Genomic DNA, 53,040 nt, shown 5'->3' with positions numbered 1-53,040 from the left:
ATCCAGCTGAGCTACGGGCGCGCTTGGCCGCGAACGGCGAGGGCGGGTATCTAGCGGAGGCCGGGGCGGGGGGCAAGGGCTGTGCGGCGGGTTTTCGGTGATCCTCTCCGGTCGTGCATGGAAGGCGTGGAGGGACGGGGGGTTTCGTTCGCGCGGACGGCGGGCCAAGGTGGCGGGCCTTCCCGCTTTCGCCTTCGAGTGAGTCCGCCATGATCGCCTTCCCGCCCCGGCCCCTGCGCGCCGTCACGGCCGCCGTCGTCGTCGCGGCGACGCTGGCGCTGGCGGGGTGCGCGGGCGGAATGCCCGGGGCCCCTTCGGCGTCCGGGCTTGAAGCCTCTCCTGCCCCCGCCGCGGTCCAGACTCCCCAGGCCCGCGGGCCCTTTGTGGCGGCGGCCAATCCGCTGGCGGTCGAGGCCGGGCTGAAGATCCTGCGCGAGGGCGGTTCAGCGGTCGATGCGGCGGTCGCCGTGCAGGCCGTGCTCGGTCTGGTCGAACCGCAGTCCTCGGGACTCGGCGGCGGGGCCTTCATGATGGCGTTCGACGCCCGCACGGGCGAGGTCACCAGCTATGACGGGCGCGAGACCGCGCCGACGGCGGCGACACCCGAACTCTTCCATGAAAACGGCCGGCCCCTGGGGTTCGGCGAAGCCGTGCTCAGCGGCCGGTCGACCGGCGCACCCGGGGCCGTCGCCATGCTGGCCCTGGCGCAGCAGGCCCACGGCCGGCTGCCGTGGAGCACCCTGTTTGGAGACGCCGAGCGGCTGGCGCGCGACGGCTTTGTGGTGAGTCCGCGGCTCGCCGGCTTCATCGCCGCGACGCGGGGGCAGGCGCGCACGCGCTGGGCCAACGCCTATTTCACGAAACCGGACGGTGAACGCTATGTCGCCGGCGACGTGCTGCGGAACCCCGACTACGCGCGGACGGTGGCCGAACTGGCTGCGGGCGGGGCCGAGGTCTTCTACCACGGCCGGATCGCGCGCGAGATCGCCGCCACGGTGGCTGAGGAGCCGCGGCCCGGCTCGCTGACGGCACAGGACATCGCCGCCTATGAGCCGATCGAGCGGGGCGCCCTGTGCCGGCCCTACCGGATCTATGTGATCTGCGTGCCGCCGCCGCCGTCCAGCGGCGTGGCTGTGCTGCAGCTCCTGGCCATGGCCGAGGCGACGCCGGACATCACCCTCGGTCCGGACAGCGCCGAGGCCTGGACCGCCTTCGCCCGGCTTCAGCGGCTGATGTACGCCGACCGCGACCGCTATGTGGCCGATCCGGGCTTCGTGGGCGTTCCGGTGCAAGGGCTGCTGGACCCGGGCTATACGGCCTCGCGCGCGGCCCTGGCGCAGGGCCTGACGGGGCCGGCCGAGGCGGGGACGCCGCCCGGGGGCGTGCTGGTCGGGCCCGACGCGACCAACGAGCCGGCGGGGACGTCGCATTTCGTCATCGTCGATGCCGAGGGCAACGCGGTCAGCATGACCACCACGATCGAGAGCGTGTTCGGCTCGGGCCGGATGGCGGCTGGTTTCTTCCTCAACAATGAGCTGACCGACTTCTCGTTTGCGCCGCTGCGGGCCGACGGCGCGCCCGCGGCCAATGCCGTGGCGGCGGGCAAGCGACCGCGATCGTCGATGTCACCCATTCTCATCCTCGACCGCGAGGGGCGGCTGGTCGGCGCCCTGGGATCGCCGGGCGGCCCGTCGATCCTGGCCTATAACGCCCGGGCCCTGATCGCGGTGCTGGACTGGGGCCTGCCGGTCCAGACGGCGTTCAACCTGCCCAACCTGGTCGCGCGGGGGACCTCTGTCGGCGCGGATACGGAGCGATTCTCCGACGCCTTGCGCGAGGGGCTGGCGGCGCGCGGCGTGACCCTGCGCCCCAACGACAGCGAAACCTCGGGCCTGCACGGCGGAATCTGGCGTCAGGGCCCGGACGGCTGGGCCTGGGACGGCGGCGCCGATGACCGCCGCGAGGGCGTGGCGAGGACAGGGGAGTAGGGATTAGGGATCAGGGAGGCGCGTCAGGGCCAAGCGAGGTCTGCGGCTCTAGCCACCTAATCCCTAATCCCTGATCCCTACTCGGGCTTGATGCTCAGCTGAAACGCGATCACGCCTTCGGACACATCCGTGTCTATGCCCTGGCCGGCGCGCAGGCCCTCGACGCCGATCTCGCGATAGACCAGGCCGATCGAGCTCTGCACAGGGCCCCGTCGCATGGCCACGCCAAGCGAGGCGTCGCCCATGAAGACGCCGGAGTCATGGCTGACACCCGAGCGGGCGAATTCGCCGTCGCGGTTGCGGGCCCAGTTGTAGCCGACCGCCCGGCCCGAACCGGCCGCATACAGATACCAGCGCGGCCGCTGGCCGAACGCCTCTTCGCCCTCGGGCACCAGCTGGTCCAGGTCGGGTCCGATGCGCAGGGTCGCCCCGGCCTCGGTGGTGCCGCCGCGCGACCCGACGCCGACGCCGACGTGGGGCGTCAGGGCGACATCGAGACCCGACGCCGTGCGGCCCAGGATCTCCGTCCAGCCCCGGGTGTAGGTCAGGTCATAGTGCTCGGCCTCATAGGCCGCGGGGTCGAGTGGTCCAGGCGGCAGGGGCGATCCGTCGATCCGGCGCACCGGACCTTCGGTGCGCAGCCGCAGCCGGTCGTCAAAGGCGCTGTTCTCGAACCAGACGTCCCGGTTCGAAGCGACCCAGGGCGAGGCTCGTTCGCGTGAGGGCGGGGCGTAGCCGCTCCAGCCTTCGTCGGGGCCGAAGGCTGGACGGCCCGCATCGGCGAAGCGCGCGTCGCGGTCGATGCGGGTCAGCAGGTCAGAAACGGTGGAGGGCGGTTCGCGGGTGACAACCCAGGGATTGGACAGGGCGACCTGGGTTTCGGGAGGGGAGACAGCGGCGAACGCCGGGGCCGCAGAGGCCACAGTCGCCAACACTCCGAACGCAAAAACCGTCATACGCATCAACGGTCCTCCCGATCCGTCAACAACCGTGACCCTGCACGATGCGGGGCGGCTCGCCAACAGACTTTTGCTCCGCCCGACCAACGTCAGGTGAAAAGCGAGGTTCCGGGGTCACAGCGTGGTTAACGTCCCCGGAGGCCCTACTGGCAGGCCAGACACTCGTCATAGTCGGTGCGGGCGGCGCTGAAGAGGTCCGGCTGGTTCGGGTCCACCTCGGCCTCGACCTTGTCCTCGGCGCCCGCAAAGGCGGCGCGCTGAACCGACTTGGAGCGCAGATAGTAGAGCGATTTCACGCCCTTCTCCCAGGCGGACCAGTGCAGCATGTGCAGGTCCCACTTGTTCACGTCGCCCGGGATGAACAGGTTGATCGACTGGGCCTGACAGATTTCGGGCGCGCGGTCGGCCGACAGTTCGACGACCCAGCGCTGGTCCAGTTCGAAGGCGGTCTTGAAGATCCCCTTCTCGTCTTCGCTCAGCTGCTCGAGATGCTGGACCGAACCCTCGTGCTCGAGGATGGAGCTCCACACCGCCTCGGTGTCGATGCCCTTCTCGCCCAGAATCCGCTCCAGATAGGGGTTCTTGACCGCGAACGAACCCGACAGGGTCTTGTGGGTGTAGATATTGGCCGGGATCGGCTCGATGCCGGCGCTGGTGCCGCCGCAGATGATCGAGATCGAGGCGGTCGGGGCGATGGCCATCTTGTGGGAGAAACGCTCCATGACGCCGCGCTCGGCGGCGTCCTCGCAGGCGCCCTTCTCTTCGGCGAGCACCCGGCTGGCCTTGTCGGCCTCGCGGCGCAGATGTTTGAACAGCCGCATGTTCCACGACTTGGCCATGGCGGATTCAAAGGCCACGCCCTGCTGCTGCAGGAAGGAGTGGAAGCCCATCAGGCCGAGGCCGACCGAGCGTTCGCGCTTGGCGGAGTAGACGGCCGCGGCCATGGCCGGCGGGGCGCGGCGGATGAAGTCCTCGAGCACATTGTCGAGGAAGCGCATGACGTCCTCGACGAATTTCGGCTCCTCGCGCCACTCCAGGAACATCTCGGCATTGACCGAGGACAGGCAGCAGACGGCGGTGCGGTCGACGCCGAGATGGTCGCGGCCGGTGTGCAGCATGATTTCGGCGCACAGGTTGGACTGTTTCACCGACAGGCCCAGGTCGCGCTGATGCTGCGGCATCTGGCGGTTCACCGTGTCGGAGAAGATCAGATAGGGTTCGCCGGTCTGCAGGCGGATCTCGAGGATCTTCTGCCACAGGGCCCGGGCGTCGACGGTTTTCACCACCGCCTGGTTCTTCGGCGACAGCAGGTCGAAGGTCTTTCCGTCGCGGACCGCCTCCATGAAGGCGTCCGAGATGTTGATGCCGTGGTGCAGGTTCAGGGATTTGCGGTTGAAGTCGCCCGACGGTTTGCGGATTTCGAGGAATTCCTCGATCTCCGGGTGGTGGACGTCCAGATAGACGGCGGCCGAGCCGCGGCGCAGCGAACCCTGGCTGATCGCCAGCGTCAGGCTGTCCATCACCCGGATGAAGGGGATGATGCCGGATGTCTGGCCCGCGCCCTTGACCTTCTCGCCGATCGACCGGACGCCGCCCCAGTAGGTGCCGATGCCGCCGCCGTTCGACGCCAGGGCGACATTCTCGTTCCAGACCGACTGGATGCCGTCGAGGCTGTCCGCCACCGCGTTGAGGAAGCAGGAGATCGGCAGGCCGCGATCCGCGCCGCCGTTCGACAGCACCGGCGTCGAGGGCATGAACCAGAGCTTCGACATGTAGTCATAGACGCGCTGTGCGTGCTCGTGGTCGTCGGCATAGGCCGTGGCGACGCGGGCGAACATGTCCTGATAGCTTTCGCCTGGCAGCAGATAGCGATCCTCCAGCGTCTTCTTGCCGAAGTCGGTCAGCAGGTCGTCGCGGGTCCGGTCGAGCTGGAGTGAGCGCACCACAGACAGATGGGGACGCGCAGCCAAATCGCTGTCGGCAACCGACGGAAATTCCACCGTCTTCAACGCTTCACTGCCTGCCATAATCCGCCCCGGGTGCTTGTCGATACGCCAGATGTTGTGTGGTCAACATCATTACAGCGCTAAATGTGGTTCATGATTGGTTACTGGCCAAGCCCTCAAATTTTGAGTGAGGGCAAACTTCCTTGATGACATTTTCGTATCAGCCCTCGGTGTGAGTGATTCGATCTAGCCACAAACCTGCCGGATTCAGCCACCGTGGGGATTGTCGCCCGGACCAGCTTCCTGTGTGCGATCCGACAGGATTGTGGAAATAAATTTGCGGTGGGAACGTCCCACAAGCGTGACCGTTTGCGACCGATGGCAACCTCCCGGATCCCGATCTTCCTGCGCCGGATGCTGCGCATCGCGCGGACCGAAATCGCGGCCGTGACGGCTCTGTTTGTCGTGGCCCTGGGGGTGATGACCTTCGTCGAGGTGGCTGACGACATGACCGAGGCCGACGGCCAGGCCTTTGACCAGGCCGTGCTGACCTGGATGCAGCCGGTCGCGGGCGAACCTCGCGGCCCATGGTGGCTCCAGGAGGCCGCGGCCGACCTGACGTCCCTGGGGGGCATATCGGTTCTGGGCCTGTTCGCCGTGATCGCCATCACCTTCCTGCTGATCCAGCGCAAACGGCTCTCGGCCCTGCTGCTGGTGCTGGGTCTCGCGGGCGGCGTGGCGCTGAGCGAGGGGCTGAAGGCACTGTTCGAGCGGGAGCGGCCGCCGGCGGCCTTCCAGGCGGTCGAGACCCTGAACGCCAGCTTCCCCTCGGGCCACGCCCTGCTGTCGACCGTCTTCTATCTGACGCTGGGCGTGATGCTGACCCGGGCCTTCCCGCGCGCGCATCTGAAGGCCTTTGTGCTGGGGGCCGCCATGACCGTGGCGCTCCTCATCGGGCTGACGCGAGTCTATCTGGGGGCCCATTGGGCTTCAGACGTTTTCGCCGGCTGGTGCGCCGGCGCGGCCTGGGCCATGGCCCTGTGGCTGGCCGCCTATGCGATCGGGCGACGTCAGGCCGTCAGGGCGTCCGGCCTGCACGACGACGTCTTGCCCCCGGAGCCCGGGACGGATACACCCCCCGCCGTCATCGGGGAGTAGCCGCCCGCACCGATCAGCGGGGTTCGCGTCAACACACTTCCTCTCGCCCGGAGAGGATGGCGCGGAAAGATCCTTGGGGCCCTATGCCGCGCACGCGGTGCGCGGCGATTTGAGGGCGATGTCCTCAGGCAGCGAGCGCCCGCGGCGCGAGCGATAGGACCCCAGGCGTCACGGCAAGACCGCTGGCTTCGCAGGGTGCTTCCACGCGGGGGCCGGCTGCGGATGCCAATGGTCTGTCCGCCGAACCCCCGCGAACGATGAAGCCCTGGACGCCTTCCTGATCTCGACCGGCCTCGTCTCCATTGCGGAGATCGGCGACAAGACCATGCTGCTGGCCATCATGCTGGCGGCGGCGTGGCGGCGACCGCTGCCGATCCTGCTCGGCATTTTCGTGGCGACCCTGGCCAACCACGCCTTTGCGGCGTTGGCCGGGTCGGTGCTGGCGCGGTTCATGGACGGTGACTGGGTGCGCTGGGTCGTCGGCCTCGCCTTCCTCGGTTTCGCACTCTGGGCGCTGATCCCCGACCGGTTTGACGAGACGCCCGACAAGACGGAGAAGACCTTCGCCGGCGTATTCTGGACCACGACGGCCGCCTTCTTCGTCATCGAGATGGGCGACAAGACCCAGGTCGCGACGGCCATGCTGGCGGCCCAGTTCCAGAACCTGCCGCTGGTCGTGGCCGGCTCGACCCTCGGCATGATGCTGGTGAACGGTCCCGCCGTCCTGCTCGGCGAGAAGGCGGCGCAGCGACTGCCCCTCGCCTGGATCCGTCTGGCGGCCGCGGCGGGTTTCGCGGCGACCGGGGTTTGGGTCCTGCTCGCGGGCTGATAGAAGCGAGGTCTTCCCGGAAAGCCTTGAATCCTATGCGTACCTTCCTTCGCGTCATCGGCGCGGTCCTGCTGCTGGTCCTCCTCGCCCTGATGCTGGCGCCTGGCGGGACGATCGAGTCTGAAAAGCTGATCTGGGACAAGGCGGCGCATTTCATCGCCTTCGGCCTGATCCTCTGGAGCCTCGGCGTGCTGTTCCGGCGCCTGCCGCGGACATGGGCGGCGCTGCTGGCCATCGCTCTCGGGGCCGCTGTTGAGGTGATTCAGGGCTACGTTGGCCGGGATCCCAGCTGGGGCGATCTTCTCGCCGACGCGCTCGGCGTCGCGACGGCGCTGCTGATCTGGGGGGTCTGGCGCAGGTTCCGGCCGCGCGAAGCCTTTCAGGCCCGAAACGTCTGACTCGCGAAACAGACGTTTGGTCGTCCGATTTGTTTACGCCTTCACTGTAACGCTCCCCAAATCGGGTATGGGCCGGAGGAAACCGGTTGCGGGGTCATTGGCGTCTTTTCAGGCATGAAGCAGGCCGGGTCGCCGGCCCGCCGGCCTGGGTCTATGTGCTGCTGTTCGCCGCTTCGCAGCTGATCGGCCACTGGAGTGTGGCGACTTTCGACGCGATTGCTGTCTGGCTGTCGAACGGCATTCTGGCCGCGGCCCTGCTGCAACTGCATCGCCGGCCCGCCGTGGCCGTGATGACCGCCTGTCTCACCATCAACCTGTTCAGCAATGTCATCCGCGGCGACGTGGGCATGCTCCTCTGGCTGAACGCGCTCTTGAACATGGGCGAGGCCTTCCTGTGCGCCTTCCTGGCCCGACGGGTCTGCGGCGCCGCGCTCGACATGCGCCGCCCGAAGCGCCTGCTGACCTTCGCCGCCTACTCCGCCGTGCCTGCGGTGGCTGTAACCGCCGCCATCGGCTTCGGTCTGGTGTTGGCGCTCACCGGAGCCGGACTCAACACCGCCGCCGTGTTCGGCATCTATTCCTTCTTCATCATTGAACTGCTGGGCCTCCTGCTGGTCACGCCGGTGCTGTTGCTCGTGGCGCGAGCCCATCGCTTCAAGGGCATGACGCGCGCGGGGACGCCGGAAGCGGTCGGTCTGTTCGCGCTGATGCTGGTCGTGACGACGGTCGTCTTCTGGCAGAAAGACCTCTCTGTCGCCTATCTGACCTTCCCGCCGATGCTGCTGATCTGCCTGCGGTTGTCGCCGACAAAGACCGCGGCGGCGCTGATTTTGCTGGCCGGTATCACCGGGGCGGCGACCCTGACCGGGCACGGTCCCGTGCATCTGACCCGGCTGGCCGAGGTTCCTGGTCTGGAAGGGGTTTCGCCCATGCTGCGCCGGCTGGGCATCTACAATCTCTATCTGCTGGCCATGGTCGCCACCGTCCTGCCGATCTCGACGGTGATGACCGAACGTCGCCGGCTGGAGACCCGCCTTCGCGCGCGCACCCTTGCGGCCCAGGAGGCCCGGCGGAAGGCCGAAGACGCGGCGGCGGCCCGGTCCCGCTTCCTGGCCATGATGAGCCACGAGATGCGGACGCCCCTGAACGGCGTCGCCGGCTTCGCCGATGTTCTGGCCAGCCGCCCCGGCCTGGACGCCGATGCCGTGCGTCAGGCGCGCCTGATCCGGGAGTCCAGCGACGGTCTCCTGATGCTGGTCGAGGACATTCTGGACTTCGCCCGCGGCGACGATGCGCTGACGACCGAGGCCCTCGATCTGGTGGCGGTGGCGCGCGAGACCGCAACCGCCAGCCTCGCCGCCGCCCAGGCGCGGGGCCTGAAACTGCGGATCGACGACCGCCTGCCGGTCCAGGCCCGCTTCATCGCCGACAGGCGCGTCCTTCGGCAGGCCCTGCATCCCCTCATCGCCAATGCGGTCAAATTCACGGAACAGGGCGAGGTCGTGGTCCGGCTGGACCGCGCCGGCGACGGCGTCTGCATCCGGGTCTCGGACACCGGCTGCGGCATCGAGCCGTCATTCCTGCCCGAGCTGTTCGAGGCCTTCGCCCAGGGCGACGCCTCGATCCGCCGCAATCATTCGGGCGCGGGCCTCGGCCTGGCCCTGGCGGCCCGACAGGTTCGCCGGATGGGCGGCCAGATCGACGTCGACAGCCGCGTGGGGGAGGGCTCGACCTTCATTCTGAAGCTGCCGTTCGACCGCGCCGCCGACGTCGTCGAGGATGTCCGGCTGGTGGAGGAGGTCGCGGCCCCGGCGGCGGCGCCGGCCGAGGAGTCCGGCCGGGCTCCCTGCGTGCTGGTCGTCGACGATCACCCGGTCAACCGCGAGGTCGCCCGCATCATGCTGGAGGCCTTCGGCTGCGAGGTGGTCGAGGTTTGCGACGGCCAACAGGCCCTCGACGCGGTGGCCGAACAGCCGTTCGATCTCGTGCTGATGGATGTGCGTATGCCGAACATGGACGGGCTGGAGGCCACGCGTCGTATCCGGTCCATCCCCGGCACGGGCGAGCCACTGTCCATCGTGGCCATGACCGCCGACGCCATGCCCGAGGACGTCGCCCGCTGCCTCGCCGCCGGCATGAACGCCCATATGGCCAAGCCCATCAACCAGGCTGGCCTGCTGTCGATGGTGAACCGGGCCCTGTCCGGCGACCTCCCGGCCGCCCGCGTGACGCTCGAGGCTGAGGCGGCCTGATCTCTTTCATCCGCTCATCCCCGCGACAGCGGGGACCCAGTGCTTTGGGCGATCCAGCGGTTGGCCTGACCTCAGTTCCCCGGTCCCGTAAAACCGGCGTCAAGCTGGACAGAACTGGGTCCCCGCTGTCGCGGGGATGAGCGGAATTGGCCTGACCTAACTCCCGTATCGACCCACCAGTGGAAACCGCCCCGCCCAGAAGGCCGTCAGCTCGGGCAGGGCGTCGACTCGCCGCATGGCCTCGCCCATGCGCGGCGCAACCTCATGGAACCGCTTGCGATACGGCGTCCAGCGGCTGGCGACAGAGACATAGAGGTCCAGAACCGTCAGTTCTGCGCCAAGAAGGAAACGCCCCGGCTCGATCTGGCTTTCCATCGCCGCCCAGCAGTCGGCGATGCGTTCCGCGGTGCGGACCTTGACCGTCTCCTGGGCGGCGGGATCGTCGCCCGCCAGCCGCGACGGCTCGTCCCGCACCCAGAACATCGAATAGACGGCCGCCGGGACAAAGGTCATCCAGCGCAGGAACTGCGCCCGCCGTGGATCGCAGGCCTCCGGCGCCAGCGCTGCCTCGGGATGCTGTTCGGCCAGCCAGATCAGGATGGCGGCGCTCTCGGTGATGGTCTCGCCTTCGGGGGTGATCAGGGCCGGGATCTGCCGCATCGGATTGACCGGGGCGACCTTGTCGCGCTCGGAGTCGCCCTCCCAGGTGACGGCCTCGACCACAGTGTACGGCGCGCCGATCAGGGTCAGGGCCGCCTCGACCGGGACCGAGCCCGACCCCATGGCGCCATAGACGGTGTAGGTCATGGATGCCTCCTCCTGCGCCGGTCAGGCTACCGCCTCGCCCGTCCATCCGCGCCCAGGACCTGTCGGCGCCGGCATAGGGAGGGCTTGGGCTTGTCCCCAGCCGCATCCCCAGAGACCTGCCCGTAACCTACCACATCTAGCGGTCGCGCAAAAAGTGATCGCAATATAGCCGCATTTCGGCTTGGCGCCGGGGCCGTCCGCCCGCATGGTGAATCCTCAATCCCGGATTCGCTTCAGAGCCCCGTACCCGATGAACGCGCACGTTTCGATCAAGCCCACCACGCCCGGCCTTCTGACCCCGTCGGCGGCCTACAAGCCGTTCCGCTACCCCTGGGCGTTCGACATGTGGAAGAAGCAGCAGCAGGTCCACTGGATGCCCGAAGAGGTGCCGCTGGGCGAGGACATGAAGGACTGGGCGGTCAATCTGACGCCGTCAGAGCGGAACCTGCTGACCCAGATTTTCCGCTTCTTCACCCAGGCCGACATCGAGGTCCAGGACAACTACATGGAAAAATACGGTCGGGTGTTCAAACCGACCGAGGTCAAGATGATGCTGGCGTCCTTCGCCAACATGGAGACCATCCACATCGCGGCCTATGCCCTGCTGCTCGAGACCATCGGCATGCCCGAGAGCGAGTTCGGCGCCTTCATGGAATACGAGGCCATGCGCGACAAGCATGACTTCATGGGCAAGTTCGGGGTCGAGACCAACGCCGACGTCGCCCGGACGCTGGCCATGTTCGGCGGCTTCTCCGAGGGCCTTCAGCTGTTCGCCAGCTTCGCGATGCTGATGAATTTCCCCCGTCAGAACAAGATGAAGGGCATGGGCCAGATCGTCAGCTGGTCGGTCCGTGACGAGAGCCTGCACTGCGAAGGCATCATCAAGCTCTATCACGCCTTCAACAAGGAGACGGGGGCGGTCACGCCCCAGGTCGCCGCCGACATCGTCGACTGCTGCAAGACCGTGGTCGAGATGGAGGACCGCTTCATCGACCTGGCTTTCGAGATGGGCCCGGTGAACGGCATGACGCCCGAGGACATCAAACAATACATCCGCTTCATCGCCGACTGGCGTCTGCGCCAGCTGCATCTGCCCGAGGTCTACGGCGTCAAGGAAAACCCGCTGCCCTGGCTGCAGTCCCTGCTGTCGGGCGTCGAACACGCCAACTTCTTCGAGGCACGCGCCACCGAATACTCCAAGGCCGCCACCACCGGCTCCTGGCACGGGGCCGAGGGCGTCTGGGGCAGTTTCGACGCCATGATGAAGAAGCGGGCCGAGGGCGCGGAGGCCTGAGGCAGCCTCACCTCACGCACTGCGATCTTGCCGTCAGCCCGCTACTGGTCCGCAGCTGCGTGCGGGCTCGGCAACGGGAGTGTGGGACAGTCAAACTCGGCGCAATAGAGCTGTCTCAGACGCTGGCTCGAACTTATGCCCATCCTGTCCCAGGCGTCGCCGGCTGAAGCGCTGAGATCGTCCGGCGGCGGCGGCGGATCCTCTCCGGTCGCCGAGGCTTCGGCGATCTGTTCGGGAGTAAACAGGCGGGCGGTCCACAGAGCCCCCGCCTCGATCTCCTGCTCGAGGAACTCGGCCTTCACCGCGAGAACGATCGCCCGAACCCTGGCTTCGCGGTCCACATCAACGTCGAGGTCCATGGTCGCAAAGGACTCGGGGCCCCGCATATCCCAGGCTGCCCTTTCCTCCACGACGGCGCGGGCGGCGGCGAGATGCTCGGGCGTCGGCTCGGGCCCCGTCCACGGCGGAGCCCACTCCAGCGCCGGCATACGGAAACGGACCGCGAACCGGACCTGGGACGGGACGGTCTCACCATCAACCCGGGCGGGATTCGCTCTGAACAGCGAGGCCACTGACAGTCCGGCCCGATCAAAGCCAAGTCCCGCCGGCCTGGCCTCCACGGCGCGGCAAAGCGACAGGGTGCTGTCGGCGGCGATTCCGCATTGCAGGATCACGTCGCCATCCAATTCGGCCATATAGGCGAATACTGGATAGGCTTCCGCCATCGCCTCCCCGTCCGGCATCGCCGCCCAACTGGGGTTGGCGAGCTCCTGGGCAAACGCCGACGGCGCGATCAGCCCGCCAGCAAGCGCCACAGCCGGTACATACCTGGCCCACATAGCTTTCCACTCTCCCGACACGATCCTCACGTCCCCGGCTGGATATACGGAATCCGCCCGAAGAACCGCCGCTCATCCCCGCGCGGATCGTTCTCCATCCGGGGCGGCAGGTCCATGACCATGGTCTCCCGCCGCTCCAGCGAATAGGGCGTCCAGCGCGGCAGGCCGACGTGGTTCGGATCGCCGGTCCGGGCGAAGGCCAGCAGCGTGTCGCTCATCCGGTCGGACATGGCCTGCGCCTCCGGCCCGACCGCCCCCGACCCCTCGGCGGCGACATTGTCCAGCATCAGGGGAATGTCCGAGGTGTGGTAGGCGCCGGTCCGGCCGTTGGGCAGTCGGCTGGCCCAGTCCAGCTGAAAGACATAGGCGGGCGAGCCTTGCGCAGCCCGCATCTCGGCCTCGATCACGGCGGCGCGCCAACTGCGGGCCGCGGTGGTGGCGCGGATCAGGACCTGGTCGGGGCTCATCGCCGGGTGATTGGCGCGATACCAGGCCACCACCTCCTCCGGCGCCACGTCGATCCGCATCTGCGACGGCGTCAGCCGCGCGGGCAGGCTCTCCCAGGTCAGCCCCGCATTGGCCGGGTCGCCGCCGAGAAAGGCCAGGGTCTCTTCCCGGGTATTGCCGATCATCATCGGGACACGGGCGGACTGCGCCGGTGCGTCGGGCCAGAAAGGGTGCCGCGTCAGGCTGCGTCCATCCAGCACCGGTCCGAAATACAGCGAGCCGCCGAGGATGGGGTCGGTCGCCCCCGCCGCCTCGATCAGCCGTTCGACCGGCATCGTGCGGACCTCGTCGATCCGGTCCGGCGTCAGGCCCAGCGCCTCCAGCCAGACCTCGGCCCGGCGGGTGGCGTTCAGCGGCCCCGACGCCGTGACCTGCTGGCCGCTCATGGTCACGGCCCGGTGGAACAGGCCCGCCGCCGCGGGCATGGCCATCAGGGTCGCGATCTTGGCCCCGCCGCCCGACTGGCCGACCACGGTGACGCAGCCGGGATCGCCGCCGAAGGCCGCGATATTGTCCCGCACCCACTGCAGCGCCAGCACCAGATCCAGCTGCCCCAGATTGCCCGAGTCCTCGAACCCCGGCGCCAGCCGCGCCAGCGAGGCATATCCCAACGGCCCCAGACGGTGGTTGACGGTCACCACGACCAAATCGCCCCGCGCCGCCAGCCGGGCGCCGTTGGTCAGGGGGCTGGAGCCTGATCCCGTCGCATAGGCGCCGCCGTGGATATAGACGATCACCGGCCGCCGCCCGGCGTCCAGCTTCGGCGTCCAGACATTGAGACGCAGGCAGTCCTCGGACTGGTTCGGCTCGTTACCGCGCTGGGGCGACGCGGGGCCGAAATCCCTGCCCAAATGCGGCTCGCTCCACGGGGCCGGCGGGACTGGCGGCTGGAACCGCCGCGGGCCTGTGTCCGCGCCGTAGGGCACGCCCTTGAACGCCAGCACCCCGCCCTCGGCGCGCGCGCTGACAAGGCCATGACGGGTCGTGGCGAAGACGCTGATCGACCGAGCCCTTGCCGGAACTGCCGGGGCGATCAGCGCCGCCCCCGCCGCCAGCCCCAGCCCCCGTCGGGTCAGATGCCCGCGTACCACTCGTACCCCCGGTCTTCCCAGTAGCCGCCCTTGCCGCCGCCGATGTGGGCGAAGCTTTCGACCACCTCGATCCGCTTGATGTATTTGGCGTGCTTGTAGCCCAGCTGCCGCTCGACCCTCAGCCGCAGCGGCGCGCCATGGGGGACCGGCAGGGTCTCGCCGTTCATCGCCCAGGCCAGGATCGTCTGCGGATGACGCGCATCGATCAGGTCGATGCTCTCATAGTAGCGCTCCCCGTCTTCGGTCTGGGTCAGGGCGTCGAAACAGTGGAAGACGATGTAGCGCGCCTCCGGCTTCAGCCCCGCCTCGTCGAGCAGGGTCTCAAGCCGCACCCCGGTCCATTCGCCGATCGAGGTCCAGCCCTCGACGCAGTCGTGTTTGGTGATCTGGCTCTGCGCCGGGCGCGTGCGCAGCTCCGCCAGACCCAGCGACAGGGGCCGTTCGACCAGACCGTCGATGACCAGCCGATAGTCGGCGAAGTCATTGTCCCTGAGCGCCTTGTAGTCGGCGGCGGCGGGGCTGATGGAGCCGTTGGCCCTGAAGTCGGGCGAGATATCCGCGCGGCTGTAGGTCGGCGCCAGGGCGTCGCGGGGGATCAGCAGGCGTTGCGTCCGCCGCGTCAGGCCCTCGCCCATCCGCCGCGCCTGTTCGGCCAGGCTGGTCCCGGCCTGACCGCAGGCGGCGAGCATGGCGGTCGCAGCGGTTGCAAAGGCTCCGGTCAGCCAGCGGCGACGGTTCATGACGCATCTCCCGCATCGGCCGGCGGCCTAGGCCGGAGCTTCGGCCCCGCCGTCGACCCCGGCGGCTCGATGACGAACCAGCCGGTAATCATCGACCGCATGTTGTTGAACAGGCCGGTCCAGATCACCAGACCGACGTGGATGACGATGAAGCCGACGATCAGCGCCGCCGAGATGAAATGCAGCGTCCGCGCCGACTGCCGCCCGCCCATCAGATCCAGCAGTATCCCGCCGATGGCGTTGAAGCCGGGCGACATCGACAGGCCGGTGATCAGCATCATCGGCAGGATGATCAGGATCATGGCCAGATAGGTCAGCTTCTGGATGACGTTGTAGGTCCGGGCGTGATCGTCGGTCGGGAAGTGGAAGCGCGCGTGCTCCGCCACCGAGGGCCCGATGCCCTTGAGGTCCGCGCCGGTCGGCCACAGCCGGCGGCCGAAACGGCGGGTGATCAGCCCCATCAGCAGATAGAGCAGGCCGTTCAGGACGAAGATCCAGGCGAACAGGAAATGGTAGTTCCGCGCCTCCGCCAGATTGCGCCCCTGGGGGATCAGCAGCCAGTTCGGGATCGGGGGAATGCTGACCCAGGGGTCGGCGAAGGTCGAGCGGATGCCCCAGTAGAGGTGCGGGTGCGCCAGCAGGATGTTGAGCCCGCTCATGATCAGGACGACGACGGCGACGACGTTCAGCCAGTGCGCCACCCGGACCCAGGCGGGATGCCGCCAGGTATCGGTGCGGCCCCCTGACAACGGACGGTCCGCGCGGCGCTTCGGTGGTTCGCTCTCGGGCTCGCCGGCGATGTCGGTCATGGTCACCCCCCGGGGCCGGAGCCACTCGACCGGACGGTCTCACGACCGTGGGCGGGGCGCAACGGCGCGTACCGAACTACGACCCGGCTGGCTTCGGGGTTTCAGACCGGCGCGTCAGTATCCCGGCGAACGGCTCACGCAGGACCGGGGCGAGCGTTGGCAGGCGGCGACCTCGGCGGCCCAGGCTGCGCGTTCGCGCTCGTAGCGGAGGCGGGCGGCCTCGGCAGCCGCGGCGTCGGCTTCCCATTGGGCGCGCTGGGTTTCCAGCCGGGCGGTTTCGGCGCGCCAGCGGGCGTCCTCGGCCTGCCACGCCGCCGTCCCCTCGATCTCGCGGCGTTCGGCGGCCGCGTTGCGGGCGGCGATGGCGGCGTTCAGACGGATCGTCTCGGCGACCTCGGCCGGGTCCTGCTCCACCTCGGGCGCGGCGCTGTAGCTTTCGCCACGCAGCCGCAGCCATTCCTGGGAACCCGGAGCCGGGTTGGAGACCGGCGCCTGGGCGGGGGTCTGCTGAGGCGTCGTCCTCTGGGTCGGCGCCTGGGGCGGGGTCGTCTGGGCGATGACCGGGCCGGCGGCCAGCAGCAGGGCGGTCGCGGCAGCGAGGGTGAAACGGGTCATGCAGGGCCTCCTGAACAGAAAAGCATATGGTGACGCTGAGCGCCTTGGTCCGGTTCCGCCAGCGATAACGCCGGTCGGGCGATTTGGTCCCTTCAGTGTGGCAGCCGCAGGGCGAAGGTGGTGCCCATCGGCCCGGTCTCGACCAGGGTCAGGGCGCCGCCGTGGTTCGCGGCCAGTTCGCGCGAAATGGCCAGTCCCAGACCGGCCCCCTCCGACGCCCGGCCGCTGACGAAGGGCTCGAACAGGCTTTCAGACAGTCTCGGCGGAATGCCGGGGCCGTCGTCGGCGATGTGAATGATGCAATCTCCGTCCTCGGTCGAGGCGGTGACGCGGACCACGCCCTTGCTGCCCGTCCGGCGGGTGGGGTCGCTCTCGATGGCCTGACGGGCATTGCGCATCAGATTGACCAGCACGCGGTGCAACTGGTCGCCATCGGCCTGGATGCTCAGTCGCGCCGGAATGGACCTGACCAGGCGGACGCCCTCCGCCGTCAGTCCGGCGTCCTCGGCGGCCGCGGTGATGGCCGGCGCCAGCGGGATGCGGACGCGCTGCGGCGGCGGCTCCTCGCTCTTGCCGTACTCCAGCACATTGCGCGACAGGGCGGCGGCGCGGCCCAGGGCCCGCTCCAGCCGCGGCAGGACACGGGCCACCTCGGGGTCGGGCGAATCGGCCAGTCTCTCAGAGGCCATCTGGGCCGAGGTCAGCATGTTGCGCAGGTCGTGATTGATCTTGGCCACCGCCTCGCCCAGCGCGACCAGTCGGGCGCGGGACCGCAGCGAGACCCGAACCTCCTCCTGCATCCGCGCCAGCTCGCGCTCCACCCGGCCGATCTCGTCGTGCCGATCGCTGGGCGGATCGCCCTCGGCTTCGGGGTCGAGGGCGAAATGCTCGATCGAGCGGGTGACCCGCCGCAGCGGCTGCAGCACCAGAAAGGCCAGACCGCCGTAGAGCAGCCCCCCGGCGACCAGCGAGATCATCAACGACGTCAGCAGGCTGTTGACCAGGAAGGCGCCCAGTTCGGCCTTCAGGGGCTCGGCCGGGGCCAGAATCTCGATGAAGTCGCCAGAGCGGTAGCGCGGTCGGGCCTGAACGCGGATCGACCGGTCGGGGTGGCCGAACAGGGTGCGCCAGGGATCGGCGATCCGGGTCACCGGGCGGCTTTGGCGCAGGTCGATCAGGTCCGGCGTCCGGGGCAGGTTGGGAGCCTGCAGGAGAAGACGGCGCACGCCCTGGTCGCCGACGACCACCGCCTGCACCCCCCCGATGGCCAGCAGCTGTTCGGCGGCGTCGTCCTCGACGGCCGAATAGGGCAGGGCCTCGACACCGACCGAGGCCAGTTCCGCCGACTGCAGCCGATCCAGCAGCCAGCGCTCATGGAAGCTGGCCGCACTGGGGACGATGATCAGGATCTCGACCACCACGGTGAAGATGAAGGTTAGCAGGAGCAGCCGCCAGGCCAGGGCGTCGGGGGCGTGGAACTTCAGCCGCTCGCGCCAGTCGGCGGGCAGGCGCAGTCCCCTGCGAAGGGCGCCAAGAAGGGGCTGAAGCCGGCTCATGCCCCGCCATACGCAATGCTTGGGCCAGACGCGCCCCGGCTCATGTCGCGATCCTCCCGGCGAGTGCGGCCTGAAGGCGTTTGAGCGCGAACGGCAGCACCACCGCCAGGACGAAGACCCCGGCCATCGGGGCCCAGAACTGGCCGAACAGCGCCTGAAAGTCAGGGTTGGGGTTGGTTCGCAGCAGCTCGTTCAACCGGGCGCCGATCCAGCAATAGATGATGTGGGCCGGCAACAGGCCGATCACGGTGGCTACGGTATAGGGCGCCAGACGCACCGCTACGATGCCCGCCGCCACATTGATCATGTGGAAGGGCACGACCACAGCGAGGCGGGAGGCGAGCACATACCAGAAGGTGTCCCGGTCGATGGCGTCGCAGATCGTCTTCAGCAGGCCCATGTCACGGGCGGCCTTGCGGCGCAGCGCCCCGCCGAGCGCGCCACGGGCGACGGCATAGACGACCAGGGCTCCCCCGGTCGCCGCGATGGAGGTCGATATTCCGCCCACCCAGGGCCCGAACAGATAGCCGGCCGTGATGGTAAGAAAGAAGACGCCCGGCACCACGCTGGCCGTCAGCACCGCGAACAGGGCCATCAGGATCAGCAGGCTGACCAGATAGTTGTCGGCGGTGAAGTCCCGGAAGGACTGGCCGTGGTCGCGCAGGGTGTCGAGCGACAGATAGCGGTTCCAGCCCATGGCGAAGATCAGGGCGATGACGCCGGCCAGCAATATCAGGGGCAGAAAGCGTTTGATCCGGTCCATTGTCTCTCCGCAGAGGGGCCGTCGGCGTTGACACCGCGGGCCCTGCCGCTTATACGCCCGCCCTTCCCGCGACGGACGCTTTCCGCCGCCTTTTTGTTTTCAGTCCCAGGAGCCGAACGTGAAGCGGACCTATCAGCCGTCGCGACTCGTGCGCAAGCGCCGTCACGGCTTCCGTTCGCGGATGGCCACCAAGAACGGACAGAAGATTGTTGCGCGGCGTCGCGCCAAGGGCCGCAAGCGCCTGACGGCCTGATCGTCCGGCGCCCGGGTTCGGGCGCATGAGCGACCCTTTCAAAATCGAACGCCTGACTTCGCGGCCCCAGTTTCTGGCGGCCGCGAAGGGCGTTTCAGAGGCCCGCGGCGCGGTGGTCGTTCAGCGGCTGGACCGGCAGGACGGCATCGCTACCGTGCGGCTGGGCTTCACCGCCACGCGCAAGGTCGGCAACGCCGTCATCCGCAACCGCGCCAAACGCCGCCTGAGAGAAGCCGCCCGGGCCGTTGCGCCCCTGTTGGCGGTACCCGGCAGCGACTATGTCTTCATCGCCCGCATGGGCACGGCGGACCGTCCCTGGGACCGTTTGCTTGACGATGTGAAATCGGCGCTTACAAGGCTCGCGACCCCGCGACCGGCGCTCAAGTCCGCGCCTTCCCAACCCGCGCCCGCCGGCCAGGATTCCTGATCTCCATGCCTCCACACGACAACAGCCGTAACACGATCCTTTTCGTCGTGATCGCCGGCATCATGCTGCTGGCCTACAGTTTCTTCGTCATGGAGCCCCAGGCCGCGAAGCGTAAGGCCGCCCAGCAGGCCGCGGCTGAACAGGGCACGGGCATTGCGCCGGTCGGCGTCACGAGCGCGGCGCCCGCCGCCTTCATCAGCGACCGCCGGACGGCGCTGGCCCAGGAAAGCATTCCGCGCGTGCCCATCCAGACGCCGACCCTGACCGGGTCGCTGTCGCTGAAGGGCGCCCGGATCGACGACCTGTTCCTGACCCGCTACCGCGAGACGCTGGAAGACGGCTCGCCGCCGGTCGAACTGTTCCGCCCGCAGGGCATGGAGCACGCCTACCAGGCCCTGTTCGGCTGGAACGGAACCAATGTCCCCGGGGGCGTTCCGGGCGCCAACACCATCTGGCGCCTGACCGAAGGCGCGACCCTGACCCCGACCACGCCCGTGACCCTGACCTGGGACAACGGCGCGGGCCTGCGCTTCACCCGCCGCATCGCGCTGGACGACCAGTATCTGTTCACGGTCACCGACACGGTCGCCAACTTCAGCGCCCAGCCGATCACCATCGCCCCCTTCGGCCGCGTCGAGCGCCAGGGCTTGCCGCCGGGGCTGGGCAACAACCAGATCCTTCACGAGGGGGCGATCGGCACCTTCGGAGCCCCGGGCGACTATTCCACCGAACAGCTGAAGTACGGCGCCTGGGTCAAGAAGCCGGTGCAGACCTTCGAGACCACCGGCGGCTGGATGGGGATCACCGACAAATACTGGATGGCCGCCCTGATCCCGGACCAGACCGAGCGCCTCGACGCCGAGTTCCGCGTCCGCGACGTGAACGGCCTGATGGTCCACGAGGTCAATCTGCAGGGCCAGGCCCGCACCATCGCGCCGGGCCGTCAGGTGACCGAGACCCAGCGCCTGTTCGCGGGGGCCAAGCGTAACCAGATCCTGTCCGGATACGAGAACGCGCTGGACCTGCCGCGCTTCGTCTATGCGATCGACTGGGGCTTCCTGTTCTTCCTGACCCGACCGATCTTCCTGCTGATCGAGATGTTCTACGGCTGGTTCGGCAATTTCGGCCTGGCCATCCTCGGCCTGACCCTGACCGTCCGCCTGTTCATGTTCCCGCTGGCCAACAAGAGCTACGAGAGCATGTCCAAGATGCGGGTGCTCGCGCCGAAGATGGAGGAGATCAAGAAGAAATATCCCGACGATCCGCCGGCCCAGCAGAAAGAGCTGATGGCGCTGTATCAGAAGGAGAAGATCAATCCGCTGGCGGGCTGTCTGCCGCTGCTGCTGCAGATTCCGGTCTTCTACGCCGTCTACAAGATGCTGTCGGTGACCATCGAGATGCGCCACCAGCCCTTCTTCGGCTGGCTGCAGGATCTGTCGGCGCCCGATCCGACCAACATCCTGAACCTGTTCGGCCTGATCCCCTGGGATCCGGGTTCGACGCCGCTGATCGGCGCCTTCCTCGCCAGCGGGACGAGCGGCGGCTTCACCCTCGGCCTCAGCGTCCTCGCCATCGTCTACGGCCTGACCATGTGGCTGCAGATGGCCATGAGCCCGCCGGCGCCCGATCCGATGCAGCGCAAGATCTTCGCCTTCATGCCGGTGATCTTCACCTTCATCATGGCCGGCTTCCCCGCAGGCCTGCTGATCTACTGGGGCTGGTCGAACATCCTGACCATCTTCCAGCAGTATGTGATCATGCACCGCCTCAAGGCCGAGAACCCGATCGACACCTTCATCGAGCGGATGAAGAAGGCGAAGGCCTGAGTTGGACGATTTCACACCCGAGGAACTGGAGCAGGGGCGCATCCTGTTCGCGCGCCCCGCGACCTTCGTCATGGGGTGCGCCAAGATCGAGCAGCTGCCCGATCCCGACCTGCCCGAGGTCGCCTTCGCCGGCCGTTCGAACGTCGGCAAGTCCAGCCTGATCAACGGCCTGGTCGGCATGCACAAACTGGCCCGGGCCTCGAACGAGCCGGGCCGGACGCGCGAGGTCAATTTCTTCGACCTCGACGGCAAGATGCGGCTGGTCGACCTGCCCGGCTACGGCTGGGCCAAGGCCTCCAAATCGACGGTGAAGAAATTCCAGGACCTCGGCCGCGACTATCTGCGCGGCCGGGTCACGCTGAAGCGGGTCTATCTGCTGATCGACGCCCGTCATGGCCTGAAGAAGGTCGATGACGAGGCCCTCGACGCCCTCGACCTCGCCGCCGTCAGCTATCAGATCATCCTGACCAAGGCCGACAAGCTGAAAAAGGGCGAGGCCGAGAAGGTCCAGGAGGCGACCCTGAAGGGCGTCTCCAAACGCGGGGCCGCCTATCCGGCGGTCATCGTCACCTCGGCCGAGAAGGGCGACGGCATGCCCGAACTCCGCGCCGAGATCATGCGCACCACGGGCGTGACGCTCTAGCGGCCTTGCAGCCCGGGCCCACCGGTGGTCCGTTGCCCGGATGCAGACCCGCCACATCCAGACCGACGGCCTTCGCCAGCAGATCCTCGAGGCCGGCTCCGGCCCTCTCGTCCTGCTGATCCACGGCTTCCCCGAGCTCGGCATCAGCTGGCGCGCCCAGGTCGAGGCGCTGGCCGCCGCCGGCTTCCATGCCGTCGCCCCCGACATGCGCGGCTACGGCGGGACCGACAAACCGGAAGACCGCGATGCTTATTCGATCCTGCATCTCGTCGGCGACATGGTCGATCTGGTCCGGGCCTTGGGCGAGACATCCTGCGTCGTCGTCGGCCATGACTGGGGCGCGCCGGTGGCCTGGCACTGCGCCCTGACCCGGCCGGACGTGTTCCGCGCCGTCTTCGGCCTGTCCGTCCCGTTCCAGCCGCGTCGTCCGAAAGGCCCGCCGACCGCGGCCATGGCGGCGATCTCGAAACGGCTCGGCATCGGCGACCTCTACATCAGCCGCTTCCAGACCGACGACGCCCACACGGTCTTCGACATCGATCCGGCCACGGCCCTGCGCAAGGCCTTCTACTGCTATGACGGCGCGACCCCGGATGATCACCAGTCCAACGGCTTCATCCCGGAGGGCGAGACCTTCATCTCCACCGTCCCGGACGACGCGACCCTGCCGCCGTGGATGAGCGAGGCCCATTTCGCCGAATATGTCGCCGCCTTCTCGGCCGGCGGCTTCCGGGGGCCGCTCGACTGGTACCGCAACCTCGACCGCAACTGGTCGCTGACGGCCCATCTGCAGGACGCCCGCATCACCGTGCCGGCCGCCTTCGTGGTCGGAGAGCGTGATCCCGTGCGTCACTACGCCGGCCAGCACGAGGCGGGGCTGAAGGACCGTGCGCCGGACCTGCGAATGCAGGTCGTCGTCCCCGGCGCCGGCCACTGGATCCAGCAGGAACGGCCGGACGAGGTGAACCGCCTGCTGCTCGAGTTTCTGGCCCGGCTCTAGAAATCCGCTCATCCCCGCTTTCGCGGGGATGAGCGGGAGATCAAAGCCCGGCCACCGCCTCGGCGGTAATCTCCAGGCTACGGATGCGGTCGTCGATATCGAACACCATGCCGGTGACCATGACCTCGTCGACGCCGGTCTGGCCGATGAACTCCACGAGCTTCGTTCGCACGGTCTCGCGTCCACCGATGGCCGCATAGGTCAGCCGGCTCTGCACCGCCGCCAGCTGGCGCGCGTCGAGCACGGTCGTGATGTCGTTCACCGGCGGCTTCACCCGCCCCGGCTTGCCGGTGACCACGGCCGCAAAGGCCTGTTGCATGGACGTTGAAAGCCGCAGGGCCGCTGCATCGTCCTCCGCCGCGAAGACATTGATCGCGGCCATGGCGTAGGGCTTCTCCAGCACCGCCGACGGCCGGAACCCGGCGCGATAGGTCTGCAGAGCCTGCATCAGCAGCTCAGGCGCAAAATGGCTGGCGAAGGCGTAGGGCAGGCCCAGATGGCCCGCCAGTTCGGCGCTGAACAGGCTGGAGCCGAGCAGCCAGATCGGCGTCTTCGATCCCGCCCCCGGCCAGGCCGTGACGCGCTGGCCGTCGACCGGATCGCCGAGGAAGGCCTGCAGCTCCATCACATCGCGCGGGAACTGGTCGGCGGCCTCGAAATAGCGGCGCAGCGCGCGGGCCGTCTCGCCATCCGTGCCGGGCGCCCGCCCCAGACCGAGATCGATGCGGCCGGGGTAGAGGGCCTCCAGAGTCCCGAACTGTTCGGCGATCACCAGTGGCGCATGGTTGGGCAGCATGACCCCGCCCGAGCCGACGCGGATCCGTTCCGTCGCGCCCGCCACCTGTCCGATCACCACGGCGGTGGCCGCGCTGGCGATGCCCGGCATATTGTGGTGCTCGGCCAGCCAGAACCGCTTGAACCCCAGCCGGTCGGCGGCCTGGGCGAGGGCGGTGGTTTCCAGCAGCGCGCGCCGGACGTCGCCGCCTTCGACGACGGGAGACAGGTCGAGCACGGAGAAAGCAGTCATGTCCCGCTAGATCGGGTCCATGGGTTGCGATTCAAGACCCGCGCGGCGGCGGTGTCAGACCGGATGCGTCGGTTCCGGCTTCGCCGCCGGGGCCGGCTCGGGCGTCGCGGGCACGTCGGGCAGGGGGATGAATTCCGAGTCGTCCTCGCTCGGCAGCGCCATGCGCCCGGCCTTCCAGTCGGCCTTGGCCTGATCGATCCGCTCCTGCTTCGAATGGACGAAATTCCACCAGATGATCCGCGGCCCGACGGGCTCGCCGCCCAGCACCATGACACTGGAGGCCTTCACCGCCTTGATGGTCGGTTCGGCCGTCGGCTCCAGAATGATCATCTGGCCTTCGTGGAAGGTCCGGTCGCCGACCTCTATCTCGCCCCTGGCGACATACAGCGCGCGCTCCGAATAGCCACCGGCTCCCTTGCCCGGCGGCGGCGCGGTGCGCACCCCCTCGGCCAGTTCCCAGTGAACGTAGAACAGCGGCGACGACACCGGCACGGTCGCCCTTGCCCCATAGGCTTCGCCGGCCACCAGCCGCGCGAACAGGCCGCCGTTCTCATAGGCCGGCTGATCCGCCTCGCCATGGTGATGGAAGCGCGGATCGGTCTCTTCGGATTCCTCCGGCAGGGCGATCCAGGCCTGCATGCCGTGCATGGGGCCGCCGGTCGAGCGCTTCAGCGGGTCGGTGCGCTCGGAATGGACGATGCCCTTGCCGGCCGTCATCCAGTTGACCTCGCCCGGACGAATCGCCTGGGTCGCACCGGTGTTGTCCCGGTGCATGATCTCGCCCTCGAACAGATAGGTCAGGGTCGACAGGCCGATGTGCGGGTGCGGCCGCACATTGATCGCCTCTGAACCCGGCGCGAATTCGGCCGGCCCCATCTGGTCGAGGAAGATGAAGGGGCCGACCATGCGGCGGGCGTGGAAGGGCAGGATGCGTCCAACCTCGAAGCCGCCGAGGTCCTTTCGGCGGGCGTCGATCACCATCTCGATCATGTCAGGCTCCGTTCAGTCCAGCGGCAGCCTTGCGATGATCGCCGGCGCGGGCGCGGGCGTCGTCTGTGCCCCGTCCCCGCCGAAATCGCTCCACTGCGAACGGGAAACGAACACCAGTTCGCCGTTCCGGACCAGCCCTGTCGTGGGTTCGTCGATCATCGTCAGATTGGCGGCCAGAACCTCGACCGCACCGATCGCGGTCCAGTCCGCATCCGGCGTCAGCTTCAGCACCCGCTGCGGGGCCACGCCGTTCTGGAAGCCATAGATCGCGCGGCCATCGGTGGTCAGGCCGTCCACCCCGATCAGGCTGGCGTCCGCCGGGGCGGAAAGCCGCCGGGCCGCCCCGGTCGCCCGGTCGACGCGCCACAGGCCCGAGGAATAGTCGGCGACGATCAGGGCCGTCCCGTCCGGCGTCACCACCATCCCCTGCGGCGAGCCCAGCGTCCCGGCAGCCAGAAGAACCTCCAGCGCCTCCGCCCCGGGTCGGAGAATCAGCAGTTCGCCGGTCGCCGAATCGGCGACATGGACCGTCCCGTCCGGCGCCCGGACGATATCCCCCAACCCGCGTTCGGGCGCGCCCGGCGGCGCGGCGATGTAGTCCAGCAGGGCGCCCGTGACCAGATCGATCTTCAGCAGGCCCGGCGCCGGGCGGGCGGCATCGGCGGCCAGTCCGTGAACGGCCGGGGGCAGGGGCGAGGTCGCGGCCCACAGAAGGCCCGCCTCGGCGTCGATCGCCATGCCCAGCACGCCGCCGGGGTCACCGGCCAACATCGGCACCAGAAAGTTCGAAACCGTCCCGTCATCCGCCAGCGCCACGATCGTCCGCCCGCGCACCTGCGACACCAGCCAACGCCCACGCCGCTCGTCCCGGACGATGCTCTCGGCGATCACAGCGCCTTCGATCCAGGCGAAAGGAGTCAGCTGGCCTTCGCCGACCGGCGCGCGGTTGGCGTCCAGCGCCGCCGACGCCTCGGCGATGCCCGGCGCGGCCGACAGGGTGGACAGGGTCCGGTCGTTAGCCAGGTTGAAGGTCAGCCCACCCCGGGCATAGCGCCGGATCTGGGCCACTGCCTCCTCGGGCTGGCCCGCCGCCGTTGCGACGCGGGCACGCAGCAGGATCAGGCCAGGGTGGTTGGGAATGCGCGCATCGGCCTCGGCCAGACGCGCCGCCGCGGTGGTCAGGTCCTCGGCCCCGGCCGCCGCCACGGCCTCGGCGCGAAGCCGGCGGAAGGCCTGGACGTCGGACTCCGACGCAGCGGTCGCCGTCGGCTCCTGCCACGCCGTAGCGGCGGCGGCAGGAACGGCGAGCAGGCCGGACAGAATGACGATTGTCGCGATACGCATGACGAGCCTCCCCCAAGGGTCGCCCCGACTATCCCCGGCGCGGAGGCTTCCGCCAACTCAAGGATTGGTAATGTGGCTCAGCTGACGTGCGGCGTGATGATGCCCAGCGGCAGGGCGGTCACATTCTTCACCCCGCGGGTGACGATATGGCTCTCGCAGTCCGAGACGATACCGAGGCTGAGCAGCTTGTGACGCAGGAACTGGTCGAAGGCGTGCATGTCCGAGGTGATGATGCGCAGCACATAGTCCTCGCGCCCGGTGATGGTGGCGCACTGCACCACCTCGGGCCAGGCCGAGACGGCGGCCTCGAAGGCGTCGAGGTTCTCGGTCGAGGGCAGGCTCAACTTGACGATCGCATAGACCTCGAAATCCAGCCCCAGTTTGGTGGCGTCGAGCAGCGTCACCCGCTTGCGGATGAAGCCCGTATCCTCCAGTCTCTTGATGCGCCTCCAGCACGGCGAGGCTGACAAACCGACCCGATCCGCCACCTCGGCCACCGACAATCCGGCGTCCTGCTGCAGGATGTCCAGAATTCGGGCGTCGACGGGATCCAGATCGTCAGCCAAGGCGTTTCTCCTGATCGAGTTATGGCGCAATAAAATACCTCCGATCGGCACAGTGCAAGGTCAAATTCAGGCGAGCCTTGCCTGGGAGAGCGTGCTAAATCGCAGCCGAGGAAACGCGGTCGGACCAACCGAACGGCAGGACGGAATGAAGAAGCCCAATACCCAGGCCCTTTCGCTGCGTGTGCCCGAGCCTTCGGGCCGGCCCGGAGACCCGACAGACTTCAGTCATCTGAAGCTGGACCCCGCCGGCGTGGTGGAGCGTCCCGAGGTCTCGACGAAGCCCTTCGACATGCGCGACCATGCCTTCCGGCTGGTCCGCGTGCTGGACGACGACGGCAAGGCCGTCGGCCCGTGGAACCCGAAACTGGATCCGGAGACCCTGCGCCGCGGCCTCAAGGCCATGATCCTGACCCGCGCCTTCGACGACCGGATGCATCGCGCCCACCGCCAGGGCAAGACCAGCTTCTACATGAAATGCACGGGGGAAGAGGCCATTGCCGTCGCCCAGGGCATGATCCTGTCGCGCGAGGACATGGGCTTCCCCACCTACCGCCAGCAGGGCCTTCTGATCGCGCGCGGCTATCCGCTCGCGACCATGATGAACCAGATCTATTCCAACGCCTCGGATCCGATCAAAGGCCGCCAGCTGCCGATCATGTATTCGGCGAAGGACTTCGGCTTCTTCACCATCTCGGGGAACCTCGGCACCCAGGTGCCCCAGGCCGTCGGCTGGGCCATGGCCAGCGCCTACAAGGGCGACGACAAGATCGCCATCACCTGGATCGGCGACGGCGCCACCGCCGAGGGCGACTTCCACAACGCCCTGACGTTCGCCGCCGTCTACCGCGCGCCGGTGATCCTCAACATCGTCAACAACCAGTGGGCCATCAGCTCCTTCCAGGGCATCGCCGGCGGGCTGGAGACCACCTTCGCCTCCAAGGCCATCGGCTACGGCCTCCCGGCCCTGCGTGTCGACGGCAATGACTTCCTCGCCGTCTGGGCCGCGACCCAGTGGGCCGAGGAGCGCGCCCGTTCCAACCAGGGCGCGACGGTCATCGAACTGTTCACCTATCGCGGCGCCCCGCACTCGACCTCCGACGATCCCAGCCGCTACCGTCCCGCCGACGAGCATGAGAAATGGCCGCTCGGCGACCCGGTCATGCGCCTGAAGCAGCATCTGATCGCCCTGGGCGAATGGTCCGACGAGCAGCAGACGGCCGCCGAGGCCGAGGCTGTCGAACAGGTCCGCGCCGCCGGCAAGGAGTCCGAGGCCATCGGCACCCTGGGCCAGTCCCGCCCCTCGGTGAAGACCATGTTCGAGGAAGTCTACGCCACCGAGGACTGGCGCATCACCGAACAGCGGCGCGAGGTGGGAGTCTGATCATGAGCGAGCAAACCACCTTCACCGAAGCCAACCGCACCGATGGTCTGGAGCCTGACGGCGACACCGTCGGCTCGCCCGCGCCCGCGGTCGCCGCCGGGCCGGCCATCCAGCCCATGAACATGATCCAGGCGCTGAACTCGGCCCTCGACATCAAGATGGGCGAGGACCCCAACGTCCTCAGCTTCGGTGAGGACGCCGGCTATTTCGGCGGCGTCTTCCGCGTCACCGACCACCTGCAGAAGAAGCACGGCCTGACCCGCAGCTTCGACGCCCCGATCAGCGAATGCGGCATCGTCGCCGCCGCCATCGGCATGGGCGCCTACGGCCTGCGCCCCGTCGTCGAGATCCAGTTCGCCGACTACATCTATCCGGCCTATGACCAGATCGTCTCGGAAGCGGCCAAGCTGCGCTATCGCTCGGGCGGCCAGTTCACCAGTCCGATCACGGTTCGCAGCCCCTACGGCGGCGGCATCTTCGGCGGCCAGACGCACAGCCAGTCGCCCGAGAGCCTGTTCACCCACATCGCGGGCCTCAAGGTCGTCATCCCGTCCAACCCCTATGACGCCAAGGGGCTGCTAACCGCGGCGATCGAGGACGACGACCCCGTCATCTTCTTCGAGCCCAAACGCCTCTACAACGGCCCCTTCGACGGCTGGCACCAGAAGCCGGTCAGCCCGTGGAAGGCCCAGGAGCTGGCACAGGTCCCGACCGGCAAATATGTCGAACCGATCGGCAAGGCCCGCGTCATGCGCGAGGGTTCGGACGTCACCATCCTCGCCTACGGCACCATGGTCTGGGTCTCACTGGCCGGGGCCGAACACGCCGGGGTCGACGCCGAGGTCATCGACCTGCGCACCCTCGTGCCGCTGGACATCGAGACCATCGAGGCCAGCGTCAAGAAGACCGGCCGCTGCGTCATCGTCCACGAGGCCCCGAAAACTTCGGGCTTCGGCGGCGAACTGAGCGCACTCGTGCAGGAGCGCTGCTTCTATCATCTGGAGGCGCCGATCGCGCGGGTAACCGGCTGGGACACCCCCTATCCGCACGCCTTCGAGTGGGAATATTTCCCGGGACCCGAACGGGTCGCCACGGCCCTGAAGGCCGTCATGACCGGAGGGCGCTAGGATGGGCCGCTACGTCTTCAAACTGCCCGACGTGGGCGAAGGCACCGCCGAGGCCGAACTGGTCGCCTGGCACGTCAAGGTCGGGGACATGGTCGCCGAGGACCAGATCATCGCCGACATCATGACCGACAAGGCCACGGTCGAACTGACCTCGCCAGTCGCCGGCAAGGTGCTGGCCGCCCACGGCGAACCTGGCCAGCAGCTGGCGGTCGGCTCACCGCTGGTGGAGTTCGAGGTCGAGGGGGCGGGCAATGCGTCCGCCGACGCCGCTCCGGCGCCCGCCAAGGCTGAACCCGCTCCGTCGCCGAAAGCCGAAACTCCGAAGGTCGAGGCCGCCCCCGCGCCTGTCGCAGCCGGCGGCAATTTCGTCTTCAAACTGCCGGACGTCGGCGAAGGCACGGCCGAGGCTGAACTGGTCGGCTGGCACGTCAAGGTCGGCGACGTCGTCTCCGAGGACCAGCTCCTCGCCGAGGTCATGACCGACAAGGCCACCGTCGAACTGACCTCGCCCGTCGCCGGTGCCGTCGTCGCCCTCCATGGCGAAGCCGGCCAGCAACTCGCCGTCGGCGGCCCGCTGGTCAGCTTCAACGTCGAGGGCAAGGGCAATCAGGGTGAGGCGCCGCCCCCCTCGAACCCTGCTCCGCAGGCTTCGGTCCCCCTGACAGGGGGACAGACGAAAGCCGTCGCCCCCATCTCCTCCCCGCTCCGCGGGGAGGGGGACCATCCGAAGCCGAAGGCTAAGGATGGTGGAGGGGCGCCAGCCGCCCGCACCCTCTCCGCCCGCAACGAACGTCCGCTCGCCTCGCCCGCCGTCCGCAACCGCGCCCGCGATCTCGGGATCGAGCTCCAGTTCGTCCCCGGCTCCGGCCCCGCCGGCCGCATCGAGCACGGCGACCTCGACGCCTGGGTCGCCTCCGGCGGCCGCACACCGTCCGCCCCCGGATCATCGGCCGGTTCGACCTATGCGAAAGCCGAAGGAACCACCGAGACCCGCATCATCGGCGTCCGCCGCAAGATCGCGGAGAAGATGGCCGAGAGCGTCCGCCGCATCCCCCACATCACCTATGTGGAAGAGATCGACGTCACCGCCCTCGAGGAGCTCCGCGCCCATCTCAATGCGAAGAAGCGCAAGGACCAGCCCAAGCTGAACGTCCTGCCCTTCATCGCCCGCGCCATGGTCGTGGCCCTGCGCGACCAACCGACCATCAACTCGCACTACGACGACGAGGCCGGCGTCCTGACCACCCACGCCGCCGTCCACATCGGCATCGCCGCCCAGACGCCCAACGGCCTGATGGTCCCCGTGGTCCGCCACGCCGAATCCCTCGACCCTTGGGACACGGCGCTGGAGATCGCCCGCGTCTCGGGCGCGGCCAAGGACGGCTCGGCCAAACGCGACGAGCTGACCGGCTCGACCATCACCATCACCTCGCTGGGCACGCTGGGCGGGGTCATCCACACCCCGATCATCAACCACCCCGAGGTCGCCATCGTCGGCCCCAACAAGATCGCCGAACGGGTCGTGGTCAAGGACGGCCAGATGGTCGTGCGCAAGATGATGAACCTGTCCTCCAGCTTCGACCACCGCATCGTCGACGGCCACGACGCGGCGGTCTTCGTCCAGCGCATCAAGGGCCTGCTGGAGCATCCCGCGACCCTCTGGATGAGCTGAGACCCATGGCTGAGACGATCAAAACCAAAGTCCTCATCATCGGCGCCGGCACCGGCGGCTATGTCGCGGGCATCCGCTGCGGCCAGCTGGGCCTCGACACTGTCCTCGTCGACGGCGGCGACGGCCTCGGCGGGACCTGCCTGAACGTCGGCTGCATTCCGTCCAAGGCCATCATCCACGCGGCCTCGAAGTTCGAGACGGTCAGCAAGGCCGCTGCCGGCGGCACGCTCGGCATCACGGCCTCCAAACCCGCCATCGACCTGGCCCAGACCACGGCCTGGAAGGACGGCATCGTCCGCAAGCTGAACGCCGGCGTCGCCGCCCTGCTGAAGAAGTCGAAGGTCAAGGTCATCAAGGGCTGGGCGAACTTCACCGACGCCAAGACCTGCACGGTGAAGACGGCCGACGGCGACATCACCATCAGCGCCGAACACGTCATCCTCGCCACCGGCTCCGAGCCGGTCGAACTGCCCTTCCTCAAATTCGGCGGCGACGTCATCTCCTCGACCGAGGCCCTGTCGCTGGACAAGGTGCCCGGCAAGCTGGTCGTGGTCGGCGGCGGCTATATCGGCCTCGAACTCGGCATCGCCTTCCGCAAGCTGGGGGCCGAGGTCGCCATCGTCGAAATGGCCGACCGCCTGCTGCCGCTCTATGACAAGGCCCTGACCGATCCGGTCGCCAAATGGCTGGAGAAACACGGCGTCGAACTGCACCTCGGCGCGAAAGCCGGGTCGTTCGAAAAGGGCCAGCTCAACGTCACCACGAGGGACGGCGCCGCCCTCACGCTCAAGGCCAACAAGGTTCTCGTCACCGTCGGCCGCCGCCCGCGCACCCAGGGCTGGGGTCTGGAGAATATGGGCGTCGCCATGGCCGGCCCGTTCGTCAAGATCGACGACCGCTGCGCGACCTCGATGAAGAACGTCTGGGCCGTCGGCGACCTGACCGGCGAACCCATGCTGGCCCACAAGGGCAGCGCCCAGGGCGAGGTCGTCGCCGAGATCATCGCGGGTCACAACAAGCGCTTCGACCCGGTCACCATCGCCGCCGTCTGTTTCACCGAGCCCGAAATCGTCTCCGCCGGCCTGACGCCGCTCGATGTCGAGGGCCGCGACGACGTCCTCACCGCCGTCTTCCCCCTGATGGCCATCGGCCGCGCCCTGGCGCTGGAGGCCGGCGACGATGGCGGCTTCGTCCGGGTGCTGGCGTCGAAGACCGATCACCGCCTGCTCGGCGTCCAGGCCGTCGGCCAGCACGTCTCCGAACTGTCCAACAGCTTCGCCCAGATGCTGGAGATGGGCGCGGTGCTGGAGGACGTCTCCGGAACCATCCACGTCCACCCGACCATGGGCGAGGCCTTCCATGAGGCGTCCCTGCGGGCGCTGGGGCATGCGATCCACATCTAGGGATGAGGGATGATGGTAGGACCAAGGATTAGGGCGACCGGGCTGGCTGACACGGGGGCCGCAGCCATCGCCTGTCCTTCCTCATCCCTCATCCCTAATCCCTTCCTCCCGTCGTCGAACCGTCACATCACCGTCAGCCTCCCCGTCACAAACCTGTGGTCCAAGCGGCGCCATCTGCTCTTGTTCCGGAGACTGACGATGACCCGCGCCCTGCTCGCCGCCGCCTCGGCGATCGCCCTGCTCGCCCTCGGGGCCTGCAACAACGACCAGTCGGCCGGCAACCAGACCGCCCGTGCGGGCATATGGGCCGCGGGCTCCTCGACGGTCTTCCCCTTCGCCACCCGCGTGGCCGAGAATTTCGCCCGCACCTCGGGCGGCGCCGCACCCCGCGTCGAAGCGCTGGGTACCGGCGGCGGCATCCAGGCCTTCTGTCAGGGCGTGGGACCGAACACCCCGGACATCGCCAACGCCTCGCGCCGGATGAAGGCGTCCGAGTTCGAGCTGTGCCGGACCAACGGCGTCACCGACATCGTCGAGATCCAGATCGGCTTCGACGGACTGGTCATCGCGACCGCCCGTAACGCCCCCGACTACGGCTTCTCGGGCGACGACCTGTACCTGGCCCTCGCCAAGGAAGTGCCGGGACCGAACGGGACCTTTATCGCCAATCCGCACACCACCTGGAACCAGGTCAACCCCGGCCTGCCCTCCAGCCGCATCCTGGTCTACGGTCCTCCGCCCACCTCGGGCACGCGCGACTCCTGGCTGGAGCTGGCCATGGCGCCCTCGGCCCGGGCGATACCTGCGCTGGCGGCCCTGGCCGAGAGCGACGAGGACCGGTTCGAGACCCTGGCTCACACCCTGCGCGAAGACGGCGCCTGGGTCGATTCCGGCGAGAATGACAACGCCATCGTCCAGACCCTGACCCGCACCCCCGGCTCGACCGGCGCCTTCGGCTATTCCTTCCTCGAGCAGAACAACGACACGGTGAAGGCGCACAGCGTCAACGGCGTCATGCCGACGCTCGAGACCATCGCCTCGGGTGAGTATCCGATCTCCCGCTCGATGTTCATCTACGTCAAGAAGCAGCACGTCGGCGTGACGCCGGGGCTGGAGCAGTTCGTGATGGAGTTCATGTCCGATGCTGCCGCCGGCCGCGGCGGCTATCTGCAGGACCGCGGTCTGGTGCCGCTGCCGGCCGACCAACTGGCCGCCCAACGCGCCATCGCGACGGCGATGACGGTGATGACGGCGCCGGCGGAGTAGGCAGTCAGGGATGAGGGATTAGGGAAGAGGGATGAGTGAAGCAGCCGCTAGGCAGTCCTCATCCCTCATCCCTGTTCCCTAATCGCTCCCTCAGGCCGCTGTCTTCCGCCTCAGCCGCGCGATGCGCCGCAGCCGCCGCCAGAAGCGTCCGCGTTCCGGCTCCGGATAGGGCTGAAGGTTCTGCACGAACTCCTCGGCCGACGCGCGCCAGCTGAACTTTTCGGCATAGGCGCGCACAGCCTTGCGGTCGCACTTCAGCGCCTCCAGACAGGCCGTGCGCAGGTCCTCGTCGATGGCGCCGGCGTTCGAGCCCGGGATGATGTCGATCGGCCCGTGTGCCGGATAGGCGGCCACCGGCGTGCCCGTGGCCATGGCCTCCAGGATCACCAGGCCGAAGGTGTCGGTCCAGCTGGGGAAGACGAAGACGTCGGCGTCGCGGAAACACCGCGCCAGCTCCTCGCCGAACCGGGCCCCGAGGAATTTGGCCTCGGGATATTTGAGCTCCAGCTCGGCGCGGGCAGGGCCGTCGCCGACCACGATCTTGGTGCCCGGCAGGTCGGTTTCGAGGAAGGCCTCGATATTCTTCTCGACCGCCACCCGTCCGACATTGAGGAAGAAGGGCCGCGGCCAGTCCTTGCCGCCCAGCTCGTCATAGATGCGCGGCAGATCCGGATTGAACTGTTCGGTGTCCACACCCCGCGACCAGGGCGAGACATTGCGGAAGCCGCGTTCCAGCAGCTCGTCCCGCAGCGTCGGCGTGGCCACCATCAGCCGGCCCGACGGCTTGTGGAACCACTTCATGTAGGCGTAGCCGACCTGCACCGGGACCGGGAAGCGCGCCGAGATATATTCAGGGAATTTCGTGTGATAGCTGGTCGTGAACGGCAGCTTCCATTCCACGCAGATGCGCCGCGTGGCGATGCCGATCGGCCCCTCGGTGGCGATATGGACCGCCTCCGGCTCATAGGCCCGCAGCCGCTCGCGGATCTCTTCCTCGGCGCCCAGCGCCAGCCGGATTTCCGGATAGGTCGGTGCCGGGATGGTCTTGAACTGGCTCGGCTCGATGACCTCGACCTCATGGCCCATGGCGCGGCATTCCGCGATGGTCCGGGTCAGGGTGCGGACGACGCCGTTGACCTGGGGCTCCCAGGCGTCAGTGGCCAGAACGATGCGCATATGGGCCGGATGGCTCCGCCGTTGATCGGGGAACTGATCTAGCGGGTTACGGTGAACTTGGCGAGACAGACGAACGCTCTCCGGCGGTTTCGGTCATCCAGCCCCGCCGCGCGTGCTTCCGTCTCGCCGGGGAGCAGCCCGCGGTCAGAGTGGCAGCGCCGTCGTCGCCTTGACCTCTTCCAGCACCGCATAGGTCCGCGTCTCGCGCACGCCCGGCATTCGCACCAGCACGTCGCCCAGAAACGCCCGATAGGCGTCCATGTCGCCGACCCGCGCCTTGATCAGATAGTCAAATCCGCCCGCCACCATATGGCACTCCAGCACCTCGGGTTGACGGCGCACCGCCTCGGCGAAGGCCTCGAACATGTCGCCTGTGGTGCGGTCCAGCAGCACCTCCACGAAGATCAGCAGGCCGCGCCCTACCTTGGCCGGATCGATCAGTGCGGCGTAGCCGGTGATCACCCGCCGCGCCCTCAGCCGTCGGACCCGCTCGAAGCAGGCCGCGGCGGACAGGTTGCAACGCCGCGCCAGTTCGGCGTTCGACAGACGGCCATCCTCCTGCAGGGCGCGCAGCAGGCGGCGATCCACGGCGTCGAGCACTTCCATCGGTACATCCCCCGTTTGACCGAACGATCATCGGCATGGCAGCGGATGATACGATACACATTCGGCAGAGTCCGCCATATATGCCCGGGGTACTCAGGATCGAACGCCCATGACGACCGCCTTCTCCCCCTCCAGCGTCGCCCACTGGGATTCGCTGGACCAGGGCAAGTTCGCGGACGAGACCGCCACGGTCCGGGGCCTGCTGGCGCGCATCCCGCTGGATGCGGCCGAACGGGCCTCCGTCCTGTCCAGCGCGATAGGCCTCGTCGAACGGGCCCGCGCCAGCGTCAAGAAACAGGGCGTGGTCGAGAGCTTCCTGCAGGAGTTCTCGCTGGGCACCCGCGAGGGTCTGGCCCTGATGTGCCTGGCCGAGGCCCTGCTGCGCACGCCGGATGAAGAGACCCGCGACCGTCTGATCGCCGAGAAGATCGGCTCGGCCGACTGGGCCAGCCACCTCGGCCAGTCCGACAGCCTGTTCGTCAACGCCTCCACCTGGGGCCTGATGCTGACCGGCAAGCTGGTCGATGTGGACGAGGAGGCCCGCACCGACCTGCCCGGCTTCCTCAAACGGATCGTCGGCCGTCTGGGCGAGCCGGTCATCCGCGAGGCCGTCGCCGCGGCCGTCCGCATCATGGGCGAACAGTTCGTGGTCGGCCGCACCATCGAGGCGGCGCTGAAGCGGTCGAACCGCGAGGGCTGGCTGTGCAGCTTCGACATGCTGGGCGAGGGCGCCCGCACCGCCCATGACGCCGAGCGCTATGAGACAATCTACGCCGACGCCATCACCGCCGTCGGCAAGACGGCGAAAGGGCAGGGGCCCGAGGCCGGCCACGGCGTCTCGGTCAAGCTGTCGGCCCTGTCGCCCCGCTATGAGGCCACCCACGAGGCCCGCGTCTGGGACGAGCTCTACCCCCGCATCCTGCGGCTGGCCCGCATCGCGGCCCAGTACGACATCAACTTCACCATGGACGCCGAAGAGGCCGACCGCCTGGCCCTGTCGCTGAAGCTGCTCGACCGGCTGGCGCATGAGCCCGATCTGGGCGGCTGGACCGGCCTCGGCCTCGCGGTGCAGGCCTACCAGAAGCGCTGCCCCGAGGTGATCCGCCGCGTCGCCGAACTGGCGAAGACCACCGGCCGCCGGCTGATGGTCCGGCTGGTCAAGGGCGCCTACTGGGACACCGAGATCAAGCGCGCCCAGGTCTTCGGCCGCACCGACTATCCGGTCTTCACCACCAAGGCCGCGACCGACCTCAACTACCTCGTCTGCGCGAAAGCGATGATCGAGGCGGCGCCGCACATCTACAGCCAGTTTGCCACCCACAACGCCCACTCCCTGGCCGCCGTCTACAAGATGGCGTCCGAGCGCTCGGTGAAGATCGAATTCCAGCGCCTGCACGGCATGGGCGAGGCGCTGTACGACGCCGCCCGCGACGCCTTCGGCCCGGTGACCGTCCGCGCCTACGCCCCCGTCGGCGGGCATGAGGACCTGCTGCCCTATCTCGTGCGCCGCCTGCTCGAGAACGGGGCCAACTCCTCCTTCGTCCACGCCCTGCTGGACGAGCGGGTGCCGGCCGCCGCCGTCGCCGCCGACCCCATCTCCGCCGTCGAGGCCCACCCCGACCGCCACGCCAAGATCCCGACCCCGAAGGACATGTACATGGACCGCCAGAACTCGCTGGGCCGCGACTATTCGCAAGCCGCCGACCGTGAGCGCCACGCCATCGCGCTGCAGAAGGTCGACAGCGAGACCCTGACCGCCGGCCCGATCATCGGCGGCAAGCTCAAGGCCGGAACCAATCCCCAGCCGGTCACCAATCCCTTCGATACGACCCGCGTGCTGGGCCATGTCTCGGAAGCGACCGAGGCCGACATCGACGCCGCCGTCGACGCCGCCGCCCGCGCCCAGATCGCCTGGGACCGCAAGGGCGGGGCCGCTCGCGGCGTGGTCCTGCGCGCCATGGCCGATGCGCTGGAAGCCAATATGGACCGGCTGGTCGCCCTGCTGTCGCGCGAGGCCGGCAAGACCTTGAACGACGGGGTGGCCGAGATCCGCGAAGCCGCCGACTTCTGCCGCTACTACGCCATGCTGGCCCAACGCGACTTCGGCGGCCCGACCGAGCTCAAGGGCCCCGTCGGCGAGATCAACCAGCTGGTCCTGCACGGCCGCGGCGTCTTCGCCTGCATCAGCCCGTGGAACTTCCCGCTGGCCATCTTCACCGGCCAGATCGCCGCGGCGCTCGCCGCCGGCAATGCCGTCCTCGCCAAGCCCGCCGAACAGACGCCCCTGATCGCCGCCGAGGCCGTCCGCCTCTATTACAAGGCTGGCCTGGACCCGAACCTGCTGGCCCTCGTACCCGGTCGTGGCGAGACGGTCGGCGCCAAACTGGTCAGCCACCCGGGCATCGACGGCGTCGCCTTCACCGGCGGCACCGACACCGCCAATCTGATCAACCGCTCCCTCGCCGCCCGCCCCGGCGCCATCATCCCCTTCATCGCCGAGACCGGTGGACTGAACGGCATGTTCGTCGACACGACGGCGCTGAAGGAACAGATCATCGACGACGTCATCCTGTCGGCCTTCGGCTCGTCAGGTCAGCGCTGCTCGGCCCTGCGTCTGCTCTATGTCCCGCATGACGCCGCCGACGCCCTGATCGAGGGCCTCAAGGGCGCCCTCGCCGCCCAGGTCGTGGGCGATCCGACCGACCCCGCCACCGACATCGGCCCGGTTATCGACTCCGACGCGAAGGCCGCGCTCGACGCCCACCTGAAGCGGCTCGAAGGCGACGCGAAGATCATTGCCCGCGCCGAACTGCCCGCCGGCGCCGACAAGGGCCATCTGTTCGCCCCGACCATCGCCGAGATCCCGACCCCCGACTATCTGGAACGCGAAGTCTTCGGCCCGATCCTGCACATCTGCCGCTACGAGCCGTCGAAGCTGAAGGAGACGGCGTCGAAACTGGCCGCCCGCGGCTACGGCCTGACCCTGGGCGTGCACAGCCGGATCGAGGCCTTCGCCGAGGAGGTCGCGCGCCTCGTCCCGGCCGGCAACGTCTATATCAACCGCTCGATCATCGGCGCCGTCGTCGGCGTCCAGCCCTTCGGCGGCGAGGGCCTCTCCGGCACCGGCCCCAAGGCCGGCGGCCCCTGGAGCCTGATCCGCTACGCCTCCGAAAAGGCCATCAGCAACAACATCTCCGCCCAGGGCGGCGACCCGGCCCTGCTGAACCTCTAGGTCGCCTTACAGCAGCCCTGCATCCCGCGCCGACCGCTCCAGCGCCTCCCGGAATTTCGGGTCCGCGATGGCGATCAGGGCGCGGGCGCGCTCGGCGTCGCTCTTGCCCTTCAGCTCTGCCCGGCCGTGCTCCGTGACGACGATGTGGACGTCGTTGCGCGGCACCGTCACCGGTCCGTCCAGCCGGGCCACGATCCGTGACACCGTCCCCTTTGCTGCGGTGGAATGGCAGGCGATGATCGACCGCCCGCCGGCAGAGGCATAGGCCCCGCGCACGAAATCCAGCTGACCGCCTGACGCCGTAAACTGGCGGCCGTTCAGATGCTCCGAACAGCAGGCGCCGGTCAGATCGACCTGCAGTGTGGCGTTGACCGAGATCATCCGGTCGTTGCGGGCGATGACGGCCGGATCGTTCACATAGTCGACCGGACGGGCCTCCATGTCGCGATTGCCGTCGAGAAAGTCGTAGGTGGCCCGCGTCCCCATGCAGAAGGAGAACACCCCCTTGCCGGGATGCAGGGTCTTGCGCGCATTTGTGATGACCCCCTCCTGCATCAGCTCGACCAGCCCCGGCGTGAGCATTTCAGTGTGCAGACCGAGATCGCGCCGGTTTCGCAGAGCCGCGCAGACCGCGTTCGGCAGGGCGCCGATACCCATCTGAAGGGTCGAGCCGTCCTCGATCATCTCGGCGATCAACCCGCCGATGGCGAGGTCATTGGGCGACGATGCGACCAGGGGCAGTTCAAGCAGGGGTACGGCGTTCTCGACCACCGCCGTCACCCGCGAAATATGGACCGTGCAGTCGCCGAAGACCCGCGGCATGGCCGGGTTGACCTCGAGGATGATCCGCCCGGCGTGCTCGCTGACCGGCCTGTTGTAGTCAGTGTTGATCCCGAAGCTGAAGAAGCCGTCGTCGTCCATCGGCGAGACGGTGCAGATCAGGGTGTCGACCCCGGCCTCCCGCATCAGCCGCGGAACCTGCTGGAAACCGGTGGGGATGAAGGTCACCGGATTGGGCCGTCCGGCCGCCCGCGCCCGCGCTTCCAGCCCCCGCTCGATGGCGCTGTGGAACAGGCTCATCGGGCGGATCCGGCCCATCAGCTCGTCCCTGAACACCGTCCCGCCGGCGATGCCGGTGGACAGCAGATAGTAGAGGCTGACGTCGTCGACCTGCCCGGCCGCGGCCCTTTCGGCCAGTGCTGCGAGAATGGCTGGAGGCTGGGAAAATCCGAGTCCCATCGCCACACGGGCGCCCGACGGAATGAGGGCGACGGCGTCGGCCGCAGACATCAGACGCTCGGTGTACAGTGCATTCGACATGGGCGTTTCCATCGCGGTTCGTGACCCTAGCCGATCGGGCCGATGGAAACCTGACTTTGATCAAGGCGCCGTGGTTACTTCGGCCATCCCCCCGCCCGGCTCAGCGCGCTCGGCGCCGGGCGGCCGATCTTCTCGCCGATCCAGCGCGCGATTCCGATCAGGGCGTCGAGGTCGTAGCCGGTGCTGAACCCGGCCCGTTCGAGCATATAGACCAGGTCCTCGGTGGCGATATTGCCGGTGGCCCCCGGTGCGAACGGACAACCGCCAATGCCGCCGACCGAGGCGTCGAGGACCGTCACCCCCGCCTCGACCCCCGCATAGGCGTTGGCCAGTCCCGTGTTCCGCGTGTCGTGAAAATGCAACCGCAGCACCGCCTCTGGCGCAGCCTTCCGCGCCGCCTCGACCTTCCGCGTGACGGCCCACGGATCGCCCGCGCCTATGGTGTCTGCCAGGGCGATCTCCGCGACGCCCAGTTCGGCGATCCGCCCCACCAGATCGGCCACCTGATCTACCCCGACCTCGCCATCGAACGGGCAGCCCCAGACGCAGGACAGGGTGGCGGACAGCGACGGCGTCGCGCCCGGCGATCCAGCGGCATTCGCCCGGCCGGCGATGATGTCGGCCAGCATCTGCACCTGCTGGTCGACCGACAGCCCCTGGTTCTTCAACCCGAAGCCGTCGGTGGCGGACATGGCGACATTGACTTCGTCCACCGCCGTGCCGAGCGCCCGGTCATAGCCCTTGCCGTTCAGGACCAGGCCGATCCGGCTGCATCCCGCCTCGTGCGGCAGCGCCGCCATGACCTCTTCGGCCCCGGCCATCTGCGGCACATATTTCGGATGGACGAAGCTGACCGCCTCGATGCGGCGGGCGCCGGCGGCTTCCAGCCGGCGCACCAGATCCGCGCGGACGGCCGGCTCAAGGATCGCCTTCTCGTTCTGCAATCCGTCGCGGGGGCCGACCTCGACGATGGTGACGGCCCGGCTCACCGTGGCGGCTCCACCACCGGTCCGCCGGGCGGGGCGTAGACGGTCAGGCGGACGCCCTCGCCCTTGGAATAGTTGTGGCCGTTGACCTCGCCGACGGCGCGTCCCGTCACCCCCAGCTCGGCTGTGGCCTCGCGGAAGGCGTCGGCGTCACGCGCCTCGACGATGACGGGTCGACCCTCGGCCAGGGCGCGGGCGGCGCCGGCGGCGTCGGTCAGTTCGGTGTCCCGGCCGGTCAGGAAGACGAGGCTGGGCTCATGGAAGCCGGTGACGGCCACCGGTCCGGCGCGGCCCTGACGCGGGTGCAGGTTGGCGGCCAGAAGAACCTTCTCCACCTGGGGGGCTACGGCCAGCGGGCGAAGCTGCCGCAGGGTGCCGGACAGGGCCCCGTGAGCGATGACGCCGAGGACGATCGAGGCCATCACGGCCGTCATCGCCGCCCGGTGCAGCATCAGGAAGGCTCCGATCAGGCTGGCCAGAATGGCGAAGACGATGGTGATCGTGGCCCAGGTCTGGGCCGTGGAGCGGCCGTATTCGGTCAGCAACCAGACCGAGGCGACGGCCAGCAGGGCGCCGGCCGCGATCGTCAGCCCCGCCCCGGTGTAGCGCGAGACCTTGCCGATGGGGCGGGTCAAGGCGGCGGCGGCCAGCAGGGCGAGGGCGCCGAAGGTCGGCAGGGTATAGTGGGCCAGTTTGGTCGGGGTCAGTTCGAAGATCAGCCAGGCCGGAACAAGCCAGCAGATCAGGAAGCGGATCGCGGGCTCCGTCCGTCTGTGCCACCCTGCCGAGAGGGCCGCGGGCAGCAACAGGGTGGCCGGGAAGAACAGCAGGGGCGCGATCAGCAGATACAGGCCCGGCGGAACACCGTGCCCCTCGTCGCCGCCCGCGATCTTGGGCGCCAGATCGCCGCCGATGGCCTCGGTCCAGAAGCCGCCGTCGGTGGCGATGGTGATGGCGATAGCCCATGGTCCGACGATCAGGGCGACCAGCGGCAGCCCCCAGCCCCAGCCCAGCCGCTTCAGCCAGCTGAAGTCGCGGTCCCAGACCGACAGGGCGATCATGGCGGGCGCCACGACGATCAAACCGATCGGACCCTTTATGAGAATCGACAGTCCCAGACCCAGCCAGAACATCAGCTTGTGCGGCCGGATGGGCGCCTCGCCCGCTCGCGTCGCCAGATAGATTCGCGCCAGGCCGGCCATGGCCAGGGTCACAGCCCCGCACAGCATGGCGTCGGTCTTGGCGATCCCGGCCTCGGTCGACAGCAGGAAGGTGGCCCCAAGGATGGCGCCCGCCAGGAAGCCCGCCCTCTGCCCGAACATGGCCGCCCCGGCCCAGGCGCAGGCGGCCGCGGCCAGCATGGCGCCGAGGATGGAGGGGATGCGGTAGGGGGCGATGTCACGGCTCTCGACACTCGAGGTGACCGCCACCGCGACGGCCTGCATCCAGTAGATGCCGACCGGCTTCTTCCAGCGCGGATCGTCCTGGAAGCGGATGTCGACGAAGTCGCCGGTCTCCAGCATCTGCGACGTGGCCTGGGCGTAACGGCTCTCGTCCCGGTCCAGCGGCGGCAGCAGCATCAGCGTGGGCAGCCCCGCCAGCAGCGCCACCAGGGCGGCGAGCAGGGGGCCGCGCCAGCCGGCGATGTATCGGTCGAGATCGGAAGCCTTCATATTCATCTTCCTAACACGCCGCCTCGCGGCGCGTCATTGTTTGGACCACCGCCCGGTGCAGGGTGGCATATGGCGAACCCGCGCTATCTCCCGCCCGGCGCGGAAACCCGCTAGACAGCCGGGATGAACGCAGCGATCCCCGATATCTCCGTCGTCGTCCCCGTCCACAATGAAGAGGGCGCCGCCGGGCCTCTGGCGCGCGAGATCGCCGCGGCCTTCGAGGGCCGGTCGTATGAGATGGTCTTCGTCGATGACGCCTCGCGGGACGGCACGCTGAACGAATTGCGCGGCCTCATGACAGAACTCCCGGCGCTTCGCGTGCTCAGCCACGGGTCCAATGCCGGGCAGAGCCGCGCGGTGCGCACCGGCGTGCTGGCGGCGCGCGGGGCGATCGTGGTGACCCTCGACGGCGATGGCCAGAACCCGCCGGCCGACGCGCCGAAGCTGGCCGACCTGCTCGCATCCTCCCCCTCGTCGGTCGCCCTGGTCGGTGGCGTGCGGGCGAAACGCCAGGATTCCGGTGCCAAGCGTCAGGCCTCCCTGTGGGCCAACCGCATCCGTCGCAAACTGCTGGGTGACGACGCCGACGACACGGGCTGCGGGCTGAAGGCGTTTCGGCGGGAAATCTTCCTGCGCCTGCCCTATTTCGATCACCTGCACCGGTATCTGCCGGCCCTGATGATCCGCGAGGGCTATCAGAACCTCTATCTCGATGTGGACCACCGTCATCGTGAGACGGGCCAGTCGAAATATACCAACTGGGGGCGGCTGGTCGCCTCGCTGTCCGATCTGCTTGGCGTGATGTGGCTGAAATCGCGCTCCCGCCGGCCCGGCGCGATCAGCGAATTCTGACTTTCCCCTGACGCGCGAGCGGGCGTAGCCGTTTGGATCGAACCGGGGTAAGCATCGTTAACAAGCGCGGCCGTTCCGCGGCCGCAAGACGATGGAGCCCGCCATGCTGATCGCCATCCCGCTTCTGTTCATCCCCGTGGTGATCTACGCCATCGTCATCGGGTTCGGCGTCCTTGGATCCGGTGGACTTGCGGCGGCGCAACAGGCGTTGAGTGAGCCCCTGTTCTCGATCCCGATGGTGTCTGGCAGCGCCTGGAACGTCGGAACCGGCGACCTGATCCTGTTCCTGTCGCTGATCCTGCTGTTCTTTGAACTGCTGAAATCGACGTCCAGCCAGAAGGTGGCCATCGTCAACCACGCCCTGTCGATGATCCTCTTCGTTTTCTGCCTGGTCGCCTTCCTGCTCTTCAAGGGCTTCGCGACCTCGACCTTCTTCCTGATCCTGACCATGGTCATGCTGGACGTCCTGGCGGGCTTCATCGTCACCATCATCTCGGCCCGCAAGGACCTGGAGTTCGGCGCCGGCTGATCAGGCCGACACGATGCCGGTTTGGGGCGCGACACTCTGCTTGCAATCGAGCGATTGTCAGCATAAGCGTCGCCGCCAAATCACTGTTTTTCCACAATTAAAAGTTTTTTGAGCGTCGCCAGCCATCATGGCTGGGACCCGTGTCAGACTCCTGCCCATCCCGTCGGTGGGGAGGGCGTCGGATCCAGCGCCTCGATGTCGGCGGGCTGTGGTCGAGCGAAGAAGCCCGGGGGATGGATACCTCGGGGGTCCTTGCGGAGGTCGATGGATGGCCTCCGCCTGCTCGCCGCGCGCTTCTTGTGCGGGCTGCTGACGGCGAGACCGTCATGTCCGCCGCGCGTCGCAGCCGGCAACGGCTGCGGCGGAGATCCGGTCAGGTCCGAAGTCAGGGCCACTACCCGGAGGGCGCGTGGAAAACGGCTGCGCGGGGCGGCGCCGTCCCTTCCCGACCGTGACTTCACGGGCGGATCAGAAGGGCGGCCAAGGTCAGGCTTCGTCGAAACGGTAAAACAATCAAAGCACCGGGCGAGGCCCGGCCGCCCCGCACCCTCCCTGACCTTTCCGCCAGTCCTGCCGGAGAGCGCTTCAGCCTGCGCGAAGCGCGAGGCCGCGTCGGGTCGACAGGGCGGAGCCCTGTGACCGCGGCCCAACAAGACGGTCTTTGAAAATCAGGAGAAGGCCACGAAGATCAGCGCAACGACTGTGATGTCGAAGGTGCGCGAGAGGATGGTCAGCATGGCGGCGGTCCCGAACGAGGCTTGAGAAGCCCTCGTTCAGCAAGGACCGTGCCGTCGCCTCAGACGTCGGTGTCTTTCGCCTTACCCGGCAAGGGCCGGCGTTCGGCGGCCCCCGAATGCTCGGTCCCGAGATAGGCTGACCGCGCTGCGTCCAGCACCGGCGGGCCGCCCTTCAGGCCGCGGCGCTGGCCGGTCTGTCCGATCATCTGGGCGGCGAAGACAGCTGCGCCCGGGTCTGCGGGCGGAGTTGGGGCAGGTCTTGCCGGGGGCTCGGCAGCCTCGACCGGGAAGTCCACCGGGACGAGGGCTCGCGAGGCGGAGGCAGCCCGGCGTTCGGCGGCGCGCCGGTCATCGGCGCGGCGATCCGCGCGGCGCTGGACGGGCTCGACGGGGCGAACCTCGTCGGTCATGTCAGCTGCCCTTCGACAGCTTGTCGAGCTGGTTGCGCATCTCGTCCATCTGACGGCGCATCTCGGCCAACGGATCAGCGGCGGGCGCAGACGTCGGTGCAGGCGCGGCGCCGGGCGTCGGGGCGCCGGGGGTCAGGGCGTTGAAGCCCGGCCAAATCTTCATGGCGTCGGTGAACAGGGCCATGTTGCGCTTGACGGCCTCGTCGAGGATGCCCGCGCCGGGCGCCGCGCCGAAGGCCTTGGAGAACTGGCCGCGCATCTGTTCCTGCTGACGGCTGAAGCTGTCCAGGGACATCTCCAGATAGCTGGGCAGCACCCCCTGCATCTGGCCGCCGTAGAAGCCGATCAACTGGCGCAGGAACTGGACCGGCAGCAGGGCCTCGCCGCGGCTCTCTTCCTCGAAGATGATCTGGGTCAGGATCTGGCGCGTCAGATCGTCATTGGTCTTGGCGTCGAAGACGACGAAGTCGGTGCCTTCGCGGACCATCCTGGCCAGGTCCTCGAGCGTCACATAGGCGCTGGTGGCGGTGTTGTAGAGCCGCCGGTTGGCGTATTTCTTGATGACGACGGTGTCGCCCGCTCCGGCCTTCTTGTCCGCCACGCCAAACCCCTGACCTGTTGCACTGCCGCACTATCCCGCAGCGCGAAGCCGCATGCAAATCAGCCCGCGGCGGCGGGGGCCAGAACCACGCCCACCAGCACCGCGGCCCAGTGCACGGTGGCGCCGGTGACGACGAACCCGTGCCAGATCGCCCGGCGGAACTTCACCGACGGGCTGATGAAGACGAAGACGCCGGCGGTGTAGATCAGGCCGCCCAGCACCAGCAGGCCCAGGGCGATCGGATGGACGGTGTCGATCATCGGCTTGAGCGCCAGGACGGCCAGCCAGCCGAAGCCGATATAGACCGCGCTCCAGAAGGCGTCGGAGATGCGCGGGGCGACCAGTTTGACGGCGACCCCGGCCAGGGCGATGGCCCAGACCAGCAGGGTGAAGCCGATGGCCCAGGCGCCTTCAAAGCGCTGGGTGGTGAAGGGGGTGTAGCTGCCGGCGATCATCAGGAAGATGGCCGCCTCGTCGATCCGGCGCAGGATGGGCCGGGCGGCGCAGGGATGGGTCTGGTTGTAGATGGTCGAGGCCGTCAGCATGGCGATCAGGCAGAGCGCGTAGGCCGAGGTGGCCACGACCGCGCCGATGCCGGCGTAGATGGCGGCCAGCACGGCCAGGACGATGCCGCCGACGGCGGCGAGGGTCAGGCCGACCACATGCACGATCAGGTCGGCGGTCTTTTCCGCCGGCGTCCGGTAGTGCTCGGCCATGTCCAGCTCGTCGGGGACGCAGACCTGCACGAAGACGTTCTTCAATCTCTTGAGCATGGCCCCATCAAGCCTTTCTCGCTCTTGTTTGTTCCCGCCATCATGGGGGCGGCGGGTGACCATTCGCTGAACGGCGTCGTCATGCGTGACGAAGGCGGCGGGATGCGGCAGAAACGCCACGACTCGTTTCGCGGGGCCTAACGCCCGGCGAGGGCGTAGAGGTTTCGTTTTCCATGGCCCGGACGCTCCCCCGTCCCGGCCGGCACAAGGGGTCACACCATGTCCATTGACGTCGTCATCGTTTCCGCCGCGCGCACGCCGGTCGGGTCCTTCCTCGGCGGCCTGTCGAGCCTGCCGGCGTCGAAGCTGGGCGAGGTCGCCATCCGCGCGGCGCTGGAGCGGGCGGGGGTGAAGCCGGAAGAGGTCGACGAGGTCATCCTCGGCCACGTCCTGCAGGCGGCGGCGGGGCAGGGCCCGGCGCGGCAGGCGGCCATGGGGGCGGGCATTCCGAAGGAGGCCCCGGCCTGGAGCCTGAACCAGATCTGCGGCTCGGGCCTGCGCGCCGTGGCCATCGGGGCCCAGCAGATCGCCTTGGGCGACGCGCGCATCGTCGTCGCCGGCGGGCAGGAAAGCATGAGCCAGGCGCCCCACGCCCAGGCCCTGCGCACCGGTCAGAAGATGGGCGACCTCAAGCTCATCGACACCATGATCAGCGACGGCCTGTGGGACGCCTTCAACGGCTATCACATGGGCCAGACGGCCGAGAACGTGGCGGACAAGTTCGGCATCAGCCGGGCCGATCAGGACGCCTTCGCCGTGGCCAGCCAGAACAAGGCCGAGGCGGCGCAGAAGGCGGGGCGGTTCGATGACGAGATCGTCCCGGTGACCATCAAGGGCCGCAAGGGCGACACGGACGTCGACAAGGACGAGTTCATCCGTCACGGCGCGACGCTGGAGGCGATGCAGGGGCTCAAGCCCGCCTTTACGAAGGAAGGCAGCGTCACCGCCGCCAACGCCTCGGGGCTGAACGACGGGGCGGCCGCGCTGGTGCTGATGAGCGCGGCCGACGCGAAGGCCCGGGGGCTGGAGCCGCTGGCGCGGATCGTCTCCTCGGCCACGGCGGGGGTCGATCCGGCGGTCATGGGCACGGGCCCGATCCCGGCCTCGAAGAAGGCGCTGGAGAAGGCCGGCTGGACCGTCGCCGACCTCGATCTGGTCGAGTCCAACGAGGCCTTCGCGGCCCAGAGCCTGTGCGTCCTGCGCGAGCTGGGGCTGGACCCGGACAAGGTCAACGTCAACGGCGGCGCCATCGCCATCGGCCATCCGATCGGCGCCTCGGGCGCCCGCATCCTGACCACCCTGCTGCACGAGATGAAGCGGCGCGGGGCGAAGAAGGGGCTGGCCACCCTGTGCATCGGCGGTGGCATGGGCGTGGCTCTCTGCGTCGAGCGGGACTGAGGCCAGCGCACGCTCCTCCGGGGCCGGCTGGTTCATCACGAAGGACACGAAGACGGGCACGAAGAACACGAAGGGAGCCCGTCTGTTTCGGGCTTCGCGGGCCCTTGCCCGCAATCGATCGGTTGCGTCGCCCTGACGGGCGCCGCGGAGGCGCCGGCCCCTTCGTGTTCTTTGTGATCCCTTTGTGGTCTTTGTGATGAACCGACGATCCTGAAGGCCGCACCGGAGGTCCCCCATGGCCAAGACCCTGCACATCGACTTCGTCTCCGACATCGTCTGCCCCTGGTGCGTGGTGGGGCTGGGCGGGCTGGAGGCGGCGCTGGAGACGTTGAAGGCCGAGGGGATCACGGCGGAGGTGCATTTCCAGCCGTTCGAGCTGAACCCGCAGATGCCGCCCGAGGGCGAGAACATCGTCGACCACATCGGCCGCAAATACGGCTCGACCCCCGAACAGTCGGCGGCCAACCGGGCCATGATCACCGAGCGGGCCGCCGAGGCCTGGCCGGGCTTCGACATGCGGATGGGGCCGGACAGTCGCATCTGGAACACCTTCGACGCCCACCGGCTGCTGCACTGGGCGGGGACGGTGGGGGCGGCCGAACAGAGGGCGCTGAAGGCGGCGCTGTTCACGGCCCATTTCACCGAGGGCCGGACGATGACCGACGCCGGCGTCCTGGCCGACGCGGCGGCGGCGGCGGGGCTGGACCGGGCGAGGGCGGTCGAGGTGCTGGCGGAGGGGCGTTACGCCGCCGAGGTGCGTGCGGAGGCGGCGCTGTGGGTCTCGCGCGGGATCAATGGCGTGCCCGCCGTGGTGGTGGAGGGGAAGTGGCTGATCTCGGGCGGGCAGCCGGCGGCGGTGTTTGAAGAGGCCCTCAGACAGATGGCCGCCGGGGGCTGAGCCGGCCCTCACCCGCCGCGTCCGGAAACACCGTTCACACCGTTCACATCGTGCGCATCGTGCGCCGCGCGCGGGGGGCCGGCTTCGTCGAAGGCCCAGCGCATGACCTCGTCGGCGTGGATCCGCCGCGCCAGCTCCCGGGCGTCGGACTCGATCACGTAGCGCACCCGGCGCCAGCGGAGGGCCTCGACGGCGTCGCCGCGCAGCACGGCCCGCATCATCCGCCGGTCGGCGACCCATTCCAGCTCATGCAGCTCGACCTTGTCGAGGTCGCCGTCGACCTGCTCCTCCAGCAGCACGCCCTCGTCCCACGGGTCCAGCCGGACCGGCGGCGTCCACGGCTGGTCGGCGCGCCGCCAGCCCTCGCCCGCCGCCCGCTTGCGCAGCGCGGTCAGCCCGACCCCGTGCCGCCGGCAGCATTCGGGGGCGGAGATCCCGGCCAGATAGTCCTCACGCACCTGGGCCCAGACCTCGTCGGGCGCGGGGCGATGACCGTTGGCGGGGCGGGCGGGGGCGCCGTCGGGCATGGGGTCCTCCCTTGTGATCGCGGGGGAGGTTAGGGCGGGGGTACGTCAGATCTGGACGTGGGGGAGAGGCTGCCTGTCATCCCGGCCCAGCCGCGCGGCGGCGCAGAGCCTCTTTGTCATCCCGGCCAAGCCGCGCAGCGGCGCAGAGCCGGGACGGTGCGTGCGCCCTCCATGCCCTCCCGGACAGCCCGTCAGGGCTGAGCCGGGAGCCACGCGGCGCCACCCTGACCTGTCGCCCGGACAGGCGCGGTGCGCCTTCCGGGCGGGGGGTGGTGGATGCTGTCCCGTCCCGGATAGCCGCTGCGCGGCTTCCGGGATGACAAGACCCCCCCCACCGCCGCTTGACGCCCCCCGCGCCTTCCCCGAACGTCGGTCCATGTCGCTGTTCGAATTCACCTTCGGCCTGTCCGCCGTCATCCTCGGCCTGGCGTTGGCGCATATGGCCTCGAGCGTGCACCGGCTGGTGATGGCCGGGCGGCGGGTGAAATGGGCTCCCGAGCCGGTGCTGCTGGCCGGGATCATCTTCCTGGTCATCGTCTCGGTCTGGCTGGGGCAGTGGGGCGACCGCGATCGCGAGACCACGACCACCGGCCTGATCCTGTTGCAGGTGACCAAGCTGCTGCTGCCCTTCCTCGCCGCCGCCTTCGTCCTGCCCGAGACGCCGCCCGAGGAGGGGCCGGTCGACCTCTACGCCCACTATGACCGCACGCGCGCCTTCACCTTCGGCGCCCTGATCGCCGGCCTGCTGCTGTTCTGGCTGGATGGCATGGTGCGCTGGGCGATCGGCGACTTTCCCGAGGCCGGACCGATCACCGTCTGGGGCGTGCTGAAAGCGGCGCCGTGGGAGTTCACCACCCTCTACGCCCTGCTGATCTTCGTGCGCCGGCGCTGGGTCAACATCGTCCTGCTGACCGCGGGACTGGCGTACTATGCGTGGCAGATCGTGCCGACGACGTTGGCGGTGTGAGGCGGGGCTGACCGCTGTTTGTCATCCCGGCCAAGCCGCGCGGCGGCGCAGAGTCGGGACGACGCCCCCCCCCTGTATGCCCTCCCGGACAGCCCGTCGGGGCTGAGCCGGGAGCCACGCGGTGCGGCCCTGACCTGTCGCCCGGACAGGCGCGGTGCGCCTTCCGGGCGGGGCGTGGTGGATGCTGTCCCGTCCCGGATAGCCGCTGCGCGGCTTCCGGGATGACAAGGTGTAAGCCTTGACAACAACCCGGCGACCGACGATCTCTGGCGTGCAGTCTGAAAAGCTGCGGAACCTGGGGCAGCAATGCCCCAATTTGAAGCCTGGAATAGGTTTCGGTCGAAAACTAGATCGCGCTCCAAGGAGCGCTGCTCGCTGTTTTTCGAGCGTTGCTTGTTCCTTTCGAAAGTCGAGAGGGACTTTTTTATGTCTACGTTCGTTCTGAAATTCACCCACGTCTCCGTTCAACCGAGCGGCGACGCGAGCTCCATTCGCCGCGCGGTGGGCTTCGTGAATATCGGTCAACTGCTGCCGATCTTTGACAGCAAAGCGTTGGCCCCCAATCCCCGCAGCGCAAAGCGCAATGCCATCATCGAAGGCATTCTGGGCACTATGAACGACAGCCCTGAGCTGTTGCGGTTCAAGTCCAAGGGACTGCTGATTTCCTCTCATCGGGTGGAGGAACTTCAGCGCAACCGGTTCCGCGTTACCTTTGAAAAGGAGTTCGTGGACGGGGTCTTGGACGGCGGTCACAACCTGTTCGCCATCGGCCTTTTCGTCCTGTCTCAAGTTCTCGGGGAGAGGGAAGTCGCCCGGATCAAGACGTGGGAGCAACTCGACCACGTTTGGGCCGAAAACCGGAAGGAAATCGAGGGACTGGAGTTCGACCCTGAGGATCTCGTGTCCGTCGAGCTTCTCTATCCCGGTTCCACCAGCGAAGCCGATCAGGAAGCCTTCGATCGCGCAGCCTTCGATATCTCGCAGGCCCGAAACGCCAATACTGAAGTCAAGACGGAGGCATTCCAAAACAAGCTCGGCTTTTACGACGTGTTGAAGGACGCGCTTCCGGTAGAACTCAGCCACCGGGTGGAATGGAAGCCGGGAGTGGTCGAGCAGCCTGAAGCGAAGCCCATTCCGGTCCGGGACATCGTCGCTCTGGCCTGGATCCCGCTGAACTTCGCGAACGAGCACAAACTCCTGCCCATGGATATCTCGGTGCTTCCCCAGAATATCTATCGCAACAAGGGGGAGTGTTCCGAGAAGTTCAAAACGCTGATGGCGCACAACGAAGTCACCGAACCGATCGGCGGCCAAGCCGGGCAAACTCGGGAGCTGAAGCACGCGACCGTCGAATCTTGCCTGTTCATCACGGGCGATCTGCCGCGGCTTTACGATCTGATCTACGAGAAATTTCCCCGGTTCTACAACGACGGAACCCATCGGTTTGGGCGGCGGAGCGTCGTCAAGATGTACGATCCGGAGAAGCTGAAGGAGCTGAAAGCCGAGGGTAAAGACGCTTCCGGATACACAGGGATCCGTCCCCTGACTCCCTTCTTCCAGCGCTCGTCGAAGGACATGAAGTGGAAGTATCCTGATGCGTTGATCATCCCCTTCGTGACAGCTCTGTCGGCCCTCATGAAAATCGAGGGCGATGAAGTCGTCTGGGCCACCGACGACATCGATAAGGCGGTTATGGACAAGCTTGAAAAGGCCGCGCCGCTCTTTGACGGCCAACTCGATGCCTACGACTGGGATCCCCAGCGTCTGGCGAAGAGCCCGTCCAGCCATAAGCAGGCCGCGAGCTACTACCGGGTACTCTGATCCCCACCCAAATCACGGGCTGGAAATCGAGGGGCGGGTCTTAGGACCCGCCCCTTTTTTCTTGCCGTCTAGACCTTCACCTCCACCACCCCGCCCCCCGGCCCGGAATTTCGCGCTCATCTCCGCCATCCCGGCTTCCGCCTCGGCCAGCGATCCCCCCGCGTCGTTCTGCGCCGCCGCGTCCCGGCGGATGTCCTGGCTGATCTTCATCGAGCAGAATTTCGGGCCGCACATGCTGCAGAAACGGGCGGTCTTGTGGGCCTCTTTCGGCAGGGTGGCGTCGTGGTGTCTGCGGGCGGTTTCGGGGTCGGCCCTGCAAAAAACGATCTCTGAAACTACTCTGGTGACAGGATTACTCCCTCCTCGTGGCCAAATGCCTTCGTGGTACGGCCATCGACTTTCCTGCTTCGGACATTGATGCTCGAGTCGAAGCGAAACTCAGAGCCGTCGCTGGCTTGACCGTAAGCCGTCCAATGTCGGCCATCTTCGCACGAGGCGACGATGGCGAACGCTTTAGAAGGACTCAGTTGCTTTGCGGCAGCCAATACGTCCGAGAAGCTCCTCCAATTCGACTTGTGCAGACGAGATATCCGGTGGACGCGGATTGGGAGATCGTATTCCAGCTTCAGTGCCGAACAAACGCGGGCTATACGGCCTTCTATTAACCCGCCGTCGCCACGAATTATATCGATCCCGACGCCGATGGCGCTCAGACAATCGACCGCGTCGTTGAACAAGTCTTGGTCTTTGCGAGGAAGCGGGCCGAACCGTGCAGGATTCTGTTCTTCCAAAAACCTCATCGCGTTCAGAGCGGCATAGAACCCACAAAGACCATCATACTCAGCCTGCTGAAATCTTGGCTTCATTGTCGGCTATCTTTTTATTGATGGGACCAAGAGCTCCCCGCCCCCGGCCCTGAACTTCGCGCTCATCTCCGCCATCCCGGCTTCCGCCTCCGCCAGCGAGCCCCCCGCATCATTCTGCGCCTGTGCATCCCGCCGGATGTCCTGGCTGATCTTCATCGAGCAGAATTTCGGGCCGCACATGCTGCAGAAATG

At 68.1% G+C, this 53,040-nt stretch carries 48 protein-coding genes, 1 pseudogene and 1 riboswitch; of the genes and pseudogenes, 23 read left to right on the top strand and 26 right to left on the bottom strand.

From position 1 onward, the window contains the following. The first annotated feature begins 209 nt into the window (after positions 1–209). On the top strand, positions 210–1,988 hold the full coding sequence (locus B3E43_RS03540) for a gamma-glutamyltransferase family protein (protein ID WP_292026654.1): 1,779 nt from the start codon (positions 210–212) through the stop codon (positions 1,986–1,988). Between the two features lie 77 nt (positions 1,989–2,065). Here the strand turns inward: B3E43_RS03540 and B3E43_RS03535 are convergent, their stop codons facing one another. Together B3E43_RS03535 and B3E43_RS03530 are read right to left on the bottom strand one after the other, a co-directional pair. Continuing rightward, entirely contained in the window at positions 2,066–2,950 is an 885-nt protein-coding gene (locus B3E43_RS03535) for a lipid A-modifier LpxR family protein (protein ID WP_292026652.1), read from the bottom strand. 140 nt (positions 2,951–3,090) lie between these two features. Next, positions 3,091–4,974 carry a ribonucleoside-diphosphate reductase subunit alpha gene (locus B3E43_RS03530; protein ID WP_292026650.1) on the bottom strand — a complete coding sequence of 628 codons (1,884 nt, stop codon included), beginning with the start codon at positions 4,972–4,974 and terminating at the stop codon, positions 3,091–3,093. A gap of 297 nt (positions 4,975–5,271) precedes the next feature. Between B3E43_RS03530 and B3E43_RS03525 the strand changes: the two genes are divergently transcribed. The 4 genes from B3E43_RS03525 to B3E43_RS03510 all read left to right on the top strand — a co-directional run bounded on the left by B3E43_RS03525 (position 5,272) and on the right by B3E43_RS03510 (position 9,530). Then, positions 5,272–6,051, top strand: coding sequence for a phosphatase PAP2 family protein (locus B3E43_RS03525; RefSeq protein ID WP_292026648.1), 780 nt, complete (start codon positions 5,272–5,274; stop codon positions 6,049–6,051). Then, a riboswitch (yybP-ykoY riboswitch) is annotated at positions 6,031–6,162 on the top strand. It overlaps the preceding gene by 21 nt. Positions 6,163–6,316: 154 nt before the next feature. Next, positions 6,317–6,880 carry a TMEM165/GDT1 family protein gene (locus tag B3E43_RS03520; protein ID WP_292026656.1) on the top strand — a complete coding sequence of 188 codons (564 nt, stop codon included), beginning with the start codon at positions 6,317–6,319 and terminating at the stop codon, positions 6,878–6,880. A 35-nt stretch (positions 6,881–6,915) separates the two neighbouring features. Beyond that, complete coding sequence (locus B3E43_RS03515; RefSeq protein WP_292026647.1) at positions 6,916–7,278, top strand: VanZ family protein; 363 nt, start codon at positions 6,916–6,918, stop codon at positions 7,276–7,278. Positions 7,279–7,433: 155 nt separating this feature from the next. Next, positions 7,434–9,530: a hybrid sensor histidine kinase/response regulator gene (locus tag B3E43_RS03510; RefSeq protein ID WP_292026645.1), complete on the top strand. Its 2,097-nt coding sequence runs from the start codon at positions 7,434–7,436 to the stop codon at positions 9,528–9,530. A 156-nt stretch (positions 9,531–9,686) separates the two neighbouring features. Here the strand turns inward: B3E43_RS03510 and B3E43_RS03505 are convergent, their stop codons facing one another. Further along, positions 9,687–10,337: a glutathione S-transferase family protein gene (locus B3E43_RS03505; RefSeq protein WP_292026643.1), complete on the bottom strand. Its 651-nt coding sequence runs from the start codon at positions 10,335–10,337 to the stop codon at positions 9,687–9,689. Between the two features lie 250 nt (positions 10,338–10,587). On the opposite strand from B3E43_RS03505, the gene B3E43_RS03500 reads away from it, so the two are divergent. Continuing rightward, the gene (locus B3E43_RS03500) at positions 10,588–11,631 is read left to right on the top strand and encodes a ribonucleotide-diphosphate reductase subunit beta (RefSeq protein ID WP_292026642.1); all 1,044 of its coding nucleotides are present in this window, start codon (positions 10,588–10,590) and stop codon (positions 11,629–11,631) included. A gap of 41 nt (positions 11,632–11,672) precedes the next feature. Here the strand turns inward: B3E43_RS03500 and B3E43_RS03495 are convergent, their stop codons facing one another. From B3E43_RS03495 to B3E43_RS03465, 7 genes are all read right to left on the bottom strand, one after another. After that, positions 11,673–12,470, bottom strand: coding sequence for a hypothetical protein (locus B3E43_RS03495; RefSeq protein ID WP_292026639.1), 798 nt, complete (start codon positions 12,468–12,470; stop codon positions 11,673–11,675). A gap of 26 nt (positions 12,471–12,496) precedes the next feature. After that, complete coding sequence (locus B3E43_RS03490) at positions 12,497–14,068, bottom strand: carboxylesterase/lipase family protein (protein ID WP_292026637.1); 1,572 nt, start codon at positions 14,066–14,068, stop codon at positions 12,497–12,499. Then, a complete protein-coding gene (locus tag B3E43_RS03485) occupies positions 14,050–14,808 on the bottom strand; it encodes a molybdopterin-binding protein (protein WP_292026635.1) in 759 nt (252 codons plus the stop codon). The genes B3E43_RS03490 and B3E43_RS03485 overlap by 19 nt, the downstream gene beginning before the upstream one ends. Next, positions 14,805–15,617, bottom strand: coding sequence for a cytochrome b/b6 domain-containing protein (locus B3E43_RS03480; RefSeq protein WP_292026634.1), 813 nt, complete (start codon positions 15,615–15,617; stop codon positions 14,805–14,807). The genes B3E43_RS03485 and B3E43_RS03480 overlap by 4 nt, the downstream gene beginning before the upstream one ends. Positions 15,618–15,731: 114 nt before the next feature. After that, the gene (locus B3E43_RS03475) at positions 15,732–16,232 is read right to left on the bottom strand and encodes a hypothetical protein (RefSeq protein ID WP_292026632.1); all 501 of its coding nucleotides are present in this window, start codon (positions 16,230–16,232) and stop codon (positions 15,732–15,734) included. 92 nt (positions 16,233–16,324) lie between these two features. After that, positions 16,325–17,788, bottom strand: a complete 1,464-nt coding sequence (locus B3E43_RS03470; protein WP_292026630.1) for a sensor histidine kinase — start codon at positions 17,786–17,788, stop codon at positions 16,325–16,327. Positions 17,789–17,828: 40 nt separating this feature from the next. Continuing rightward, entirely contained in the window at positions 17,829–18,551 is a 723-nt protein-coding gene (locus tag B3E43_RS03465; RefSeq protein WP_292026628.1) for a TVP38/TMEM64 family protein, read from the bottom strand. A gap of 118 nt (positions 18,552–18,669) precedes the next feature. On the opposite strand from B3E43_RS03465, the gene rpmH reads away from it, so the two are divergent. Genes rpmH through B3E43_RS03440 form a run of 5 tightly spaced genes read left to right on the top strand, consistent with a single transcriptional unit; the run spans position 18,670 to position 22,700 of the window. Further along, positions 18,670–18,804 carry a 50S ribosomal protein L34 gene (gene rpmH, locus B3E43_RS03460; RefSeq protein ID WP_003164000.1) on the top strand — a complete coding sequence of 45 codons (135 nt, stop codon included), beginning with the start codon at positions 18,670–18,672 and terminating at the stop codon, positions 18,802–18,804. Positions 18,805–18,829: 25 nt separating this feature from the next. Beyond that, positions 18,830–19,231 (top strand): ribonuclease P protein component, encoded by a 402-nt coding sequence (rnpA, locus tag B3E43_RS03455; RefSeq protein WP_292026625.1) that lies wholly within the window; start codon positions 18,830–18,832, stop codon positions 19,229–19,231. A 5-nt stretch (positions 19,232–19,236) separates the two neighbouring features. Then, positions 19,237–21,057 carry a membrane protein insertase YidC gene (gene yidC, locus B3E43_RS03450; RefSeq protein WP_292026623.1) on the top strand — a complete coding sequence of 607 codons (1,821 nt, stop codon included), beginning with the start codon at positions 19,237–19,239 and terminating at the stop codon, positions 21,055–21,057. A gap of 1 nt (position 21,058) precedes the next feature. Further along, positions 21,059–21,700 carry a ribosome biogenesis GTP-binding protein YihA/YsxC gene (yihA, locus tag B3E43_RS03445; protein ID WP_292026621.1) on the top strand — a complete coding sequence of 214 codons (642 nt, stop codon included), beginning with the start codon at positions 21,059–21,061 and terminating at the stop codon, positions 21,698–21,700. Positions 21,701–21,740: 40 nt separating this feature from the next. Then, positions 21,741–22,700 carry an alpha/beta fold hydrolase gene (locus B3E43_RS03440; RefSeq protein ID WP_292026619.1) on the top strand — a complete coding sequence of 320 codons (960 nt, stop codon included), beginning with the start codon at positions 21,741–21,743 and terminating at the stop codon, positions 22,698–22,700. Between the two features lie 40 nt (positions 22,701–22,740). On the opposite strand, the gene B3E43_RS03435 is transcribed toward B3E43_RS03440, so the two are convergent. From B3E43_RS03435 to B3E43_RS03420, 4 genes are all read right to left on the bottom strand, one after another. Continuing rightward, on the bottom strand, positions 22,741–23,727 hold the full coding sequence (locus B3E43_RS03435; protein ID WP_292026618.1) for an LLM class flavin-dependent oxidoreductase: 987 nt from the start codon (positions 23,725–23,727) through the stop codon (positions 22,741–22,743). Between the two features lie 54 nt (positions 23,728–23,781). After that, the gene (locus B3E43_RS03430) at positions 23,782–24,717 is read right to left on the bottom strand and encodes a pirin family protein (RefSeq protein ID WP_292026616.1); all 936 of its coding nucleotides are present in this window, start codon (positions 24,715–24,717) and stop codon (positions 23,782–23,784) included. A gap of 12 nt (positions 24,718–24,729) precedes the next feature. Next, positions 24,730–26,061 (bottom strand): SMP-30/gluconolactonase/LRE family protein, encoded by a 1,332-nt coding sequence (locus B3E43_RS03425; protein ID WP_292026614.1) that lies wholly within the window; start codon positions 26,059–26,061, stop codon positions 24,730–24,732. A 77-nt stretch (positions 26,062–26,138) separates the two neighbouring features. Then, positions 26,139–26,627 carry an Lrp/AsnC family transcriptional regulator gene (locus B3E43_RS03420; RefSeq protein WP_292026612.1) on the bottom strand — a complete coding sequence of 163 codons (489 nt, stop codon included), beginning with the start codon at positions 26,625–26,627 and terminating at the stop codon, positions 26,139–26,141. Between the two features lie 145 nt (positions 26,628–26,772). Here B3E43_RS03420 and B3E43_RS03415 point away from each other — a divergent pair, with 145 nt between their 5' ends. The 5 genes from B3E43_RS03415 (at position 26,773) to B3E43_RS03395 (ending at position 33,476) form a co-directional block, all read left to right on the top strand. Beyond that, positions 26,773–28,008, top strand: coding sequence for a thiamine pyrophosphate-dependent enzyme (locus B3E43_RS03415; RefSeq protein ID WP_292026609.1), 1,236 nt, complete (start codon positions 26,773–26,775; stop codon positions 28,006–28,008). 116 nt (positions 28,009–28,124) lie between these two features. Then, positions 28,125–29,135: an alpha-ketoacid dehydrogenase subunit beta gene (locus B3E43_RS03410; protein WP_349677554.1), complete on the top strand. Its 1,011-nt coding sequence runs from the start codon at positions 28,125–28,127 to the stop codon at positions 29,133–29,135. A 1-nt stretch (position 29,136) separates the two neighbouring features. Next, positions 29,137–30,807 (top strand): 2-oxo acid dehydrogenase subunit E2, encoded by a 1,671-nt coding sequence (locus B3E43_RS03405; protein ID WP_292026606.1) that lies wholly within the window; start codon positions 29,137–29,139, stop codon positions 30,805–30,807. A 5-nt stretch (positions 30,808–30,812) separates the two neighbouring features. Further along, the gene (gene lpdA / locus B3E43_RS03400) at positions 30,813–32,210 is read left to right on the top strand and encodes a dihydrolipoyl dehydrogenase (RefSeq protein ID WP_292026605.1); all 1,398 of its coding nucleotides are present in this window, start codon (positions 30,813–30,815) and stop codon (positions 32,208–32,210) included. A gap of 198 nt (positions 32,211–32,408) precedes the next feature. After that, positions 32,409–33,476, top strand: coding sequence for a substrate-binding domain-containing protein (locus B3E43_RS03395; RefSeq protein WP_292026603.1), 1,068 nt, complete (start codon positions 32,409–32,411; stop codon positions 33,474–33,476). A 90-nt stretch (positions 33,477–33,566) separates the two neighbouring features. On the opposite strand, the gene B3E43_RS03390 is transcribed toward B3E43_RS03395, so the two are convergent. Beyond that, positions 33,567–34,652 carry a glycosyltransferase family 4 protein gene (locus B3E43_RS03390; RefSeq protein WP_292026601.1) on the bottom strand — a complete coding sequence of 362 codons (1,086 nt, stop codon included), beginning with the start codon at positions 34,650–34,652 and terminating at the stop codon, positions 33,567–33,569. A 144-nt stretch (positions 34,653–34,796) separates the two neighbouring features. Beyond that, on the bottom strand, positions 34,797–35,258 hold the full coding sequence (locus tag B3E43_RS03385; RefSeq protein WP_292026599.1) for an Lrp/AsnC ligand binding domain-containing protein: 462 nt from the start codon (positions 35,256–35,258) through the stop codon (positions 34,797–34,799). Between the two features lie 109 nt (positions 35,259–35,367). On the opposite strand from B3E43_RS03385, the gene putA reads away from it, so the two are divergent. Beyond that, positions 35,368–38,490, top strand: a complete 3,123-nt coding sequence (gene putA, locus B3E43_RS03380) for a bifunctional proline dehydrogenase/L-glutamate gamma-semialdehyde dehydrogenase PutA (RefSeq protein ID WP_292026598.1) — start codon at positions 35,368–35,370, stop codon at positions 38,488–38,490. Between the two features lie 6 nt (positions 38,491–38,496). Here the strand turns inward: putA and B3E43_RS03375 are convergent, their stop codons facing one another. The 3 genes from B3E43_RS03375 to B3E43_RS03365 form a co-directional block, all read right to left on the bottom strand. After that, positions 38,497–39,810, bottom strand: a complete 1,314-nt coding sequence (locus B3E43_RS03375) for an acetyl-CoA hydrolase/transferase family protein (protein ID WP_292026594.1) — start codon at positions 39,808–39,810, stop codon at positions 38,497–38,499. Between the two features lie 74 nt (positions 39,811–39,884). After that, the gene (locus tag B3E43_RS03370) at positions 39,885–40,799 is read right to left on the bottom strand and encodes a hydroxymethylglutaryl-CoA lyase (RefSeq protein ID WP_292026592.1); all 915 of its coding nucleotides are present in this window, start codon (positions 40,797–40,799) and stop codon (positions 39,885–39,887) included. Further along, positions 40,796–42,469, bottom strand: a complete 1,674-nt coding sequence (locus tag B3E43_RS03365) for an ArnT family glycosyltransferase (RefSeq protein WP_292026590.1) — start codon at positions 42,467–42,469, stop codon at positions 40,796–40,798. The genes B3E43_RS03370 and B3E43_RS03365 overlap by 4 nt, the downstream gene beginning before the upstream one ends. A gap of 123 nt (positions 42,470–42,592) precedes the next feature. Here B3E43_RS03365 and B3E43_RS03360 point away from each other — a divergent pair, with 123 nt between their 5' ends. Together B3E43_RS03360 and B3E43_RS03355 are read left to right on the top strand one after the other, a co-directional pair. Then, on the top strand, positions 42,593–43,321 hold the full coding sequence (locus B3E43_RS03360) for a glycosyltransferase family 2 protein (RefSeq protein ID WP_292026589.1): 729 nt from the start codon (positions 42,593–42,595) through the stop codon (positions 43,319–43,321). Positions 43,322–43,424: 103 nt separating this feature from the next. Then, positions 43,425–43,850, top strand: a complete 426-nt coding sequence (locus tag B3E43_RS03355; RefSeq protein WP_292026588.1) for a hypothetical protein — start codon at positions 43,425–43,427, stop codon at positions 43,848–43,850. A gap of 796 nt (positions 43,851–44,646) precedes the next feature. Here the strand turns inward: B3E43_RS03355 and B3E43_RS03350 are convergent. Genes B3E43_RS03350 through trhA form a run of 3 tightly spaced genes read right to left on the bottom strand, consistent with a single transcriptional unit; the run spans position 44,647 to position 46,371 of the window. Continuing rightward, positions 44,647–44,997 (bottom strand): hypothetical protein, encoded by a 351-nt coding sequence (locus B3E43_RS03350; RefSeq protein ID WP_292026587.1) that lies wholly within the window; start codon positions 44,995–44,997, stop codon positions 44,647–44,649. A gap of 1 nt (position 44,998) precedes the next feature. Continuing rightward, entirely contained in the window at positions 44,999–45,598 is a 600-nt protein-coding gene (phaR, locus tag B3E43_RS03345; protein WP_292026586.1) for a polyhydroxyalkanoate synthesis repressor PhaR, read from the bottom strand. A gap of 59 nt (positions 45,599–45,657) precedes the next feature. Next, positions 45,658–46,371, bottom strand: a complete 714-nt coding sequence (trhA, locus tag B3E43_RS03340; protein WP_292026585.1) for a PAQR family membrane homeostasis protein TrhA — start codon at positions 46,369–46,371, stop codon at positions 45,658–45,660. 219 nt (positions 46,372–46,590) lie between these two features. Between trhA and B3E43_RS03335 the strand changes: the two genes are divergently transcribed. Then, positions 46,591–47,769, top strand: a complete 1,179-nt coding sequence (locus tag B3E43_RS03335; RefSeq protein WP_292026584.1) for an acetyl-CoA C-acetyltransferase — start codon at positions 46,591–46,593, stop codon at positions 47,767–47,769. A gap of 235 nt (positions 47,770–48,004) precedes the next feature. Continuing rightward, the gene (locus B3E43_RS03330) at positions 48,005–48,667 is read left to right on the top strand and encodes a DsbA family oxidoreductase (RefSeq protein WP_292026583.1); all 663 of its coding nucleotides are present in this window, start codon (positions 48,005–48,007) and stop codon (positions 48,665–48,667) included. A gap of 8 nt (positions 48,668–48,675) precedes the next feature. On the opposite strand, the gene B3E43_RS03325 is transcribed toward B3E43_RS03330, so the two are convergent. Further along, on the bottom strand, positions 48,676–49,194 hold the full coding sequence (locus tag B3E43_RS03325) for a hypothetical protein (protein WP_292026582.1): 519 nt from the start codon (positions 49,192–49,194) through the stop codon (positions 48,676–48,678). 376 nt (positions 49,195–49,570) lie between these two features. On the opposite strand from B3E43_RS03325, the gene B3E43_RS03320 reads away from it, so the two are divergent. After that, positions 49,571–50,161: a hypothetical protein gene (locus B3E43_RS03320; RefSeq protein ID WP_292026581.1), complete on the top strand. Its 591-nt coding sequence runs from the start codon at positions 49,571–49,573 to the stop codon at positions 50,159–50,161. A gap of 426 nt (positions 50,162–50,587) precedes the next feature. Then, positions 50,588–51,982, top strand: a complete 1,395-nt coding sequence (locus B3E43_RS03315; RefSeq protein WP_292026580.1) for a hypothetical protein — start codon at positions 50,588–50,590, stop codon at positions 51,980–51,982. A gap of 12 nt (positions 51,983–51,994) precedes the next feature. On the opposite strand, the pseudogene B3E43_RS03310 reads toward B3E43_RS03315, so the two are convergent. From B3E43_RS03310 to B3E43_RS03300, 3 genes and pseudogenes are all read right to left on the bottom strand, one after another. After that, positions 51,995–52,291, bottom strand: a pseudogene (locus B3E43_RS03310) (hypothetical protein); the annotation flags it as partial. A gap of 26 nt (positions 52,292–52,317) precedes the next feature. Next, positions 52,318–52,848: a hypothetical protein gene (locus B3E43_RS03305; RefSeq protein ID WP_292026578.1), complete on the bottom strand. Its 531-nt coding sequence runs from the start codon at positions 52,846–52,848 to the stop codon at positions 52,318–52,320. A gap of 6 nt (positions 52,849–52,854) precedes the next feature. Then, positions 52,855–53,040: hypothetical protein (locus B3E43_RS03300; RefSeq protein WP_292026576.1), on the bottom strand; the 186-nt coding region annotated here is incomplete at its 5' end.

Origin of the sequence: Brevundimonas sp. UBA2416 (assembly GCF_002343105.1) — a bacterium.
In the GTDB taxonomy this organism is placed as follows: domain Bacteria; phylum Pseudomonadota; class Alphaproteobacteria; order Caulobacterales; family Caulobacteraceae; genus Brevundimonas.
The sequence above is the reverse complement of the archived record's forward strand: the minus strand, read 5'-3'. Positions and strand labels throughout refer to the sequence as shown.

What these genes read in the sequence shown, in the direction of transcription:
- B3E43_RS03405 (WP_292026606.1), top strand. Translation starts at nt 29,137, where the DNA reads ATGGGCCGCTACGTCTTCAAACTGCCCGACGTGGGCGAAGGCACCGCC.
- B3E43_RS03425 (WP_292026614.1), bottom strand. Translation starts at nt 26,061, where the DNA reads ATGCGTATCGCGACAATCGTCATTCTGTCCGGCCTGCTCGCCGTTCCT.
- B3E43_RS03475 (WP_292026632.1), bottom strand. Translation starts at nt 16,232, where the DNA reads ATGACCCGTTTCACCCTCGCTGCCGCGACCGCCCTGCTGCTGGCCGCC.
- lpdA (WP_292026605.1), top strand. Translation starts at nt 30,813, where the DNA reads ATGGCTGAGACGATCAAAACCAAAGTCCTCATCATCGGCGCCGGCACC.
- B3E43_RS03375 (WP_292026594.1), bottom strand. Translation starts at nt 39,810, where the DNA reads ATGTCGAATGCACTGTACACCGAGCGTCTGATGTCTGCGGCCGACGCC.
- B3E43_RS03500 (WP_292026642.1), top strand. Translation starts at nt 10,588, where the DNA reads ATGAACGCGCACGTTTCGATCAAGCCCACCACGCCCGGCCTTCTGACC.
- B3E43_RS03330 (WP_292026583.1), top strand. Translation starts at nt 48,005, where the DNA reads ATGGCCAAGACCCTGCACATCGACTTCGTCTCCGACATCGTCTGCCCC.
- B3E43_RS03410 (WP_349677554.1), top strand. Translation starts at nt 28,125, where the DNA reads ATGAACATGATCCAGGCGCTGAACTCGGCCCTCGACATCAAGATGGGC.
- B3E43_RS03355 (WP_292026588.1), top strand. Translation starts at nt 43,425, where the DNA reads ATGCTGATCGCCATCCCGCTTCTGTTCATCCCCGTGGTGATCTACGCC.
- B3E43_RS03515 (WP_292026647.1), top strand. Translation starts at nt 6,916, where the DNA reads ATGCGTACCTTCCTTCGCGTCATCGGCGCGGTCCTGCTGCTGGTCCTC.
- putA (WP_292026598.1), top strand. Translation starts at nt 35,368, where the DNA reads ATGACGACCGCCTTCTCCCCCTCCAGCGTCGCCCACTGGGATTCGCTG.
- B3E43_RS03320 (WP_292026581.1), top strand. Translation starts at nt 49,571, where the DNA reads ATGTCGCTGTTCGAATTCACCTTCGGCCTGTCCGCCGTCATCCTCGGC.
- B3E43_RS03440 (WP_292026619.1), top strand. Translation starts at nt 21,741, where the DNA reads ATGCAGACCCGCCACATCCAGACCGACGGCCTTCGCCAGCAGATCCTC.
- B3E43_RS03365 (WP_292026590.1), bottom strand. Translation starts at nt 42,469, where the DNA reads ATGAAGGCTTCCGATCTCGACCGATACATCGCCGGCTGGCGCGGCCCC.
- B3E43_RS03470 (WP_292026630.1), bottom strand. Translation starts at nt 17,788, where the DNA reads ATGAGCCGGCTTCAGCCCCTTCTTGGCGCCCTTCGCAGGGGACTGCGC.
- B3E43_RS03480 (WP_292026634.1), bottom strand. Translation starts at nt 15,617, where the DNA reads ATGACCGACATCGCCGGCGAGCCCGAGAGCGAACCACCGAAGCGCCGC.
- B3E43_RS03535 (WP_292026652.1), bottom strand. Translation starts at nt 2,950, where the DNA reads ATGCGTATGACGGTTTTTGCGTTCGGAGTGTTGGCGACTGTGGCCTCT.
- B3E43_RS03390 (WP_292026601.1), bottom strand. Translation starts at nt 34,652, where the DNA reads ATGCGCATCGTTCTGGCCACTGACGCCTGGGAGCCCCAGGTCAACGGC.
- B3E43_RS03385 (WP_292026599.1), bottom strand. Translation starts at nt 35,258, where the DNA reads ATGGAAGTGCTCGACGCCGTGGATCGCCGCCTGCTGCGCGCCCTGCAG.
- yidC (WP_292026623.1), top strand. Translation starts at nt 19,237, where the DNA reads ATGCCTCCACACGACAACAGCCGTAACACGATCCTTTTCGTCGTGATC.
- B3E43_RS03430 (WP_292026616.1), bottom strand. Translation starts at nt 24,717, where the DNA reads ATGATCGAGATGGTGATCGACGCCCGCCGAAAGGACCTCGGCGGCTTC.
- B3E43_RS03435 (WP_292026618.1), bottom strand. Translation starts at nt 23,727, where the DNA reads ATGACTGCTTTCTCCGTGCTCGACCTGTCTCCCGTCGTCGAAGGCGGC.
- B3E43_RS03360 (WP_292026589.1), top strand. Translation starts at nt 42,593, where the DNA reads ATGAACGCAGCGATCCCCGATATCTCCGTCGTCGTCCCCGTCCACAAT.
- B3E43_RS03350 (WP_292026587.1), bottom strand. Translation starts at nt 44,997, where the DNA reads ATGACCGACGAGGTTCGCCCCGTCGAGCCCGTCCAGCGCCGCGCGGAT.
- B3E43_RS03530 (WP_292026650.1), bottom strand. Translation starts at nt 4,974, where the DNA reads ATGGCAGGCAGTGAAGCGTTGAAGACGGTGGAATTTCCGTCGGTTGCC.
- B3E43_RS03415 (WP_292026609.1), top strand. Translation starts at nt 26,773, where the DNA reads ATGAAGAAGCCCAATACCCAGGCCCTTTCGCTGCGTGTGCCCGAGCCT.
- B3E43_RS03395 (WP_292026603.1), top strand. Translation starts at nt 32,409, where the DNA reads ATGACCCGCGCCCTGCTCGCCGCCGCCTCGGCGATCGCCCTGCTCGCC.
- B3E43_RS03335 (WP_292026584.1), top strand. Translation starts at nt 46,591, where the DNA reads ATGTCCATTGACGTCGTCATCGTTTCCGCCGCGCGCACGCCGGTCGGG.
- B3E43_RS03305 (WP_292026578.1), bottom strand. Translation starts at nt 52,848, where the DNA reads ATGAAGCCAAGATTTCAGCAGGCTGAGTATGATGGTCTTTGTGGGTTC.
- B3E43_RS03325 (WP_292026582.1), bottom strand. Translation starts at nt 49,194, where the DNA reads ATGCCCGACGGCGCCCCCGCCCGCCCCGCCAACGGTCATCGCCCCGCG.
- B3E43_RS03525 (WP_292026648.1), top strand. Translation starts at nt 5,272, where the DNA reads ATGGCAACCTCCCGGATCCCGATCTTCCTGCGCCGGATGCTGCGCATC.
- B3E43_RS03485 (WP_292026635.1), bottom strand. Translation starts at nt 14,808, where the DNA reads ATGAACCGTCGCCGCTGGCTGACCGGAGCCTTTGCAACCGCTGCGACC.
- B3E43_RS03465 (WP_292026628.1), bottom strand. Translation starts at nt 18,551, where the DNA reads ATGGACCGGATCAAACGCTTTCTGCCCCTGATATTGCTGGCCGGCGTC.
- B3E43_RS03505 (WP_292026643.1), bottom strand. Translation starts at nt 10,337, where the DNA reads ATGACCTACACCGTCTATGGCGCCATGGGGTCGGGCTCGGTCCCGGTC.
- B3E43_RS03315 (WP_292026580.1), top strand. Translation starts at nt 50,588, where the DNA reads ATGTCTACGTTCGTTCTGAAATTCACCCACGTCTCCGTTCAACCGAGC.
- rnpA (WP_292026625.1), top strand. Translation starts at nt 18,830, where the DNA reads ATGAGCGACCCTTTCAAAATCGAACGCCTGACTTCGCGGCCCCAGTTT.
- B3E43_RS03495 (WP_292026639.1), bottom strand. Translation starts at nt 12,470, where the DNA reads ATGTGGGCCAGGTATGTACCGGCTGTGGCGCTTGCTGGCGGGCTGATC.
- B3E43_RS03540 (WP_292026654.1), top strand. Translation starts at nt 210, where the DNA reads ATGATCGCCTTCCCGCCCCGGCCCCTGCGCGCCGTCACGGCCGCCGTC.
- trhA (WP_292026585.1), bottom strand. Translation starts at nt 46,371, where the DNA reads ATGCTCAAGAGATTGAAGAACGTCTTCGTGCAGGTCTGCGTCCCCGAC.